The sequence below is a fragment of the Phyllobacterium phragmitis genome (assembly GCF_002980495.1).
Taxonomy (GTDB): Bacteria; Pseudomonadota; Alphaproteobacteria; order Rhizobiales; family Rhizobiaceae; genus Paramesorhizobium; species Paramesorhizobium phragmitis.
The window spans coordinates 1-57,671 of record NZ_PVBR01000026.1 but is presented as its reverse complement, the minus strand read 5'-3'; the positions used below and the strand labels follow the sequence as shown (position 1 = coordinate 57,671).

General features: G+C 59.9%; 45 protein-coding genes, 1 tRNA gene and 1 pseudogene (1 of these 47 running past the window's edge). 29 read left to right on the top strand and 18 right to left on the bottom strand.

The genetic code is table 11. The features are described 5' to 3' along the window. On the top strand, positions 1-175 hold the end of the coding sequence (locus C5748_RS23920; protein WP_105745037.1) for a GcrA family cell cycle regulator. Its footprint begins 353 nt before the window's first position; the window shows 175 of its 528 coding nt (coding positions 354-528); its start codon lies beyond the left edge, outside the window; its stop codon occupies positions 173-175. A gap of 107 nt (positions 176-282) precedes the next feature. Here the strand turns inward: C5748_RS23920 and C5748_RS23915 are convergent, their stop codons facing one another. Beyond that, on the bottom strand, positions 283-1,581 hold the full coding sequence (locus C5748_RS23915; protein ID WP_105745035.1) for an ATP-binding protein: 1,299 nt from the start codon (positions 1,579-1,581) through the stop codon (positions 283-285). A 135-nt stretch (positions 1,582-1,716) separates the two neighbouring features. On the opposite strand from C5748_RS23915, the gene ppk2 reads away from it, so the two are divergent. Beyond that, positions 1,717-2,652 carry a polyphosphate kinase 2 gene (gene ppk2, locus C5748_RS23910; protein WP_105745033.1) on the top strand — a complete coding sequence of 312 codons (936 nt, stop codon included), beginning with the start codon at positions 1,717-1,719 and terminating at the stop codon, positions 2,650-2,652. Here the strand turns inward: ppk2 and C5748_RS23905 are convergent. Next, the gene (locus C5748_RS23905; RefSeq protein WP_245581949.1) at positions 2,557-4,275 is read right to left on the bottom strand and encodes a glycosyltransferase family 2 protein; all 1,719 of its coding nucleotides are present in this window, start codon (positions 4,273-4,275) and stop codon (positions 2,557-2,559) included. The genes ppk2 and C5748_RS23905 overlap by 96 nt on opposite strands. A gap of 603 nt (positions 4,276-4,878) precedes the next feature. On the opposite strand from C5748_RS23905, the gene C5748_RS23900 reads away from it, so the two are divergent. Then, entirely contained in the window at positions 4,879-5,727 is an 849-nt protein-coding gene (locus C5748_RS23900) for a transporter substrate-binding domain-containing protein (protein WP_105745028.1), read from the top strand. 19 nt (positions 5,728-5,746) lie between these two features. On the opposite strand, the gene C5748_RS23895 is transcribed toward C5748_RS23900, so the two are convergent. After that, positions 5,747-6,160, bottom strand: a complete 414-nt coding sequence (locus C5748_RS23895; RefSeq protein ID WP_105745027.1) for a tellurite resistance TerB family protein — start codon at positions 6,158-6,160, stop codon at positions 5,747-5,749. Between the two features lie 187 nt (positions 6,161-6,347). On the opposite strand from C5748_RS23895, the gene C5748_RS23890 reads away from it, so the two are divergent. Then, entirely contained in the window at positions 6,348-8,000 is a 1,653-nt protein-coding gene (locus C5748_RS23890) for a lysine--tRNA ligase (RefSeq protein WP_105745064.1), read from the top strand. 5 nt (positions 8,001-8,005) lie between these two features. Here C5748_RS23890 and C5748_RS23885 read toward each other — a convergent pair whose 3' ends face one another. The 7 genes from C5748_RS23885 to C5748_RS23850 form a co-directional block, all read right to left on the bottom strand. Next, positions 8,006-8,866 carry a thermonuclease family protein gene (locus tag C5748_RS23885; protein WP_146119609.1) on the bottom strand — a complete coding sequence of 287 codons (861 nt, stop codon included), beginning with the start codon at positions 8,864-8,866 and terminating at the stop codon, positions 8,006-8,008. Further along, positions 8,833-9,489 carry a S24 family peptidase gene (locus tag C5748_RS23880; RefSeq protein WP_105745023.1) on the bottom strand — a complete coding sequence of 219 codons (657 nt, stop codon included), beginning with the start codon at positions 9,487-9,489 and terminating at the stop codon, positions 8,833-8,835. Before C5748_RS23880 ends, C5748_RS23885 begins: the two co-directional genes overlap by 34 nt. A 161-nt stretch (positions 9,490-9,650) precedes the next feature. Then, entirely contained in the window at positions 9,651-11,870 is a 2,220-nt protein-coding gene (locus C5748_RS23875; protein WP_105745021.1) for a 3-hydroxyacyl-CoA dehydrogenase NAD-binding domain-containing protein, read from the bottom strand. Between the two features lie 16 nt (positions 11,871-11,886). Further along, positions 11,887-12,537, bottom strand: a complete 651-nt coding sequence (locus C5748_RS23870; protein WP_105745020.1) for an FMN-binding negative transcriptional regulator — start codon at positions 12,535-12,537, stop codon at positions 11,887-11,889. A 19-nt stretch (positions 12,538-12,556) separates the two neighbouring features. Further along, positions 12,557-13,765, bottom strand: a complete 1,209-nt coding sequence (locus tag C5748_RS23865; RefSeq protein WP_105745019.1) for an acetyl-CoA C-acetyltransferase — start codon at positions 13,763-13,765, stop codon at positions 12,557-12,559. Between the two features lie 223 nt (positions 13,766-13,988). Next, positions 13,989-15,785, bottom strand: a complete 1,797-nt coding sequence (locus C5748_RS23855; RefSeq protein WP_105745016.1) for an acyl-CoA dehydrogenase C-terminal domain-containing protein — start codon at positions 15,783-15,785, stop codon at positions 13,989-13,991. Positions 15,786-16,166: 381 nt separating this feature from the next. Then, a complete protein-coding gene (locus C5748_RS23850; RefSeq protein ID WP_105745062.1) occupies positions 16,167-16,592 on the bottom strand; it encodes a MerR family transcriptional regulator in 426 nt (141 codons plus the stop codon). A 514-nt stretch (positions 16,593-17,106) separates the two neighbouring features. Between C5748_RS23850 and C5748_RS23845 the strand changes: the two genes are divergently transcribed. The 3 genes from C5748_RS23845 (at position 17,107) to C5748_RS23835 (ending at position 22,704) form a co-directional block, all read left to right on the top strand. Then, the gene (locus tag C5748_RS23845) at positions 17,107-20,721 is read left to right on the top strand and encodes a peptidoglycan-binding protein (RefSeq protein WP_105745014.1); all 3,615 of its coding nucleotides are present in this window, start codon (positions 17,107-17,109) and stop codon (positions 20,719-20,721) included. Between the two features lie 229 nt (positions 20,722-20,950). Beyond that, a complete protein-coding gene (locus C5748_RS23840; RefSeq protein WP_199194888.1) occupies positions 20,951-21,832 on the top strand; it encodes a sulfite exporter TauE/SafE family protein in 882 nt (293 codons plus the stop codon). Positions 21,833-21,837: 5 nt separating this feature from the next. Then, positions 21,838-22,704 carry a TIGR02186 family protein gene (locus C5748_RS23835; RefSeq protein WP_105745010.1) on the top strand — a complete coding sequence of 289 codons (867 nt, stop codon included), beginning with the start codon at positions 21,838-21,840 and terminating at the stop codon, positions 22,702-22,704. A 16-nt stretch (positions 22,705-22,720) separates the two neighbouring features. Here the strand turns inward: C5748_RS23835 and pdeM are convergent, their stop codons facing one another. Both pdeM and C5748_RS23825 read right to left on the bottom strand, forming a co-directional pair. Continuing rightward, the gene (gene pdeM / locus C5748_RS23830; RefSeq protein ID WP_105745008.1) at positions 22,721-23,452 is read right to left on the bottom strand and encodes a ligase-associated DNA damage response endonuclease PdeM; all 732 of its coding nucleotides are present in this window, start codon (positions 23,450-23,452) and stop codon (positions 22,721-22,723) included. Next, positions 23,449-25,974 carry a ligase-associated DNA damage response DEXH box helicase gene (locus C5748_RS23825; RefSeq protein ID WP_105745006.1) on the bottom strand — a complete coding sequence of 842 codons (2,526 nt, stop codon included), beginning with the start codon at positions 25,972-25,974 and terminating at the stop codon, positions 23,449-23,451. The genes pdeM and C5748_RS23825 overlap by 4 nt, the downstream gene beginning before the upstream one ends. Before the next feature lie 235 nt (positions 25,975-26,209). On the opposite strand from C5748_RS23825, the gene C5748_RS23820 reads away from it, so the two are divergent. Next, positions 26,210-27,220, top strand: a complete 1,011-nt coding sequence (locus C5748_RS23820) for a ligase-associated DNA damage response exonuclease (protein ID WP_105745060.1) — start codon at positions 26,210-26,212, stop codon at positions 27,218-27,220. Positions 27,221-27,222: 2 nt separating this feature from the next. Further along, positions 27,223-28,842 carry a cisplatin damage response ATP-dependent DNA ligase gene (locus C5748_RS23815; RefSeq protein WP_105745004.1) on the top strand — a complete coding sequence of 540 codons (1,620 nt, stop codon included), beginning with the start codon at positions 27,223-27,225 and terminating at the stop codon, positions 28,840-28,842. Between the two features lie 55 nt (positions 28,843-28,897). Here the strand turns inward: C5748_RS23815 and C5748_RS23810 are convergent, their stop codons facing one another. Continuing rightward, positions 28,898-29,962, bottom strand: coding sequence for a hypothetical protein (locus tag C5748_RS23810; RefSeq protein ID WP_105745001.1), 1,065 nt, complete (start codon positions 29,960-29,962; stop codon positions 28,898-28,900). A gap of 276 nt (positions 29,963-30,238) precedes the next feature. Here C5748_RS23810 and C5748_RS23805 point away from each other — a divergent pair, with 276 nt between their 5' ends. The 12 genes from C5748_RS23805 to fhuB all read left to right on the top strand — a co-directional run bounded on the left by C5748_RS23805 (position 30,239) and on the right by fhuB (position 42,737). After that, entirely contained in the window at positions 30,239-31,204 is a 966-nt protein-coding gene (locus tag C5748_RS23805; protein ID WP_105744999.1) for an NAD(P)H-dependent flavin oxidoreductase, read from the top strand. Between the two features lie 196 nt (positions 31,205-31,400). Continuing rightward, a tRNA-Thr gene (locus C5748_RS23800) sits at positions 31,401-31,476 on the top strand. A 185-nt stretch (positions 31,477-31,661) separates the two neighbouring features. Continuing rightward, positions 31,662-31,886: an alkylphosphonate utilization protein gene (locus C5748_RS23795; RefSeq protein ID WP_105744997.1), complete on the top strand. Its 225-nt coding sequence runs from the start codon at positions 31,662-31,664 to the stop codon at positions 31,884-31,886. Beyond that, positions 31,883-32,119: a hypothetical protein gene (locus tag C5748_RS23790; protein WP_105744995.1), complete on the top strand. Its 237-nt coding sequence runs from the start codon at positions 31,883-31,885 to the stop codon at positions 32,117-32,119. The genes C5748_RS23795 and C5748_RS23790 overlap by 4 nt, the downstream gene beginning before the upstream one ends. 355 nt (positions 32,120-32,474) lie before the next feature. Then, positions 32,475-32,900 carry a hypothetical protein gene (locus tag C5748_RS23780; RefSeq protein WP_146119608.1) on the top strand — a complete coding sequence of 142 codons (426 nt, stop codon included), beginning with the start codon at positions 32,475-32,477 and terminating at the stop codon, positions 32,898-32,900. A 166-nt stretch (positions 32,901-33,066) separates the two neighbouring features. Next, positions 33,067-33,366: a hypothetical protein gene (locus C5748_RS23775; protein WP_105744989.1), complete on the top strand. Its 300-nt coding sequence runs from the start codon at positions 33,067-33,069 to the stop codon at positions 33,364-33,366. A 329-nt stretch (positions 33,367-33,695) separates the two neighbouring features. Then, a complete protein-coding gene (locus C5748_RS23770) occupies positions 33,696-35,864 on the top strand; it encodes a TonB-dependent siderophore receptor (RefSeq protein WP_245581948.1) in 2,169 nt (722 codons plus the stop codon). A 213-nt stretch (positions 35,865-36,077) separates the two neighbouring features. Continuing rightward, positions 36,078-37,412: a lysine N(6)-hydroxylase/L-ornithine N(5)-oxygenase family protein gene (locus tag C5748_RS23765; protein WP_105745059.1), complete on the top strand. Its 1,335-nt coding sequence runs from the start codon at positions 36,078-36,080 to the stop codon at positions 37,410-37,412. A gap of 23 nt (positions 37,413-37,435) precedes the next feature. Then, positions 37,436-38,044, top strand: a complete 609-nt coding sequence (locus C5748_RS23760) for a GNAT family N-acetyltransferase (RefSeq protein WP_105744985.1) — start codon at positions 37,436-37,438, stop codon at positions 38,042-38,044. Then, on the top strand, positions 38,041-39,891 hold the full coding sequence (locus C5748_RS23755; RefSeq protein WP_105744983.1) for an IucA/IucC family protein: 1,851 nt from the start codon (positions 38,041-38,043) through the stop codon (positions 39,889-39,891). Before C5748_RS23760 ends, C5748_RS23755 begins: the two co-directional genes overlap by 4 nt. A gap of 7 nt (positions 39,892-39,898) precedes the next feature. Beyond that, positions 39,899-40,762, top strand: coding sequence for an iron-siderophore ABC transporter substrate-binding protein (locus tag C5748_RS23750; protein ID WP_105745057.1), 864 nt, complete (start codon positions 39,899-39,901; stop codon positions 40,760-40,762). Further along, positions 40,752-42,737: a Fe(3+)-hydroxamate ABC transporter permease FhuB gene (gene fhuB, locus C5748_RS23745; RefSeq protein WP_105744981.1), complete on the top strand. Its 1,986-nt coding sequence runs from the start codon at positions 40,752-40,754 to the stop codon at positions 42,735-42,737. Before C5748_RS23750 ends, fhuB begins: the two co-directional genes overlap by 11 nt. A gap of 10 nt (positions 42,738-42,747) precedes the next feature. On the opposite strand, the gene C5748_RS23740 is transcribed toward fhuB, so the two are convergent. The 3 genes from C5748_RS23740 to C5748_RS23730 form a co-directional block, all read right to left on the bottom strand. Then, the gene (locus tag C5748_RS23740) at positions 42,748-44,070 is read right to left on the bottom strand and encodes a TRAP transporter large permease (protein ID WP_105744979.1); all 1,323 of its coding nucleotides are present in this window, start codon (positions 44,068-44,070) and stop codon (positions 42,748-42,750) included. Beyond that, positions 44,063-44,560, bottom strand: a complete 498-nt coding sequence (locus C5748_RS23735) for a TRAP transporter small permease (protein WP_105744977.1) — start codon at positions 44,558-44,560, stop codon at positions 44,063-44,065. The genes C5748_RS23740 and C5748_RS23735 overlap by 8 nt, the downstream gene beginning before the upstream one ends. Positions 44,561-44,640: 80 nt before the next feature. After that, on the bottom strand, positions 44,641-45,645 hold the full coding sequence (locus C5748_RS23730) for a DctP family TRAP transporter solute-binding subunit (protein ID WP_105744975.1): 1,005 nt from the start codon (positions 45,643-45,645) through the stop codon (positions 44,641-44,643). A 233-nt stretch (positions 45,646-45,878) separates the two neighbouring features. Between C5748_RS23730 and C5748_RS23725 the strand changes: the two genes are divergently transcribed. From C5748_RS23725 to C5748_RS23715, 3 genes are read left to right on the top strand one after another with little or no spacing between them, the layout of a single operon-like run. Then, entirely contained in the window at positions 45,879-46,715 is an 837-nt protein-coding gene (locus C5748_RS23725; protein ID WP_199194886.1) for an IclR family transcriptional regulator, read from the top strand. Continuing rightward, entirely contained in the window at positions 46,712-47,881 is a 1,170-nt protein-coding gene (locus C5748_RS23720) for an acetyl-CoA acetyltransferase (protein ID WP_105744971.1), read from the top strand. Before C5748_RS23725 ends, C5748_RS23720 begins: the two co-directional genes overlap by 4 nt. Continuing rightward, positions 47,881-49,509, top strand: coding sequence for an acyl-CoA synthetase (locus C5748_RS23715; protein ID WP_105745055.1), 1,629 nt, complete (start codon positions 47,881-47,883; stop codon positions 49,507-49,509). Before C5748_RS23720 ends, C5748_RS23715 begins: the two co-directional genes overlap by 1 nt. Before the next feature lie 846 nt (positions 49,510-50,355). Here C5748_RS23715 and C5748_RS23705 read toward each other — a convergent pair. Continuing rightward, the gene (locus C5748_RS23705) at positions 50,356-50,802 is read right to left on the bottom strand and encodes a MarR family winged helix-turn-helix transcriptional regulator (RefSeq protein WP_105744968.1); all 447 of its coding nucleotides are present in this window, start codon (positions 50,800-50,802) and stop codon (positions 50,356-50,358) included. A 196-nt stretch (positions 50,803-50,998) separates the two neighbouring features. On the opposite strand from C5748_RS23705, the gene C5748_RS23700 reads away from it, so the two are divergent. Both C5748_RS23700 and C5748_RS23695 read left to right on the top strand, forming a co-directional pair. Continuing rightward, a complete protein-coding gene (locus tag C5748_RS23700) occupies positions 50,999-51,742 on the top strand; it encodes a DUF899 domain-containing protein (RefSeq protein ID WP_105744966.1) in 744 nt (247 codons plus the stop codon). A 32-nt stretch (positions 51,743-51,774) separates the two neighbouring features. Beyond that, positions 51,775-52,350, top strand: a complete 576-nt coding sequence (locus tag C5748_RS23695; protein WP_105744964.1) for a DUF1579 domain-containing protein — start codon at positions 51,775-51,777, stop codon at positions 52,348-52,350. 178 nt (positions 52,351-52,528) lie between these two features. Here the strand turns inward: C5748_RS23695 and C5748_RS23690 are convergent, their stop codons facing one another. After that, positions 52,529-53,278, bottom strand: coding sequence for a Crp/Fnr family transcriptional regulator (locus C5748_RS23690; protein WP_105744962.1), 750 nt, complete (start codon positions 53,276-53,278; stop codon positions 52,529-52,531). Between the two features lie 601 nt (positions 53,279-53,879). On the opposite strand from C5748_RS23690, the gene C5748_RS23685 reads away from it, so the two are divergent. From C5748_RS23685 to C5748_RS23675, 3 genes and pseudogenes are all read left to right on the top strand, one after another. Then, positions 53,880-54,665 (top strand): response regulator transcription factor, encoded by a 786-nt coding sequence (locus C5748_RS23685; RefSeq protein ID WP_105744960.1) that lies wholly within the window; start codon positions 53,880-53,882, stop codon positions 54,663-54,665. Between the two features lie 44 nt (positions 54,666-54,709). Then, positions 54,710-56,170 (top strand): annotated as a pseudogene (locus C5748_RS28670) (GumC family protein); the annotation flags it as partial. 119 nt (positions 56,171-56,289) lie between these two features. Next, entirely contained in the window at positions 56,290-57,537 is a 1,248-nt protein-coding gene (locus C5748_RS23675; protein WP_105744956.1) for a polysaccharide biosynthesis/export family protein, read from the top strand. The last annotated feature ends 134 nt before the right edge of the window (positions 57,538-57,671 follow it).

Below are 57,671 nucleotides of genomic sequence, written 5' to 3'. Positions count from 1 at the left end.
GCGCCGTCTTTCGCTGCTGCAATTGAGCGAACGGACATGCAAATGGCCGGTCGGCGATCCGCTCAATGAAGATTTCCACTTCTGCGGCAATGATTCCGGCGATACGAGCCCCTATTGCACCTATCACTCGAAACTGGCTTTCCAGCCGGCATCGGAGCGCCGCCGCGCCCGCTGAGTCGGAAGTGGATGAGGGCTTGAACTGCCCTATTTGCGCATCCGCCGTGTGGCGCGCCGTTTCAGGGGAGGCTCTTTCCATTGCCTCGGCGGTGGAAAGAGCTCACCTCAGCTTTTCGTTTCAGGCGCATTGAAGCGCACGATGAATGTCGAGCCCTCGCCCACCCGTGAGCGGATGACGAGCCGCCCCCTGTGACGGGTCAGGATGTGCTTGACGATCGCCAGGCCGAGGCCGGTTCCCTTCTGGGCACGGCTGGTTTCGACATCGACGCGGTAAAACCGCTCGGTGAGACGCGGCAGGTGCTCAGACGGGATGCCCGGCCCGAAATCCTGGATCGATGCCACGACCTCCCTGCCAGCCGAATGGTCTTCCTCCTTCAGACGCACGATGACGCGCTTGCCTGACTGGCCGTATTTACAGGCGTTTTCCAACAAGTTCTGGAATACCTGTATCAGCTCGTCACGATCGCCCGTCACCTTGACCGGATGGGCCGGGACCTGGCGCTCAATGGTTACTTCCAGTCCATTGGCAAGCGGCGTCAGCGTATCGGCGACATGATTGAGGACATTTGCGAGATCGACGCTTTCGGTGACGGCTATATGCGCCTTCATTTCAAGGCGCGACAGCGAAAGTAGATCATCGATCAGCCGCGACATGCGGTCCGCCTGCTTCTGCATGATTTGAAGAAACCGGTCGCGCGCAGCCTCGTCTTTGCGGGCGGGCCCCTGCAGGGTTTCGATGAAACCGCGCAGCGAGGCGAGCGGCGTACGCAGCTCATGGCTGGCATTGGCGATGAAATCCGACCGCATCCGGTCGATCCTGCGCATCTCGGTCTGGTCACGAAAAAGAAGAACGAAGGATGCCGGCTCACCGGCACCCGCATCGAGCGCCATGGCCATGGCCTTGTACCACCGGTCGAGAGGCAGGCGTTCGAAATAATCGATGGCGCGCGGCTCGCCATCGGCTATCACGCCCTGGATCAGCCCATGCATTTCCGGCGCCCGGAACCGCAGATAAAGCACGGAATCCTCGGCCAGCGGCCGGAATGCCTCCCGCGCCGCCTTGTTGGCGTAGAGCACCATGCCGCCGGCATCGAAAAGGATCATCGGATCGGGAAGTTGCTCGGCAAGGCGTACGCCAGAGATACGCGAGAGGCCACTTTCCGTTCCTTCGCCGTGGCCGAGCTGCGTTTCTTCGGATCCCTGCCCAGGCGCGAAGGCAGCGATTATCAGCAGCAGCACGATGCCGAGGAGGAGCAGAACCGCAAACGGTGCGCCGGAGCTAAGAACCAGGGCCAGCGCCAAAACCGCCATGGCAAGGGTATAACGCGCACGGATAATGCGCCCGGCGATCTGCTTTGCCAGGCTCCCCGCTTTTTCCGTGATACGATTATCGGTTTCGCTCATCCTGTCCTGCTCAACATATGGGATTATAGGCCGAAATTGCGGTAAGCATGTTTCCAGTGAAGCGCGGACGGCCTCTGGACGCCAGATCAATGCCCCCATACCATGATTTGCATTAATAAATGAAAGGACACTGCCTTGCGTGACAGTTCCAAGACAGAACACAAAAATAACGAGCCCAAGAACAGTGCGAAAGCCGATCAAAGAGAGATCGAACTGACCATCGACGGCAAGAAACGGGTCTTCGATATCGACGCGAAAAAGCTTCCGAAATGGGTCAGGGACAATGCGCTGACAGCAGGCGGCTATCCCTATGACAAACGGATGCCGAAGGACGAATATAAAGACACGCTCGAGAAGCTGCAGATCGAATTGGTGAAGCTGCAATATTGGATGCAGGACACCGGCGAACGCGTGCTCGCCATTTTCGAAGGACGCGACACCGCCGGCAAGGGAGGCTCGATCCAAAGGCTGCGGCAATATATGAACCCACGCTCCGCGCGTTCCGTGGCGCTGCCCAAGCCGACCGATAGCGAACGCGGGCAATGGTATTTCCAGCGCTATGTCTCGCATTTCCCCGGGGCGGGCGAATTCGTCACCTTCGATCGCTCGTGGTACAACCGCGGTGTCGTGGAGCCGGTGATGGGGTTCTGCACCCCTGCACAGGTTGAGACGTTTCTTGACGAAACGCCCAATTTCGAGAAGATGGTCGTCTCGGACGGCATCAACTTCTTCAAATTCTGGCTCAATATCGGCCAGGAAACGCAATTGGAGCGTTTCCACGATCGCCACCACAGCCCGCTCAAGAACTGGAAATTCTCGCCCATCGACCTGGCAGGCATTGCCCGCTGGAGCGATTACACCGAAGCGCGGGACAAGATGATGCAGCGCACCCACACGGCCCACGCGCCGTGGACAGTGGTGCGCGCCAACGACAAACGGCGGGCTCGGCTCGCCGTCATCAGGCGGGTGCTGCTGTCACTGCCCTACAAAGGCCGCAACCTTGAGGCGATCGGCAGCGAAGACGACCGCATTATCGGCTCCGGGCCGAAGTTTCTGACGCCCGGCACCTGAGTTGCCGCCGGCTTGCATTTCTCGTGGCCTGGAGTGACCAGGATGCCTAGAAGCGAATGCAGCGCTTGGGCGATGCGGCGTCTTCTCCCAGAGATGCGGCGCGCGAAACAATTGCCACAGGGCGCGCCACGCGGAAAAGGACATCAACAGCCAATACACCGGGATCCAGCAGAAATATGACCCGGCCTGGCGCTCGCCGGGGCCGAGCGTCTTCAGCCCCAGGACGTAATAGCTGAAATAGGCCAGGACGATATTCACGATATCGATGCAAAGCAGATGGAACGACCAGAAAGAGCTCTGCCCTCCGACGGACACCATGACCAGCAACGCAACCATCAGCAACATGAAGGGATAGATGAGCGCGGACAGGATCAGGCCCGTCATATAGAGCATGCCGATGATGAACCGTACCGTGCCGAGTTCGCGGCATGTGCGCCAGGGATTACGCATGTGGACGAGCCAGGTCTGCATCCATCCCTTCAACCAGCGTGTACGCTGTTTCTTCCAATCGACATATTCCTCGGGCGCATCTTCCCACGTGCCGCGGGTTATCACGCCGACCCGATAGCCGAAGCGTGCAAGCCTTACGCCGAGATCGGCGTCCTCTGTAACATTGTGACTGTCCCAGCCGCCGACGATTTCGAGGCATTTGCGGCGCAGATGATTGGAGGTCCCGCCAAGCGGGATGACGAGATTCCTGCTTGCCAGCCAAGGCAGCAGCCCACGAAACAATGCCGCATATTCGAAGGCGAACATCCGGGTCAACCAGTTGGAGCGGACGTTCGAAATCAAGAGAGGCGCCTGCAGACAAGCGAGATCTTCGCCACCGGCGGCAAATGTCCCCCAAGCTTCGAGAAGTTGGTCGGGATGTGGCCTGTCCTCGGCATCATAAACCACGAGGAATTCGCCGCGCGCGAACTGCAACGCATAACTCAATGCCTTCGGTTTGGTGCGTGGGCCTATCCCCGGAACCCTGATGATTTCAAAGCAGGGCGGCAATGCGTGTTTTGAAATCGCCGCAATCGTCCGGGCATCATCGGCTTCGCATACGAGCTTTATGTCGAGCTTGGATGCCGGCCATCGCAGATTTGAAAGCGCCTGGAGCAATTGCTCGATGATCTCCGCCTCCTTATAGAGCGGCACCAGGATCGTGTAGATGGGCATCTTTCTCGGTGGGGCGCCCGCTACCGGCAGCAAACGCGGCGGTCGCGCCACGGAGGCGGCGAGCAGCCTTATCGCCACACAGCCAAAAAAAAACAGTGTCAGGCCTATATGCAACGTGATCGCTGTTTCCATCGGGCGAAACAGGGAGAACGCAAGCAGGAAGAAAATCGTTTCCGCCAGCACGAATGCCTGCCAGCTGTTCATCACGAGTGCAGCCGAGAAATGCGGCGGCGTCATCTCCTGCGCTCTTTGCGCCAGTTCCCGCTCCTGGCGCATGCGCATCATGTCCGCCAGCGTCGATGGCGGGCAGACCCGCAGCCGTTCGGCCAATGCGGGAGATTGCGAGAGATATCGCTTGAGAACGACGAGATCGCCTATCGTCGGTGCAATATAGAGCAAGGTCCTTCCTTCACCATGCGCCACCAGAGCGTGGCGGATGGTACGAAGGTTTTGCGGCACATCGTCCTCCCGCAAGAGAATACGCGACGAAACGATGCGATCCTCGAACCCTACATTCAATTCATCAGCGATTGCCTTATAAAGTTGTTCTTGCCCTATGCGGGCCGAGAACATAACTTCGTCGGTGAACGGAGTATTGTTTCTCGTTGCCGCAGAAAATGCCTGCAGAATTGCACTTTTCTTTGCCCCATTGAGGCAAAGTCTTGCCGCGATTGCCGAACAAACCAATGTTTCGGAACTATATTTTTCCTGTATACGAACCGTTTCCACGGATTGACAGTCAATATTACCACCAATTCTTGACATGTCTTATTTCTGCACGAATTCGGAAAATAACTTTTCCGTGAACTTTAGAACAAACTTACTGTTACACGACATTTTCCGCCCCTTTTGAAAATGATACCTTCATTAAACTTTAAATTTTTAATAATGCAACCTATTTTTATTTAATAAGATTATTATTATTTTCTAATACTTTATAATAGACTTCATGCCCGCCATGCCGGACCGAGCCGGTATAATAGCCATACGCATGGTTCGCACATATGCGGCTTCATGATAGAAACCTCTGGATACAGACCGGCTCAAATGCGAAAAGGCTCCATGAAATTCCCAGGCTTTGCTTCTTCTCTGTTTTTGTTGGCCGGCCTGGCGGTTGGCACCTCGGCCATGGCAGCCGGACAGCCGAACGTCCCAGCATTCTGGGATCGTCATGAGCGCATCGCCAAGCCGGATCTTTCCGGGCTCCGAAGGCTGCGCTTTCTGACGAGCGTCGATTTTCCGCCATTCAATTTCATAGACACCAGCGGCAGGCTCGCCGGCTACAATATCGACCTGGCGCGCGCCATCTGCAGCGAACTCGCGATCAGCGATATCTGCCAGATCGAGGCCGTGCCATGGAACGAGCTGCAGGGAAAGCTGAAGGCCGGCGACGGCGAAGCCATCATCGCCGGCCTTGAACCGGCGGCGGAAAATCGTGATGAACTGGCTTTTTCACGGCCATATCTTCGCCTGCCAGCGCGCTTTGTCACTCAGCGCACGGCAGTGCTGGACGAACCTCTCAATCGGAGCCTTAGGGCCAAACGCGTGGGCGTCATCGCGGGGACGGCGCATGAGGCGATGCTGCACCGCTATTTTCCCGAGGCCAGTGCCGTCGGCTACACGCAAAGGGACCAGCTCTTCAACGATCTGAAGGCCGGAAAACTCGATGTGGTTTTTGGAGACGGCATGTCGCTGTCCTTCTGGCTCGACGGCAAGGCATCGCAGAACTGCTGCACCTTTTCCGGCGGCGCCTATCTTGCCTCGCAATTTTTCGGCGACGGCATGGCGATCGCCGTTCCGGCCGGCGACGCACAACTCGCCGTGGCATTCGACCATGCGTTAAAGGCCCTCGAGGAAAAGGGCGTCATGGCAGAGCTCTACCTCAGATATTTTCCCGTCAGCTTCTACTGAGCGGTTTTAACCGGTTCTTTTACGCAAGCTTGCGGAACCGCACCCGCGCGCTGCGCTCTATGGCGGCGACCGTCAGTTCATCGAGGTTCCAGCGGTCGCGCAGCATCTGCAGGAACAGCAATTCCTCCTGCTCCACATGCAGGTCGGCGGCCGCGACTTCGACCGCCAGCGCATAGGCGGTGTCGTATAGCCGCTCGGGCAGCGCCTCATGGGCGATGTCGAGAATACGATCGAGGCCGTCCTCATCCTCCAGCAGCGCATAGCAGCGGGCCGCGAGATCGGGGAGCCGGCCACTGTCGAAGCTGCGGAATACCGGAAGCCGGGTGACGGTATTGCCGATCGAGGCAAGCTCCGCATCGGTCATCCTGGTATCCGCCGCCGAGGTCGTGACCATGATGTAAACCAGCGCGTCCTGCGGCGAAATCTTCGACATCTCTGTTCCTCATACTTTGCAAATCACCCCGTGAACCTAGGAACACCAAGGCAGCGGCGCAAGGAAATTCCGGTGCGGAGATTGACGCACAACGGCCATCGCCATAGAGCAGGGATAATCACTTTAAAAGTGATTATCCCTATTCCAAATGCGCATGAGCGCAGGATTTCGACATCAGGACTTCAAAATGGCCAAGCATCGCCTTCCCGACATCGTGCTGACGCCTGAGCTGATCGCGGCGGCTGCCGAGGCGAAAGCGTGGCCATTCGAGGAAGCCAGGAAGATCCTCAAGCGCTATGAAAAGACCGGCCTGCCGGAGACCGTGCTTTTCGAGACCGGCTACGGACCATCGGGCCTGCCGCATATCGGCACGTTTGGCGAGGTGGCGCGAACCTCGATGGTACGCCATGCCTTCCGCGTGCTGACCGGCGACAAGGTGAAGACGCGCCTCATCTGCTTCTCCGACGATTTGGATGGCATGCGCAAGATCCCGGACAGTGTGCCGGACAGGGCAGCGCTGGAGCCTTACCTGCAAATGCCGCTTTCCGCCGTACCCAATCCGTTCGGCGGCGACTACAAGAGCTTTGCCGATCATAACAACGCAATGCTCTGCCGCTTCCTCGATACGTTCGGCTTCGACTACGAGTTTGCGAGCGCGACGGAATATTACAAGTCCGGCCGGTTCGACGCGGTGCTGTTGAAAGCGGTCGAACGTTATGACGACATCATGAAGGTGATGCTGCCGACGCTTGGCGAAGAGCGCCGGGCCACATACAGCCCCTTCCTGCCGATTTCACCGAAGTCGGGCCGCGTGCTCTACGTGCCGATGAAGCAGGTGGACGCCAAGGCCGGCACCATTACCTTCGACGACGACGGCACCGAAACCACCCTTTCCGTCACCGGCGGCAATGTGAAGCTGCAATGGAAGCCGGATTTCGGTATGCGCTGGGCGGCGCTCGGCATCGATTTCGAAATGTTCGGCAAGGACCACCAGACCAATGCGGCGATCTATGACCGCATCTGCGAAATCCTCGGCGGGCGGGCGCCGGAACATTTCGTCTTCGAGCTTTTCCTCGACCAACTCGGCCAGAAGATCTCCAAGTCGAAGGGCAACGGCATCGCCATCGACGACTGGCTGGCCTATGCGCCGACCGAAAGCCTGGCGCTTTACAATTTCCAGAAGCCGAAGACCGCGAAGAAGCTCTATTTCGACGTGATCCCGAAGGCGGTGGACGAATATTTCGCTCACCTTTCGGCCTATCACCGCCAGGACTGGAAAGACCGTCTGAACAATCCGGTCTGGCACATCCATTATGGCAACCCGCCGCAGGAGGGCCTTCCCGTGCCGTTCGCGCTGCTGCTCAATCTGGTCAGCGCGTCGAACGCGGAAAGTCCCGCTGTGCTGTGGGGCTTCATCTCGCGTCATGCACCGGGTGTCACGCCGGAAGACAATCCGACATTGGACGCGCTGGTCACTCACGCAATCCGCTACTTCAACGATTTCGTCAAGCCGACGAAACAGTTCCGTGCGCCTGATGAGGTGGAACGCGCAGCACTCGAAGCACTCGACGTCAAGCTTGGCGAACTGCCTGCGGACGCGGACGGCAATACCATCCAGAACGCCATTCTGGACGTGGCGCGCGGGATCGAGCGTTACCAGGACCATTCCAAGAAAAGCCCGGAGGGCGGCCCCGGCGTATCGGTCTCATTCTTCCAGATGCTCTACCAGGTTTTGATCGGTCAAGAGCGCGGCCCACGCTTCGGCTCGTTCGTCGCGCTCTATGGCATCGGTGAAACCAGATCGCTTATCCAGAAAGCTCTGGCCGGCGAACTGACCTGAATATTTTATTGGGGCAGCGGTTCCGGCTCAGCTGCGGGAGCGGGCGGTGCTGACGCGCTGATTGCCGGCAATACGCCATCGGGTCGTGGGCCAAAGATGCCGAAATGCGCGTCCTCCGCCTTGCGGGCGCGTTTGGCATAGGGGCCATCCGCCTTGGCTCTTGCCCAACCATTGTCCACCAGCCATGCAGCAACACCCTCGCCGCCCAGCGTGCAATCGGTGACGGTCACGCCGTCCGATGGTATCTCGGGCAAGCGGCACATAACCGCCCTGGCGCGAAGCCAGGCGCGAAAGGCGGTGCGGGCCTGCATTCCGCAGGGCCAGCTTGCGCCTGTGGGATCGGTGCATGTTTCATCGGGTGATGGGATATCGATCCCCTGCACCTCGACCACATGCCCGTCCGCCTCAAAGCGCCCCGCAGCGGTGGCCAGCGGACGATGCAAAAGCCGATAGCGGACCTCACCGCTATCGGAAGCCGTCGCCGCTTCCGTCGGCGGCGGAGGCGGAAGAGCCAGGCTCAACTCGCTCAAGGGCGCGCGCGGCTCGATCCGCTCCAGCGGTTCATCATTGTCCAGCGGCAGAACGAAGCCCAGCGCAGCCTGCCGGGCGGCGCGCTGCTGCTTTACGCCAATATTGCCCGGCCCGTTGCCAATCGGCTGCGCCTGCTCTTCATCTTCGGGAAGCTCGAAATTCTCAGGTACGATTTCTGGTGCTGCCGTGGCCCCACCGCTGCGGTCGAGCACGCCATAGCTCGGAACGATGAAAACGGAAACAAGGCCGCAGGCGACGAACGCGGCCAACACGAGTGGTGCTATATGCCGCACCGCCATCGCTACTGGCTCGCCCAGACGATGCGGGCGATCCACTCGACTTCCGAGGTATCGAAAGTGCGGTTGGGATGCTCGGGGTTCATCGACAGGAGTTCGATCGTACGGGGCGTCTGGCGATGCAGTATCTTGGCCATGACCTCGCCTTCCCGGGTCTTCAGGACCACGCGGTCACCGCGGCGCACGGAAGCGCCCGGAGCGACGATCAGCGTATCGCCATCGCGGTAGAGCGGCAGCATGGAATCGCCCGAGACCTCCAGCGCGTAAGTCGCCTCGGCGGGACCGGCGGGAAACTCCACCACATCCCAGCCCTGACCGACGGGGAAGCCACCATCGTCGAAGAAGCCGCCGGCGCCGGCCTGGGCCAGCCCCAGGAGCGGAACCGAGCGCGACGAGGCCGTGGAGGAAGCCACGCTCTGGAAAGGCCCGGCCTCGCCGCGCACCAGCGCCATGAATTCGTCGAGCGACGCGCCGGTCGCATCCATCACCTTGGCAAGCGATTCCGTCGAAGGCCAGCGGGCGCGCCCATCGGCGGCATAACGCTTGGACTTGTTGAAAGTGGTGGGATCGAGCCCCGCACGGCGGGCGAGACCGGAAGCCGTCAGCGAGTATCGCTCGGCCAGCGCATCGATAGCGGCCCATACGCGGTCGTGAGAGAACATAGCGGTCTTCCTGAAAGAGACAGGAAAAAATACCTCTTTTTTTCCCTTAGAGCAAGTCCAAGAAAACGGGAGCTGGCATTCCGCCCGATCTTGCGATCAGGCCATAGGAATAAAAGCGGACCTGAGCCCGCTTTTTGAATTCGTCCAATCACTTACGGCAATCAGGCTGCCTTCTGCTGCGCTCCCGCCCTGTAGGGATCGAAGCGCTGATAGAAAGTTTCGCCATTCTCCGCCATATCGAGAAGCAGCTTCGGCGCCTTGAACTGGGCTCCATATTTCTTCTGCAAATTCCTGGCGATGGCGACGAATTTCGCGGCGCCGATGCCGTCGATATAAGACAGCGTGCCGCCGGTATAAGGCGCGAAGCCAAATGCGAGGATGGAACCGACATCGGCCTCGCGCGGATCGGTGACGATGCCCTCTTCCATGACGCGCGCCGCTTCCAACGCGATGGTGAACAGGAAGCGTTCTTTCAGCACCTCGACATCGACCTTGTCGGGATTCTGCTGCGGATAGAGCGTCTTCAGCTCCGGCCACAGATGCTTCTTGGCGGGTTTCGCCGGATAATCGTAGAAGCCCTTGCCGTTCTTGCGGCCCTTGCGGTCATATTTATCGACCAGCATGTCGACGAGTTCGACATGGCGCGGATAGACCGCTTTCGGTCCCAGATCGGCAAGTGCGGCCTTGAGGATCTTCTGTGACAGATCAATCGCCGTTTCGTCATTGAGCGCCAGCGGCCCGACCGGCATTCCGGCCATGCGCGCGGCATTCTCGATCATCGCCGGCGGCACGCCTTCGATCAGCATGTTGTAGGCTTCCGACATGTAGCGCAGCACGCAGCGGTTGACATAGAAGCCGCGGGTGTCGTTGACGACGATGGGCGTCTTCTTGATGGCGCGCACATAGTCGAGCGCCACGGCCAGCGCCTTTTCCGACGTCTTCTTGCCGAGGATGACTTCCACGAGCAGCATCTTGTCGACGGGCGAGAAGAAATGAATGCCGATGAAGTTCTTCGGGCGCAGCGATACCTTGGCAAGCCCGGTGATCGGCAGCGTCGAAGTGTTGGAGGCGAAGATGGCTGAGGTTTTCAACACCGCTTCCGCCTTTTGCGTCGCCTCACGCTTGACCTCGCGATCCTCGAACACCGCTTCGATCACCAGATCGGCGCCATCGAGATCGGCATAATCGGCTGAAGGCGTGATGAGCGCGAGAAGCTTTTGCTTGTCTTCCTCAGTGGCCCTGCCCTTCGCCATTTCCTTGGCGACGAGATCGGCCGCATGCGCCTTGCCCTTTTCCGCCGCCTCGACATCGCGGTCGATCAGCACCACGGGGATACCGGCTTTTGCCGTGACATAGGCGATGCCCGCGCCCATGAAGCCGGCGCCGATGACGCCGATTTTGGTGAATTTCGTCGGCTTAATATCGGCTGGACGGCGCGCGCCCTTGTTCAGTTCCTGCAAGGAAACGAACAGCGAGCGGATCATCATGCCCGCTTCAGTGGTCTGTAGTACTTCAGTGAAATAGCGCTGCTCGATCTTCAGCCCCATATCGAAGGGCACGAGCAGTCCTTCATAGACGCATTTGAGGATCGCGGCGGCGGCGGGGTAGTTGCCATAGGTTTCGCGGCGCAGGATGGCGCTTGCGGCTGGCCAGAGATTGGCGCCCGCCGCCGAATAGATCGGCGCGCCGGGCAGCTTGAAGCCCTTCTCGTCCCATGGCTGGACCGGCTTGAGCCCGCCCTTGATCAGTTTCTTCGCCGTCTCGACCAATTTCTTAGCCGGCGCAATTTCAGTGATCAGACCCATCGCCTTGGCGCGTTGCGGCGTCAGGCTCTGGCCCGTGGTCATCATTTGCAGCGCGTCCTGCTGGTTGGTGAGACGCGGCACGCGCTGCGTACCGCCGGCGCCGGGGAAGATGCCGACCTTGACCTCAGGCAGCGCCATCTTGACGCCGGGCGCATCGGAGGCGACACGGCCATGGCAGGCGAGCGACATCTCGAACGCGCCGCCCATGCAGGTGCCATTGATCGCCGAGACCCACGGTTTACCGCAAGTTTCGAGCTTGCGGAACAGCCCGGTCATGCGACCGGTGTTCTCGAAAAGAAGCTCGACCGCGCGCTGCGGATCCTTCGCCTTCTCTTCATGGAAAAGCTGGAACATGCGCTTCAACATGGTCAGATCGGCACCGCCGGAGAACGTATCCTTGCCCGAGGTGATGACCGCGCCCTTGATCGCGGCGTCGCCCGCCACCTGATCGATGATGCCGTCGAGTTCGTCCATCACCTCCTCGGTGAAAACATTCATGGACTTATCCGGCATGTCCCAGGTGACGAGCGCGATGCCGTCCGCGTCGACGTCGAGTTTGAAGTTCTTATAGGTCATGCGGTTCCACCTTTCCTTATCGCTTCGCGGCTGGGACGCGAGCACTCTCGAGCTCACGCATCAGCGCCGATATCGATTTCGAATCTGAGTTTTCTTCGCTCGACAGCCCGGCCGTAACGCCCTGCCTATCGCCATCGGGTTTGTGTTGATTGAGCTTCCAGCTGCCTTCCAGCCGCTCGACCGTCATGCGCAGGCCGACGATCGCCCTTGTCAGCTTCTTGATGAATTCCTGCGGCGCATCGGAGACGTCCCAAGGCTGCTCACGTGCCGCTTCATTCTGGCTGGTCAGTTGTGCAAGATGCACAAGCAATTCGTCTTCCGCATCGAACGCCGTCAGCGGTCCGTGGGCATGAACGGCGACATAGGCCCAGGTCGGAACCACTTTTCCGTGTTCGGCCTTGCTCTCATACCAGCCCGGATGAATATAGGCCTGCGGCCCCTGAAAGATCATGAGGGATCTTGCGCCGGCAAGCTTCCAGTGCGGGTTAGGACGGGCCACATGCGTTTCCAGGATGAGATGATCGCCATCTTCCCGCACGACAACAGGCGCATGGGTCGCGCACAAGCCATCATCGCCTGGCGTGACGACGGCCGCCAGTTGCACATCGCGTATCGCCCCGATCAGGACGTCGCGACGCTCTTCTCGAAACTGGCGTGGTGCATACATCAGTTATACCGTCCTTTTCCTATACGCGTTCGATGATGGTGGCGGTGCCCATGCCGGCGCCAATGCACAGCGTCACCAGCGCGGTGTTGAGATCACGGCGTTCCAGCTCGTCCAGCACCGTGCCGAGGATCATCGCGCCGGTCGCGCCGAGCGGATGGCCCATGGCGATGGCGCCGCCATTGACGTTGATCTTGTCGTGCGAAATGTCGAAGGCCTGCATATAGCGCAGCACGACGGCGGCGAAGGCCTCGTTCAGCTCGAAAAGATCGATATCTTTCAGCTTCATCTTCGAGCGCTTCAGGAGCTTTTCCGTCACATCGACCGGTCCGGTCAGCATCAATGCCGGTTCCGAGCCGATATTGGAGAAAGTGCGGATGCGCGCGCGGGGCTTCAGCCCAAGCGTCTTGCCCGCCTTCTTCGAGCCGAGCAGCACGCCGGCAGCGCCATCGACAATGCCGGACGAGTTGCCGGCGTGATGAACATGGTTGACGGTCTCGACATCGGGATGAGCCTGGATGCCGACGGCATCGAAGCCACCCATCTCGCCAGGCATGACAAAGGACGGGTTGAGCGAAGCCAGCGCCTGCATGTCTGTTCCGGGACGAATCGTCTCGTCGCGGTCAAGAATGGTAAGGCCGTTCTGGTCCTTGACCGGGATGACCGAATTCTTGAAATAGCCCTTTTCCCAGGCCTTCGCGGCGCGCTTCTGGCTTTCCACCGCATAGGCATCGACATCATCGCGGCTGAAGCCGTATTTGGTGGCGATCAAATCGGCGGAAACGCCCTGCGGCATGAAATAGCCGGGCAGGCCCACCGACGGATCCATGTACCAGGCGCCGCCCGACATGCCCATGCCGACGCGCGACATGCTTTCGACACCGCCGGCGATGACGATATCGTCGGCTCCTTGCGCGATCTTGGCGGCGGCGAAATTGACGGCATCGAGGCCGGAGGCGCAGAAGCGCGAGATCTGCATTCCCGGCGCCCTAAAATCATAGCCCGCCTCGAAGGCCGAGGAGCGCGGGATCACCGCGCCCGCCTCGCCGACGGGATCGACGCAGCCGAAAATGATATCATCGACCTGGGCCGTATCGAGCCCGTTGCGGTCGCGCAGCGCTTCCAGCACCTTGGCGCCGAGGCGCACCGCCGGCACCTCATGCAAGCTGCCATCCTTCTTGCCGCGCCCGCGCGGGGTGCGAACGTGATCGTAAATATAGGCTTCGGCCATTGTCTTCTCCCTTTGTGCCTAGCACTCACCCCCCCTCTGCCCTGCCGGGCATCTCCCCCACAAGGGGGGAGATCGGACTACGACTTCCGCTTTCGCCAATCACCGGCGTTGCGTTGCAGACGACGCGCCGTCATCGATGGCAGCCAATCTCCCCCCTTGAGGGGGAGATGCCCGGCAGGGCAGAGGGGGGTGTACCTGGTATAAGCGTACCCGATACTCTAACTTAAAACGCTTCCGCCGGAAGCGCCATCAATGTGTCTGCGCCGGTCTGGATGCGGGCGAGATGCGCTGCTGTCTCCGGCATGATGCGCTCCATGAAGAAGCGCGCGGTGACGCGCTTGGCTTCATAGAACGACGCCTTGTCGCCTGCGCCCGCTTCAAGCCCGGCTTCAGCGGCCTTCGCCATCTGCGCCCACATATAGCCCAGCGCGACGAGGCCGAAGAGGTGCATATAGTCGTTAGAGGCAGCACCCGCATTGTCGGGCCGGGCAACCGCATTCTGCATCAGCCACATGGTCGCGGCCTGAAGGTCATTCAGCCCCTTCTTCAGATGCTTGGTGTAGAGCGACAGTGTGTCATTTGCGCGGTTATCCTCGCAGAAATCGCCGACTTCCTTGAAGAAGGCCATGACGGCGCGCCCGCCGTTCAGCCCCAGCTTGCGGCCCACCAGATCGAGCGCCTGAATACCGTTGGCGCCCTCATAGATCATGGCGATGCGCGCATCGCGCACATATTGGCTCATGCCATGCTCCTCGATATAGCCATGGCCGCCGAAAACCTGCTGCGCCATGACTGCATGGTCGAAGCCCTTGTCGGTCAGCACGCCCTTGAGAACCGGGGTCATCAGGCCGATGAGATCGTCCGCCGCCTGACGCTCCGCCTCATCGGGCGAGCGGTGGGCGATGTCGGATTTGAGCGCGGTCCACAGGATGAGCGCCCGGCCCGCCTCGTTGAAGGCGCGGATCGTCAGCAGCACACGGCGAATATCGGGATGGACGATGATTGGGTCGGCCTTCTTTTCCGGCGCTTGAGCACCGCTCAGCGCGCGGCCCTGCAAGCGCTCGCGCGCATAGGTCACGGCGTTCTGATAAGCGGTCTCGGCAATCGAAAGCCCCTGCAGCGCGACGCCCAGGCGGGCTTCGTTCATCATGGTGAACATGGCGCGCAGACCCTTGTTCTCGCCGCCGATGAGATAGCCCGTCGCCTCGTCGTAATTCATGACGCAGGTGGAGTTGGCGTGAATGCCCATCTTCTCTTCGATGGAACCGCAGGAGACGCCATTGCGCTTGCCCGGATTGCCGTTTTCATCCACCTCGAATTTCGGCACGATGAACAGCGATATGCCCTTGGTTCCCTCGGGCGCGCCCTCGATGCGGGCCAGCACCAGATGGATGATGTTCTCCGACATATCATGTTCGCCGGCGGAGATGAAAATCTTCTGGCCGGAAATCCTGTAGGAGCCGTCGCCGTTCGGCACGGCCTTGGTGCGCAGCAGGCCCAGATCGGTGCCGCAATGCGGTTCGGTCAGGTTCATCGTGCCGGTCCACACGCCCTCGACCATCTTGGGCAGATAGGCCTGTTTCTGCTCGTCCGTCCCGTGGGTGAGGATCGCCGCAATCGCGCCCTGCGTCAGGCCCGGATACATCATCAGCGCCATATTGGCCGACGACATATATTCGCCCGCCGCCACATGCAGCACATAGGGCAGTCCTTGCCCGCCATATTCAGCGGGAACGGCGAGACCGAGCCAGCCGCCTTCGCGGTAAAGGGAGTAACCTTGGTTGAAGCCCTTCGGCGTCGTTACCGAACCGTCATCGGCACGCTTGCAACCCTCTTGATCGCCAGACTGGTTGAGCGGGAACAGCGTGTTTTCGGCAAGTTTGGCGCCTTCCTGAAGAATGGCTTCGACGATATCAGGCGAAGCATCGGCAAAGCCGGGAAGGTTGTTGTAGCGCTCGTAACCCAGGACATCGTTGAGAACAAAAAGCGTGTTTTCAACAGGCGCGCGATAGCTCGGCATCAAATTCCTCCACATCAGATGAGGCCACATCGGGTACAGCCATAGGGATAGCCACGGTCATGCAAACCCAGAGAGGTCATTCTCACGTGGACATTAGCGAATTTTGACGTTTGCGTAAACGTCAAAATTGCGTGATATGGAAATTTGGTACGGGCGGTCGCGTGGTGGCTTTTTATCGGCGAATGGACAGGCGCAAACGGAAGTTTGGGCGGGAATGCCCTGACCACAAGTAGAGCTGCTTACTTTCAAATGGAAGCATTGGCGCGGTGATACCCCCTCTGTCCTGCCGGCCAGAGGGGATGCGTGACAAAGTACAACCTCGCCGCCTAGCTGGATTAATCCACCGCTTCGGCGATGAAATCGCTCTGGATCAGCGCAATATCAGGAGAAGGCTGCCTGCGGCGCAACGCCCATCCTGCCAAGGATATAATCGATCACTTCGCGCAACTCAGCAATCGAATCATCGAGGGTAGAGCGTTGTTGCTCAAGACGGGCAAGCTGCCGCGTGGATTTATCCAGAACGGCCCTGATCTGGCGCATGTTGGAGCCTTCCGGCTCATAGAGATCGATCAGATGCTTTAACTCGCGCAATGTGAAGCCGACCTTGCGCCCGAACAGGACGAGGCGGAGCCGCGTGCGGTCGCTGCGTGTGTAGAGCCTTACGGTTCCGGCGCGGCGCGGACTGAGCAAGCCCTTATCCTCATAAAAGCGCAAGGTCCGCAACGAAACGCCGAATTCGCTGGCCAGATCGCCGATGCGGAAGGCCTTGTCTTCCGGGATATCGTGCTGTTCGTCCATGAACAGCATAATAGCAGGAGCGCCCACGGCTTTGTGGTCGTTCATATTTTCGTTTCCAGTTCCGACCTCTGGAAGGGCCCAGCTTCCCATCTCACAAGCTCCTCAGAAAGAGCCTGGCAAACATAGGAGAGCACAGCACCCGCCAAAGCTGTCATTTTCCAACATCATCCCCACCACCGAAACGCAAATTCTTGTTTGCCGACAGGGGAGTAGGCCCGGCCAACATCAACTTTTGCGCTTATAAGGCGCATAGCGAAATCGCTTTTGGAATGCAAGCGCGCCTCCCAATTTATTTGGAGGCAGAAGAAAAAAATGTGCACTGCGGTAAGGAGGATTAACGGGTTGTTTACCACGTTTTGACAAAGGTTCGGAGGTCGGTGATCCGTGTTACAGATTCTTCCGTTCTTTATGGAAATTCGGCTCGGTCGCGGACGGTCGCACAGCACGGGGCAGGCCTATCCGGCGGGCGGGGTGCCGGCATGAGCCCGGCATAAGCGTTGAATGATTGCAAAGCGGGATTTTGATGAAGAACCAGCGTTCCATACTCGAAAACCTCAACGCGCAGCGTGCGCGTCAGATGCCGTCGCCACTGGACGAATTGAACAGAACGCTCGAAGAGCTGGAGAACCGGCTGCAGGGTCTTGATCGGGCGTCAAGCGAGCGCCAATCCGACGCTTATGATGCTGAAGTCTTTCCCGGGCAGGAAGCTGCGCTTGGGGCATATCCGGGCTTTGGCCGGGATGACACTGTGTCGCGCGGCTTGCCGGGTGACCGCCAGACGCCACATCACCATCAGCAAGAGAATATCACCGGCCTTTCGGCCGTCGCCGAGGAGCTGAAGCAGCTTCGCGGCGAACTGCGCCAGGAAATGTCGTCCACCATGCGCCGGGAGTTCGAATTGCTCAATCGCGATATGGAGCGGCTGCGCCAGTCGGCGCTCGCGGAGGGATATTCGGCGCATATGGGAGAAGAGCTCTCGCGCATATCCGAAAACGTGCAAACCCTTTCGGAACGCACCGACACGGAGACCGCGCAGGGATTGCGTCGTGAACTCGAAGAGCTGAAGCGCACGGTGCAAACGCTGGCGCGCGAGGAATCGCTGCGCCGCCTCAACCATCGCTGGGACACATTCGACGAACGCTTCGATGCCTTCGAGCAGCGCCAGAGCGCGCGAGACAGCGCCGCCGACCCGGCGGTACCGCCGCATTTCATGCAGCAGATGGACGAGCGGCTGGACGAGATCAGCCGGGCAATTCTCTCTTCCAGCGTTTCCCGCAGGCCGGACCAGGACGAAGTGAAACGCCTGGAGCGCATCGAGGCGCAGCTTGCAAGCTTGGCCGGCCAGATCGAGGCCGCTCCGCAGGATCACGTCTCCGATACGCTTTTGCGGCGCATGTCGGAACTGTCGCAAAGGGTGGACGCGCTTGTCGAGCGCAACACGCTCCCCGACCGCACCATCGAACGCCTGGTCGAGCAGATGGACGCGCTTGCCGGCCATGTCGAAAAGGCGGCGCGGAACAGCACTGGCGCCGACTATGGCGATCTGGAAGACCGCCTGAGCTTCATCGCGCGCAAGCTCGAGGACGCGGAGCACCGGGCCGCAATGCCCGACCCGACCTTCATCAAGGAGATCGACCGTCGTTTCGAAGAACTGGCACAACGCCTCGACGACCATCATATGGCGGGCAATGTCTACGACGTGCGGCTGATTGAAAATCTCGAAGGCAGGCTGGAGGATCTCTCTCAGCAGCTTTCGGTCAATGCGGCGCAAGCCAGTACCCATTCCGGATTTCCCGGACACGAGATCTTCCGCAATCTCGAAGCACAGGTAGCGGAGATCGCCCGTCATCTGTCTCAGCCAAACCCGCGGCATCCGGAGTTGGAAGACATCAGGCCCCGGCTCGATTCCATCGAACGATCGCTGACATCCAACCGCGAGACCGTGCTCGACGCTGCGCGGCAGGCGGCGGAAGATGCCATCAGGCATGTCATGAAGAACGGCTCTGCCGGCGATGCGGCGATTGCCCATCAGCTTGCCAATGATTTGAAGTCGCTCGAAGCGCTGGCCCGCGGATCGGATGAACGCAGCACCCGAACTTTCGAGACCATTCACGATACGCTTCTGAAGATCGTCGACCGGCTCGGAAAGCTCGAACAAGAGGTGTCGAAGCCCGGCAAGGCCGCCGGCAAACACGATGCCGTGGTGGAACCCGGCAAGAGCGTGATCGGCAAGCCACCCTCCCTGCAATTCGAGGCCGAACCGGATTTCGCGCACTCCTCCACACCGCGTTCGCCGGCGGCGGCCGCTGCTGAAGCGGCGCTGGCGGCGATAAAGAGCGAGGGGCAGATCGCGGCGAAAACACCGGATGATCGTGAAAAGAAAAAGTCCTCCATGTTCGGCGGATTGGCGAAAGCCGTCAAGGGTCGCGGCAAGAGCGATGTTGCGGCGGAAGCGGTTAGGCGCACAGTGCTGAAGGCGGAGCCGAGCTTTGCGTCCGCGCCCCAGGCGACGGATACCGCCGAGCCGCCCAAGCCGGTTGAGGCGATGGATTCCAAGCTCGCCAATCTGCCGCTCGAACCGGGCTCCGGCACACCCGATCTCAACACCATCATGAAGCGGGTGCGTGACGAGCGCCGGGAGCGCGGCGACGAGCCCATCGGCGAAGCCGGCAAGGCCGATTTCATTATCGCAGCACGCAGGGCGGCGCAGGCCGCCGCCGCCGAATCCGAGCGCCTGAAAAAAGATCCGGAGAAGGCCAGGCAAAAGAAGCATTCGGCTGTCGGAGGCATGCTCCACCGCCAACGCAAACCTATCCTGATGGCGATCGGAGCCATCATGATCGCCATGGCCGGCCTCCAGGTCGGCACCGCCTTCCTTTCCCCAGGCGATCCGCAGAACGATTTCAGCGACACCGCCGAGATGACCGATATGCCCGCCGGCGTGCCGGGGATCGATACCAACCGCACATCCGCCGTACCGCAGGCGGGTACAGAGCAGCCGAACGCGGCGCAAGCACCGGAATCGGACGTCAAAGCGCTACAGCAGCCGGCTCCGATCGAGGAGCCGATGGCAATGCCTGCCTCTCCGGATGCGGCGACGGTGCCAGATACCATGCCCGGGACTTCATCTCCCGCCGATGCAGCCACGCCGACGCAGCCGTCCAACTCCCAAGCCACGGAACGAGAGACCACAGCGCCACAGGGGGACGCGGCCGCTCCAACAAAGACCGCCGAGAAAGACCCGCTGCCGGCCATTCCTGCCATCCCCGACGAAGCCGGCCCGGCAGCGCTGCGCGAAGCGGCGGCCAAGGGTGACCCGAAGGCGCTTTTCGAGATCGGCAACCGCTATACCGACGGGCGCGGCGTGCAAAGCGATTACGCCAAGGCGGGGCAATGGTACGAACTGTCCGCCGCCATGGGCTTTGCTCCGGCGGAATACCGTCTCGGCAATTTCAACGAGAAGGGCCTCGGCGTGCCGCGTGATCCGGCCAAGGCCAAAACCTGGTATCAGCTTGCCGCCCAACAGGGCAACGCAAGCGCCATGCACAATCTCGCCGTGCTTTTCGCCATGGGGCCGGACGGCACACCAGACAATGATTCCGCCGCCCGCTGGTTCAGCAAGGCGGCCGAACTTGGCGTGAAGGACAGCCAGTTCAATCTCGGCATCCTTTCCGCCAAAGGCCTCGGCATGCCGCAAAATTTCGAGGAGAGCTATAAATGGTTCGCCCTCGCCGCCCGGGCCGGCGATAAGGACGCGGAACAAAAGCGCGACGAGGTGGCCAAAATCCTCAAGCCGGAACAGCTCGAACGTGCCAAATCGGCCGTGGAACTGTGGAAGGTGAAACCGCTCGACGAAGCTGCCAATTCCATTGACGTGCCTGACGCCTGGCAGGAAGACAAGCCGATGGCCACCGGCTCGGTCGACATGAAGAAGGCGGTGCGCAATATTCAGCTCATCCTCAAGAAGAGCGGCTATGATGCGGGCGCGGCCGACGGCATGATGGGCGCAAAGACCCGAGAGGCAATCGCCGCCTTCCAGAAAGCCCACGCGATGAAGCCTACCGGCGAGGTCGATCAGCCACTGGTGGAAGCGCTTCTCAAGCAGAACCAACAGACTTCTGTGGCCGCAAAACCATAGTGCCCAGCCAAAATAGCGGTCCGCGCCGAATCGCCATTTTTCAGACGTGATTATACGGGTAACGGTTTCCTTAATCTTGACCTCAATCCGGGTTTGACTTCGCGCCCGCAAGGGCGCAAGAACCTCATGGTTTTCAGTGCCGTCGGGGGCTCCGACGGATCGCGTTTCGCTTGCTTCACCGGGATCGGAATTGGGTATCTATCTCCCCATAGCGGAATTGTCGGTCAACATGCTGGTCATACTGGGCATGGGGGCTGCGGTCGGCTTTCTATCGGGCATGTTCGGCGTCAGCGGCGGCTTTCTCATCACGCCTCTTTTGATCTTCTACAACATTCCGCCGGCGGTCGCCGTTGCCACAGGCGTCAATCAGGTCATCGCTTCGTCGGTTTCCGGCGCTCTTGCCCATTTCAAGCGCCGAACGCTCGATTTCAAACTCGGCCTGTTGCTGGTGGCGGGCGGCCTCGTCGGCTCGCTGCTCGGCATCTACCTGTTTTCGCTGATGCGCGTTCTCGGCCAGCTCGACCTGATCGTCTCGCTGCTCTACGTGGTGCTGCTCGGCACCGTCGGCGGGCTGATGCTTGTCGAAAGCTGGCGGGCGCTGCAGCGCGTGCGCCAAGGCCAGCCGGTCAATCTGAAGCGCCCGGGCCAGCACAACTGGATTCACCGCCTGCCGCTGAAGATGCGTTTTCGCGCATCCAAAATCTATGTCAGCGTCATCCCGGTACTCGCCATCGGCTTTTTCATCGGCGTTCTCGCCGCGATCATGGGCGTCGGCGGCGGCTTCATCATGGTGCCGGCGTTGATCTATCTCCTGCGCGTGCCGACCAATGTCGTCATCGGCACATCGCTGTTCCAGGTCACGTTCGTCACCGCTTTCGCAACCGTCATGCAGGCGATGACCAACCGGTCAGTGGATATCGTGCTTGCCATGCTGCTGATGGTCGGTGGCGTGATCGGCGCGCAATATGGCGCGCGCGTCGGCCAGAAGCTGCGCGGTGAGCAGCTTCGGCTGCTCCTGGCACTGCTCGTGCTCGCCGTCGCCCTGCGTCTTGCCTTCGGCCTGTTCGTCAGGCCGGACAATCTTTTTTCGATAGCCATAGCGGATGGGTGAGAGCCATGATCCCAAACCGCACCTCGGACCGCACCTCTGGCCGCATCCCCATTCTCCTTTTTCGTGTTCTCCTCGCCGGAGGCATCGTTTCAGGCGCCGCCTCGGCCGCCTTGTCTCAGGCGCCGCAGCCCGGCGAGACGCCTACATCGCCGCCGAATAGCCCGTCGGAATCGATCGAGATCGGCCTTTCCACCGAAACTATCGCGATCACCTCGAATTTCCGGGGAACGAACCTCACCATTTTCGGCGCCCTCGACAATGCCGATCCGCTGATACGGCGGCAGGGGCGCTATGACATCATCGTCGTGCTTCAGGGGCCGGAGCGCGATCTCGTGGTGCGCAAGAAGGAGCGCTATCTCGGCGTCTGGGTCAATGCGGAATCCCAGGCCTTTATCGGCGTGCCGCTTTCCTATTCGCTCGCCTCGACCCGCAATCTCCAGGACATCACGGAGCCGCAGGTCTACCGTCAGCTTTCGATCGGCGTCGACAATTTCTATATGGCGCCGGAACCCAGCGAAACGCCTAGTCCAGATATTCAGCAATTCAGCCAGGAATTGCGTGAGATCAAGACACGCCAGGGGCTCTACAGCCAGCGCATCGGCGACGTGGAATTCATCTCACAGACATTGTTCCGCGCGACGCTCTCATTGCCGACAAATGTTCCTGTAGGACGGCACATAGCCCGGGCGCTCCTGTTCCGCAACGGAACCTTTCTGCGCGAGGCAAATGCCAGGCTGCAGATCGTCAAGGCAGGCCTCGAATATCGGGTCTATGAGGCGGCGCAGAACCACAGCTTCCTTTACGGCGTGTTCGCCGTCTTCCTCGCGGTCATCACCGGCTGGTTCGGCAGGCTTCTGTTCCGCAAGGATTAAAAATCCACAAATTAGATTAGCCGGGAAAGAGAACCGAACGAGCGACCGGATAAACGCGGTTCGCGCCCAGCATGAAAGCGAGGAGCCGTTCTTCGGCGAATATCCCGTGGAATGCCCGGTCAAGCACGTTGAGCGCACCGGTATAGGCTCCGAAGGCGGGCATGATCAGCCGTTCGCCATCGCTGGCAAAACAGGAGCGCCGCACCGAGCGCCCGCGCCGGACGATGCGTGCCGCCGGATGCAGGTGCCCGGCGATCTCGCCCGGCGCACTCACCAAACGCGGCTCATGGCGGAAGACGAGCGGACCGACCGCCAACTCGCTCGCGACATCGCCCGGCAGGTGAACCGGCCTGTGCGGATCGTGGTTTCCGGTGATCCATATCCATTCACGCCCGGCCATCAGGCCGCGCAGGCGTATCGCATAGAGTGCGGGCAAGCGCGCCGAGGCCTCCGGATCGTGGAAACTGTCGCCGAGGCTGATCACCGTCGCCGGATCATAGCGCGCGATGACGGCAGCCAGCGTATCGAGCGTCGCACCGGTATCGTAGGGCGGCAGCAGCATGCCGCGCCGGGCGAAAGACGACCCTTTCTCCATATGCAGGTCGGAGACGACAAGCAGCCGCATCTGCGGGAGGTAGAGAGCACCCGTCGGGTCGCAGACGGCCTCGACGCCGGCGATAACGGTTTTTGCCGCTCCGCCATAGGTCTCTTCCAGCAGGCCTCTTCCCGCATGTATCGCTATGGTCATCGCCCTTCCATCACTTCGCGAATCAATTCGTCGGCGGCTTCCGCCAAAAGCACATCATTGGCCTCGCCGGCGACCGATTCCTTGCCGATCTCCAGCATCACCGGCAGAGCCAGCGGCGAAATCTGCTCCAGATTCTTGTGCACGATTCGTCCCTTGATGCGCGAGAGCATATCGGCGAGGCGACGAATGTCGAGAAGGCCGGTCGCGGCATCGGCCCGCGTCGCCTGCAGGAGAATGTGGTCCGGCTCGTGGGTGCGCAGCACGTCATAGATCAGGTCGGTCGAAACCGTCACCTGCCGGCCGGTCTTCTCCTGGCCCGGATGGCGCCGTTCGATCAACCCTGAAATGACAGCGCAATTGCGGAAGGTGCGCTTCAGAAGATAGCTTTCGTCGAGCCAAGCCTCCAGATCATCGCCCAGCATATCCTCGTCGAAGAGTGTCCCGAGCGGCAGTTCGCCGTTTCGGAACATTCCGCCCAAATCACGAAGCGCCCAGACACCGATGGAGTAATCCGTGGCGATGAAGCCGAGCGGCCTGGCCTTCGCCCGTTCCAGCCGCCGCGTCAGCAGCATACCCAGCGTCTGGTGGGCAAGCCTCCCCTCGAAGGGATAGGCCACCATGTAATAACGGCTGCCGCGCGGGAATGTCTCGACCAGGAGCTCGCCCGCCTTGGGCAGCACGGATTTCAGCCGCTGGACATCGAGCCATTCGTGAACCTGATCCGGAAGCGCGTCCCATCGTTGAGGGTCAGCCAGCATGGCGCGGACCTCGCCTGCGAGATAGGTCGAAAGCGGAAACTTGCCGCCGGCATAGATCGGGATTTTCGCGTCCTGTCCGGCGGCATCGGAGGCGATGCATTCATTGTCGCGGATACCCTCGAAGCGCAGGACCTTGCCGGCGAAGAGGAATGTGTCGCCCGGCGCCATGGTTTCGAGGAAATATTCCTCGATCTTGCCAAGGACGCGCCCGCTATAGACCTTGCCGCGCCCGCTTCTCGTAAGGCGGACATTCAGTTCCGGCGCCTCGACAATGGTGCCGATATTGAGCCTGTATTGCTGTGCGATACGCGGATGGCTGACACGCCATGTGCCATCGGTGGTCTTGCGGATCTTGGCGAAGCGCTCATAGCTTTTCAGCGCATAGCCGCCCGTCGCCACGAAATCGAGAATGTGGTCGAAGGCCTCGCGCGGCAGATCGGCGTATGGAGCGGCGGAGCAGATTTCGCGGTAGAGCAGATCGGCATTGAACGGCGCTGCACAGGCCATACCCAGCACATGCTGGGCCAGCACGTCGAGCGCGCCTTCGATGAGCGGCGGCGTGTCCTGTGCGCCCAGATAATTGGCGTCGAGTGCTGCCTGGCACTCCATCACCTCGAAGCGGTTGGCCGGGACAAGGATGGCGCGGCTCGGCTCGTCCATGCGGTGATTGGCGCGGCCGATGCGCTGGGCAAGCCGGCTTGCCCCCTTCGGCGCGCCGACATGGATCACCAGATCGACATCGCCCCAATCGATGCCGAGATCGAGCGTCGAGGTGGCGACCACGGCGCGTAAGGCATTTCCCGCCATCGCCTGCTCGACCCTGCGGCGCTGGCTGGCATCGAGCGAGCCATGGTGAAGCGCGATCGGCAGCGTATCTTCGTTGATGCGCCACAGCTCCTGGAACAGCATTTCCGCCTGGCTGCGCGTGTTGACGAAGAGAAGCGTGGTGCGGTGGCGGCGGATCGCCTCGTAGATATCGGGCAGCGCATAGCGCGCGGAATGGCCGGCCCAGGGGATGCGCTCGGCGGATTTGAGAATGGAAATTTCCGGCTTTGCCCCGCCTTCGACCGTGATCAGTCCCGCCATCGGCTGCGTTTCATCCTGGCTGACCAGCCAGCGCCGCAGTTCGTCCGGCTGAGCGACCGTCGCCGACAGGCCGATGGTCTGCATGTCCGGCTTCAACTGCCTGAGACGCGCCAGCCCCAGCGACAGGAGATGGCCGCGCTTGGAAATGACCAGCGAGTGAAGCTCGTCGAGCACGACATAGCGCAAATCGGCAAAGAAGCGCTCGGCATCTTTCGAAGCGATGAGGAGCGCGAGCTGTTCGGGCGTGGTCAGCAGGATATCGGGCGGCGCCAGCTTCTGGCGCTGGCGCTTGTGCGCCGGCGTATCGCCGGTGCGCGTCTCAATGGTGATGGGCAGTTGCATCTCTTCGACAGGGATGCCGAGATTGCGATGAATATCGACGGCAAGCGCCTTCAAGGGCGAGATATAGAGCGTGTGGATGCCGTGGCGCGCGGCACCCGGCCTGTTGGGCCGGTCCACGCGCCGCGCCAGATCGACCAGCGAAGGCAGGAAGCCGGCAAGCGTCTTGCCCGCGCCTGTCGGAGCGATCAGCAGCATCGAGCGGCCCTGTTCGGCCTCGGCCAGAAGTTCGAGTTGATGCGGGCGCGGCTGCCATCCCTTCGCGCGGAACCACTCCAGGAACGGATCCGGCAGGATGAATGTCGCTTTAGCGGTTTCGGGCAGCGCGTTAGGGGTCACGCGATGAAACTAATGCGGGGGCGCGCCGCCGCCAAGCCGTTTGTTCACTTTTGTTCTGGTCAGGGGTTTTGATCGAGCAATCAACTTGCACCCTCAGACAAGCCGCGTCTCCAGTGCGACCGGCCGCCGCGGCATGATCCTCCGCCCTGGTTCTTGCAAGGCTTTTCGGCAGGTTCTGGCAGCAGGGTCGGATCCAGACCTTTCCGCGGCCGCTTCTTCTCTCTATCTTCCTGCAATGCGCCCGGAAGAACTCCTCCGCCCCACGCCGCAAGGTCTTTGCTGCCCGCTTGGGCGTTTCCACATCGATCCGGTACGGCCGGTGGCGCGCGCCCTCATCACCCACGGCCATGCCGACCATGCGCGGGCCGGGCACGGACATGTGCTCGCAAGCCAAGAAACGCTCGACATCATGCGGCTGCGCTATGGCGAGGGTTTTGCCGGGACGACGCAGGCCATTACTTTCGGCGAGACCATTTCCATCAATGGCGTCACGGTTCGCTTCCACCCCGCCGGGCATGTGCTCGGCTCGGCCCAGATCGCCGTGGAGCAAAACGGGATGCGCATCGTCGCGTCAGGCGATTACAAGCGGCAGGCCGACCCGACATGCCGGGGCTTCGAGCCGGTCGCCTGCGATGTCTTCATCACCGAAGCGACCTTCGCCCTGCCGATCTTCCGTCATCCCGATGCCGGCCATGAGATTGCATTGCTTCTCAAATCCGTGGCGCAGTTTCCGGAGCGCTGCCATCTCGTCGGCGCCTATGCGCTCGGCAAGGCACAGCGCGTCATCAGCCTCATCCGGCAAGCCGGATACGGCAGGCCGATCTACATCCACGGTGCGATGCAACAGCTCTGTGATTACTATCAGTCCCGAGGCATCGATCTCGGCGATCTGCAACCGGCGACGCTCGACGATGATGAAACCCGCGATTTCGCCGGAGCGATCGTCATTGGCCCGCCCTCGGCCTTCGTGGACCGCTGGGCGCGGCGCTTTCCCGATCCGCTCGCCTGCTTCGCCTCGGGCTGGATGCGCATCCGCCAAAGGGCAAAGCAGCGCGGCGTGGAGCTGCCGCTCATCATCTCCGATCATTGCGATTGGGATGAGCTGACGGACACGATCAGCGAGATCGCGCCGGGGGAAGTTTGGGTGACGCATGGGCGTGAGGAGGCGCTGGTGCGCTGGTGCACGCTCGCCGGCATTCCGGCGCGTCCGCTTCACCTCGTTGGCTATGAGGATGAAGGAGACTGAGGGTGGAGGCCTTCGCCGAACTTCTCGACCGGCTGGTGCTGACGCCGCAGCGCAACGGCAAGATCAGGCTCATCGCCGATTATTTCCGCACAACGGCCGATCCCGAGCGCGGGTTTGCGCTGGCCGCCATCACGCGCGACCTCGACCTTGCGAGCGTCAAGCCCGCCATGCTGCGCGCGCTGGTCAATGAGCGGGTCGATCCCGAGCTCTTCGCCTATTCCTATGATTATGTCGGCGATCTCGCCGAAACCATATCGCTGATCTGGCCAACCGCGGGACGGCGACGGGCGAACCGTCCGCCGATGCTTTCCGACATCGTCGATGCGCTGTCGCAGGCTTCGCGGCGGGAGGGGCCGTTGCTGGTCGCGCATTGGCTGGACGACCTCGACGCATCGGGACGCTACGCGCTTTTGAAGCTGGTCACAGGCGGCCTGCGTATCGGGGTCTCCGCCCGGCTTGCCAAGCAGGCGCTGGCCGATTTCGGGCAGGTGGATGTCATCGAGATCGAGGAACTCTGGCATGGGCTGACCCCGCCTTACGAAGATCTTTTCGCATGGCTCGAAGGCCGTGAACCGCGGCCGGCAAATTTGGTGGCAGCGCCGTTTCGCCCCGTCATGCTGGCGACGGCGCTGGACGAAGCGGATTTCGCCAAGCTCGATGCCACCGATTATGCGGCGGAGTGGAAATGGGACGGTATCCGCGTGCAGGCCATCGCGGAGGACGGCGTGCGACGCATCTATTCGCGCACCGGCGACGATATTTCCCACGCTTTTCCCGATATTCTGGATGCCATGGACTTCGAGGGCGCTATCGATGGCGAACTTCTCGTCGGACACCTCGGCGTCGAAGGAATTGTCGCCAGCAGCTTCAGCGACCTTCAACAGCGGCTGAATCGTAAAACCGTGACAGCCAAGCAACTCGAGGACTATCCGGCCTTCATACGTGCCTACGACCTTTTGCAGGCGGGCAGCCAGGCCGAGGGAGAGGATCTGCGTCCCCTGCCCTTCAGGGAAAGGCGCAGGCGTCTCGAGGCATTCGTCGCCGGGCTCGATCCGCAGCGCTTCGATCTGTCGCCGCTGATCGCGTTCCACAGCTTCGAGGAACTGGCAGCGTTTCGCGGCGCGCCGCCGCATCCGATCATCGAAGGCGTGATGCTGAAGCGCCATGACAGCCCCTATCTGCCGGGTCGCCCCAGGGGGCCGTGGTTCAAATGGAAACGCGATCCCTTCACCATCGATGCCGTGGTGATCTATGCCCAGCGCGGACATGGCAAACGGTCGAGCTATTATTCGGATTTCACCTTCGCGGTCTGGACCGGGCCGGAGGCCGATCCCACGCTCGTGCCCGTCGGCAAGGCCTATTTCGGCTTTACCGATGAGGAGTTGCTACTGCTCGACCGCTTCGTCCGCGAGAACACGACGGAACGCTTCGGCCCGGTGCGCGCCGTGCGAGCGGAGCCGGACCACGGTCTGGTGGTCGAGGTGGCATTCGAGGGGCTCAACCGCTCGACCCGGCATAAATCCGGCGTGGCGATGCGGTTTCCCAGATTTTCAAGGCTGCGCTGGGACAAGCCGCCGCGCGAGGCGGACCGGCTTGAAACGCTGCAAAAGCTTCTGGAGTGAGTAGTGCGTATAAATAGAGCGAGGATTCCATTTCCTACTCCCTATCCACTCCGTTTTACGGCGCGATGCTGACCCTGATTGCGTGGATATCGACGATCTTCCCCGCGCCTGAGATATCGCTGTTGATGGTGATCGTGCCAGCCGCATCGGGCTGCTTGCCTTCCGGAAACTCCACATCGAACAGGAAATCACTGTTGGCATTGATGACATCATAGCGCTTGCGTCCGCAGTCGCCCAACGTGCCGAAATCGCAGCTGACCGACATCTGGGTCGGCTTTCCGTCATCGCTGCGGGCGATGATATCGAATGTCGCTTTCCTGCCGGCGATCTCTTCGAGAACGCCCTGCCCCACATCGAAAACCACTTCGTCATCAGGACCGCTGGACTTCACGCGCACGAAGCTGACCGAACCTTCGCTTGCGATTTCCGCAGTCGCACGGCCCCGGACCGACATGCGCGTCGGATCGGACGGCGTGAAAATGGTGATCCAATTGGCGTCTCGAGCCTCCTCGCCTTCCTTGGCGGGTGCGCCGTTCGACAGCGCGCCCGGCGAGCGCCTGACATCGGTGAAGCTGTTGAAAAGCGACCAGCCGACGAATGCGACACCCAGGAGGACGAGCGCCGGCAGCACATAGGAGAGAAAAGGCGAACGCGGCCTTGCCTCGCTGCCGTCGCGGCGCGCGGCCCCCCCCTCATATCCGAGATCGGCGCGGCGCGGCTTCTTGCCGACGGGGCGCACATCGTCCCGGTCGAGAGCCGGTCCCTCTACGGTGGGAGCACCCGCCGCGGGCGCAACTGCTTTTCGTCCGCCCGAACGCGGTCCCGCCGAGACATCGTCAAGATCGGGGTCAAGACCGGGGCCAAGGTCGGGTTCGACGCGCGCTCGTTGCGCCGCTCCAGCAGATGGCTGCGCCGGACGAAACTCCGTTTCGATGCGCGAGATCGTCGCCTTCAGGCGGTCGCGGCGTTGTGTTTTCTGCTGCTCGCTCAAGGCGGCATTGGCCGAAAGCGCGTGCTCATGCGCGCTCCAGGCAGATTCGTAGATCCGCTGGCGCGTGGCGGGATTGCCGGCATCGCCCTTGGCGAATGCATTGCGGATCGCGCGTTCTATGCCTTCCAAATCTTGATCTTCCCTCTTAAGACGCCGACTGAATTTGCCCGCTGACATGGAGAAAACGGCGTCGCATACGGCCGCATTTCCCGTTCATCTATAGCAGCCTTAGCCGATTTAATCTATTATTCAAGCATTTACCCGCTATCCTGGCTGCGCCCCGGGACGCCAGACCTTCAATCAAGGTTTTCCCTTGCCCAATGGGATACCTCTGATAAAACTTCCGTTTACGGAAACGTCAAAATATTGCATACCACCAGCCAATATGCGCAATGGGAGGAATATATGGCATTACCCGACATTTTGAAAAGCAATCTGCGCATTCCCGTTGTCGGCGCGCCGCTGTTCATCATCTCCCATCCCGCGCTCGTGCTGGCACAATGCAAGGCCGGCATCGTCGGCTCGTTTCCAGCGCTCAATGCAAGGCCGGAAGCCCAGCTCGACGAATGGCTGGCGGAAATCACCGAGACGCTGCGCGATCATGACGCGAAACATCCTGAAAGCCCTGCGGCTCCCTTCGCCGTCAACCAGATCGTCCACCGCTCGAACAAGCGGCTGGAGCACGATCTCGGGCTCTGCGTGAAATACAAGGTGCCGATCGTCATTTCCTCGCTCGGCGCGGTTCCCGAGGTCAATGCCGCGATCCATTCCTATGGCGGCATCGTGCTGCACGATATCATCAATAACCGCCATGCCAATTCCGCCATCCGCAAGGGCGCCGACGGGCTGATCGCCGTCGCCGCAGGCGCGGGCGGGCACGCCGGCACGCTTTCGCCTTTCGCGCTCGTCCAGGAAATCCGGGAATGGTTCGACGGGCCGCTGCTTTTGTCGGGGGCGATCGCCAATGGACGCTCGATCCTCGCCGCCCAGGCGATGGGCGCCGATCTCGCCTATATCGGCTCACCCTTCATCGCCACGCGAGAAGCCCGCGCCATCGACGAATACAAGCAGATGATCGTCGAATCAGCTGCTTCCGATATCGTCTATTCCAATTATTTCACCGGAATTCACGGCAATTATCTGAAACCCTCCATTGCCGCCACGGGCATGGACCCGGATCATCTTCCCGAAGCCGATCCCTCCAAGATGGATTTCGCCAGTGCCGTGGGCGATGGCGCCAAGGCCTGGAAAGACATATGGGGCTGCGGGCAGGGCATCGCCGCGGTCAAGGAAATATTGCCGGCGGGCGATCTCGTCGCCCGGTTCGACAAGGAATACCGGCAGGCAAAGGCAGATCTGTGCGGCAAGTGAGAGTCCGCTGGCGCCGCAGGGGCGGAACGGCTGCATTCAGCCCAGGCAGACCGGCTCTATTCTTTGCCCATATGGCAAATCTCTTGATTTGCACACTTGCTTTTCAGGAGCGATTTCGCTATCACGCGCCCAATCGGTCGGGAAGCTTTTCCGGCCGACACTTTGTCTATGGACGAAAGCGGGGAACTCTTCCCTTGCCGCTTTAGCTCAGTTGGTAGAGCACATCATTCGTAATGATGGGGTCGGGTGTTCGAGTCACCCAAGCGGCACCATTTTCCCAATGGCTCAGCTCTTCCCGCCATTGTCTCCGTACAGAAATCCTGAATATTCCCGCGCGTCAGGGGCGACTGCAATATAGTCCCCTCCCTTGCCTTATTGCTGGAAACGGGCGAATTTGGCACATTAGCGACGGTCCCGTCCCGTGTGGGTCGCAGTCGCACACCACTAAGGAATTGAATTGACCGACGACATCATCGTGAAAGACAGCAATGGCGCCCAGCTCAACGATGGGGACCCTGTCACCCTCATCAAGGATTTGAAGGTAAAGGGCACGTCGCAGACCCTCAAGCGCGGTACCCTCGTCAAGAACATCCGCCTGACCGGCAATCCCGGCGAAATCGAATGCAATACCAAGGAGGTCAAGGGGCTGGTGCTGAAAACCGAGTTCCTGAAGAAGGCATGAACAAGAAGATCACCAAGGACAATTTGTTCAAACCGACACGCTCCGAGAGCAAGAGCGCGGCGACCGACAATGCCGCTCGCGACATCCTGGATACCGAAACGTCGCGGCGTGAAGCCAAAACCGCAAGGCTCAAGGAAGCAAGGTTGGCAAAAGAAGAGGCCGATCGCGAACAAGCGCTCGCCAAACCAGCCGGAAAGCCTCCGAAGGGCAAAAAGCGGGCGAAACCGGAATAGCGATTGCTATAGCCTTTCACATTTAAGCGAGAGCGGTGGCGCCATGTTTTCACCGTAGCGGCCGTAGCCTCGTCATCTCCATTGCCTCAACATGGCAACACCGCCGCCAAGCGAACTGGCAATTTCGTTGAAATATCACGCAAGAAATTGCCCAGTCATCTTGCGAAAAATTTCTCCTCTTTATTGGGATCGATCAACCGGCCCGACTCATACAGTATGAGGATGCGGCTGGACCTGAGTGCCCAGCTGGAGGCCCGGCGCAAATGCCCCCCATTACCCAGCGCCGGGCCTCTTCCAACCTGCCGGAAAACCATTTTGGCGGGATGAGCATGAAAGATGCCCACCGACAATTTGCGTGAAGACTGCGGCATTGCGAGACGTTTGTTTTCCAATGCCGATCGCCGGAGCGCAGTGCGTTCAAGTGAACGCGCTACTGATGCTCCAGCACTTTGAATCCAGAGTATCTTATCAGCTTTCAGTGTTTCCACGTGAAAGCAGGATGCTCAGGAGCGTCTCCTATTTTGATGGAATCGGAGAAGCGCTCCTACCCTTTATTTTAGCAAGTCTGGAGGAAAACAGCTCCCATTTTTTCCTGGGCTTGCTCTCCGCGCAGCGGCCGAATGCCGTAATTGGTTTTGAAGAAAATAATCTACATATTCAATTTGTTATAGCGTCTTTTGCGCAGCTTGAAGGACGCATGGCGCTGTCGGGACGCCGCTTGGCCTTACCCGCTGTGGTAGCAACTTATTGGAGTAGCGCGCAGGCTGTGACTCATCCATGATTGCTCCATTGTCGGATCTGATTTCCGGCTCGAGGCTCGGCTGGTCCAAAATGTCACCTGCCGGCTCTTCGATAGGTTTCTTTTACGTCTCTGGCCATATCAGCGGGTTCGACACCGTTCCGCGAAATCAGCCAGACGCCGCCGTTCCAGATTATTGGAGGTTTGAATGCCTGAGAAAGAAAACCGTTGGGGTAACGCCACCAACACCGTTGTTACCCCGCGGATAGATGGAGGGCCCGCGGATTTGCCTGATGAAGAACGCAAACACGTGACGGGCTTCCGCTTCGTCTACGGGCTCGCTCCCCAGGAGCCTGTCGTGCAAGTACGCTTGGGAGACCAGAATTCCGGCTTCCAGACATTTCACATACCGCTGCCCGATGCGATGTATCTTCTTGGCGCACTTCAGCATGTCCAGCAGGAGACGGAGGCTGAGATCCCCTCCGATCCGCCGGCTCTGGCAAAATAGTTCCGTCCAGACGGCTATACAGCCGCAATAGCACCAGAGCGGCACCGCCGCTCTGGTGCTATTGCCGTCTTTTTCAAGCCCGCCGCACTATCGTGCAGCAGGGCTGTTTTTCTGTATTCCACAATTCACTGCGCTGCGTGTCCAATTGAACACGCAAATGCGATTCAACATCTTGAAATTGCACATGGTTTCGACCTTGAACCGCTTCCGATCCAAGGATTTACGCGGTGGCCGCCATTTAATCTTGACTCTAAATATCATGTTTTGTAGGTAGCAGCACAGCTACCAAAACATGATCACTGTCATCATGATTTAAATGCGAGGACATCGTGAACCGGACGTCTCTGCCCTTCGTCTTTTCGACCGTGTTGATGAGTTTTCCGGCACTCGCACAGAATGCCGAAAGCCAAGACAGGAGTGTCGGCAGCGGAGAAGTCATCCAACTCGACACGATCACGATCAATACGCTCGATACGATTCCCGGGACATTCTCCGCGGATGGCTATGTGGTCAAGAGCGGAACCACGGCCACGAAAACCAACACGCCTCTCAACGAAATACCGCAATCGATCTCCTATGTGACGCAGCAGGAACTGCAGGACCGCAATCCGCAAAGCCTGATGGACAGCATCGCCTATGTGCCCGGCGTGCGCGTCGATTCCTTCGGCTTCGATCCGCGCATGGATTCCTATTATGTGCGCGGTTTCGATGCCTATGCCAACGGCACCTTTCGCGACGGCCTGCGCCAGATGGCCGTCAGCACGAGCTTCTACAAGACCGAGCCTTACGGACTGGAGGGCGTCAGCGTCCTCAAGGGTCCATCATCGGCGCTTTATGGCGGAACCAGCGCCGGCGGCCTGATCAATCTCATCACCAAGCGCCCGACGGATACGCCGCTGAACGAGATCGAGCTTCAATACGGATCGCGCAACCGTTACCAGACCAATTTCGACTTCTCCGGTCCGGCGACGGCCGATGGCGGCGTTCTCTATCGCATGACGGGGGTTCTGCGCGACAGCGATACGGAACTCATGGGAACGCCTGACGACCGCGTCTATCTCGCCCCCGCCATCACCTGGAAGCCGGACGAGGACACGAAGCTGACGATCCTGGCGGAATATATGCGGTTCCTGACCGGCGGCGCCGTCGTCAATTACAATGATCCGAACGGGCGGACGGACTTCTTCTACAGCGATCCGAACTACAATGATTTCGACCAGGAGCAGGGGCGGATCGGCTATGAATTCGAGCATCGGTTCAACGATACCCTGCAATTGCGCCAGAGTTTTCGCTATTCCCGCACCAATCTCGATCTGAAGTATGCGTATATCGATAGCGGTCAGTATGCGAGCGGCCCTGACATACCCGACCAACTGACGCGCGGCACCGGCCATTATCTTGAAACGCTGGATAATGTCGTCGTCGATAACCAGCTCCAGGCGGATTTTTCGACAGGGCCGGTCAATCATACGCTGCTTGCCGGCATCGATGCGAGCTACGCCAAGTTTGATGAGGAATCCGGCTTCGGCGTGGCTCCTCCCCTGGATACGGCCAATCCGAACTATGGCTCCCAGCCCATAGAAAACCCAGCGACGACCCCGTCCAGAACGCAGAAGCTATCCTCCATCGGCGTCTATCTTCAGGACCAGATCAAATATGATGCCTGGGTTCTGACGCTTGGCGGGCGATATGACTGGTACACTGCGGAAAGTGTATCGCTGGGGTGGGTAGCGGAAGGCCAGGAGCCTGTCGAAAAGCGTTCCGACGGGGATTTTTCAGGGCGCGTCGGGCTGACCTATCTGACCGATTTCGGGCTTGCGCCTTATGTCAGCTATTCGACGGCCTTCGTGCCCAACCTCGGCTGGGACGCGAACACGGGTTCGCTGTTCGAGGCCACGACAGCCGAGCAACAGGAGATCGGCGTCAAATATGATGTGCCGGGGCTGAATGCCTCGGTCACCGCCTCGCTCTTCAACATCGAGCAGACCAACGGCGTCTATTACGAGGTCGTGGACGGCCGGAACCAGCAGATCCAGAGCGACAGGCGTTCGCGCGGCTTCGAGATCGAGGGGTCGGCCACGCTGGATAACGGCCTGAACCTGCGCGCGTCCTATACCTATCTCGACATGCGCATCCTCGACGATACCGCCGGCATCCAGGGCAATACGGCTTCGAGCACGCCACGCAATGTCGTGAAGCTCTGGGGCGATTACAGCTTCGTTTCCGGACCTCTGACCGGACTTGGCGCAGGCCTCGGCGCGCGCTTCGTCGGCTCGAGCTTCGGCGACAACCAGAACAGCTTCAAGAACGATGCGCGCGTCTTCCTCGACGCGTCCATGCACTACGACCTCGAAGCACTGAACCCGAAATTGAAAGGCGCTCGGCTTCAGATCAACGCCACCAATCTCCTCGACGAAGACGACGATATCTGCACCAACGGCTATTGCTATGTCGATCAGGGGCGGACTGTCATCGCCAGTCTTCGATATCGCTGGTAGGCGCAAAACGGCTTTCCGGGAAGCCAATATTCCTTCGGCCTGGGATGCCGGAGGACCAATAAGGGAACGAATATCATAGCGGGCGGGTGGGAGCAGTTCCGACTGCATAGGGCTTGAGCCCCATGAAGTCAGGATTGCAGACCGGCAGTACGGCGCCTTCGCCTGATGTGAAGGCGTTTTCTCAATGAATGCAACATTCGAGAGATGCTTGATATGCACGCTTCGATCTACGACTTCATCGCCATCGGCGTCGGCCCCTTCAATCTCAGCCTGGCCTGCCTGACCGAGCCCATCGAAGGGCTGAACGGCCTCTTCCTCGACAGGAATTCCCGCTTCAACTGGCATCCGGGAATGATGCTGGAATCCTCCACGCTGCAGACGCCCTTTCTGGGCGATCTGGTCACGCTGGCCGATCCGACGAGCCCTTACAGCTTCCTCAGCTATATCAAATCGCAGGGCCGTATCTATTCCTTCTATATCAAGGAGGACTTCTTCCTCCTGCGCAACGAGTACAACCGATATTGCGACTGGGTGGCGCGGCAATTGCCGAACATCCTGTTCGACCGCAATGTGACGCGCGTCACGTTCGACGAGAACAGCCGGCTCTATACGGTCCAGGGTCTTTGCACCAAGACAGGTGCCCTGTTCAGCCACCAAACGCGGCGCATCGTGCTGGGCACCGGAACGTCGCCCATGGTGCCGGAATGCTGCCGGGACGTGGCCGGTCAGGTTACGCATACGGCATCCTACATCCAGGACAAACCGTCGCTTCAAACGAAGACGTCGATCACCATCGTCGGCAGCGGACAAAGTGCGGCCGAGATCTATCATGACCTCCTGCAGGACATCGACCGTTTCGGCTATCGGCTCAACTGGGTGACGCGTTCTCCGCGCTTCTTCCCGCTGGAGCTGACCAAGCTGACGCTGGAGATGACATCGCCTGATTATACCGACTATTTCCATGGCCTGCCGCAGCACCGGCGCGACCGCCTGATCGACGAGCAGAAGAACCTCTACAAGGGGATCAACGCCACGCTCATCAACGATATCTACGATCTGCTCTACAAGAAAAAGCTGATCGCCGACATCGACACGTGGCTGATGACCAATATCGAGCTTCGGAATTGCCATTACGATGAGAAGAAGCGGCTTTTCGTGCTCGATCTCCACCAGAAGGAGCAGCAGGCGAACTGCATTGTCGAGACCGAAGGGCTGGTGCTTGCGACCGGCTATGCCTACAGGCTGCCTGATTTCCTCGCCCCTATTTCCGACCGGATCCGGTGGGACACGAAGGGGCGGTTCGCCGTCAACCGCAATTACAGCGTGGACATGTCGGGCTCGGAAATATTCGTCCAGAACGCCGAGCTCCACACCCATGGCTTCGTTGCGCCCGATCTCGGCATGGCCTGCTATCGCAACAGCTGCATCATCCGTGAATTGCTGGGGCGGGATTATTACCCGATCGAGCGGGATACGGTCTTTCAGCACTTCGCCGTTCACGCACGGCCAAGCACAAGCACCGCACGCGCCCGACCAGACGCTGCGTAAAAGGCATTTTGGAGATATCGATCATGCAAAGCATTGAACGGCTGCCGGGACGGCCTGACGCAAACGCACTTTTCAAAAAGAATTTCACCGGGATCGGCGAACTGGCCCTGCGCCCGCTCGCCATTCCCTCCGATATTGCTCGGCTGCATGACTGGTTCACCCGGGATTATGCGCGCTTCTGGAGCATGCAGGACAAGACGCGCGACGAAGTGGAGGATTTCTACCGCGGGCTCATCGGGTCCGGCCATGGCACGGCCTATATGGGACTGCACGACGGCAATCCGGCCTTTCTGGTCGAATCCTACGACCCTGGACATGATCAGGTGGGCGAGCACTACCAGGTCCAGCCCGGCGACCGGGGCATGCATTTTCTCGTCGCCCCGGCCGAGCGGCCCCTTCCCGGCTTCACTTTCGCGGTGATGCGCACGATCCTGGAATTTCATTTCAGCGATCCCTTGGTCCAACGCGTCGTGGTCGAGCCGGATGTGCGAAACGACAAGATCCATGTGCTCAATCGCCGTGCCGGTTTCGAATATGACCGCATCATCGCGCTGCGCGAAAAAGACGCCCATCTCGCCTTCTGCACCCGCGAACAATATGCCAGGGCAATCGCCGGGGAGACCCGTTCATGAACCGGATCGTCAACGCCTACAGCCGCCCCGAACATGCGACCGCGCACATGCAGCCGGAACTATGGGCGAAGGTGAACCGCCTCCTGGTCCGCAAGGCCATTGCCGAATTCGCGCATGAGCTTTTGATCGAGCCGAAGCTCATTTCCACCGCGAAAGACTGGTCCACCGCTAAAAACTGGAACTGTTACACGCTGGGCAATGGCTCGCCGGAGCTGCAATATGTCTTCCAGGCGCGGCGCCTGAGCCTCGATCATTGGCTGATCGATCCGGCCTCGATCGAAAAGCAGCTGCATGGCCGCCCTGCCCCTCTCGACGCGCTGGAATTCATCATCGAATTCGCACCGCTTCTCGGCATCCGGGAAGGCATGATGCCGGTCTATCTCGACGAGATCAGCAGCACGCTTTACGGCAGCGCCTTCAAGCACGCGACGAAGGCGCTATCGGCTGCCGAACTGGCTGAGGCCGACTACCAGACGATCGAAACCAACATGATGGAAGGACATCCGACCTTCATCGCCAATAATGGCCGCATCGGCTTCGACGTCCAGGACTATTCCCGCTACGCGCCCGAGGCGGCAAGTCCGGTCACCATCGTCTGGCTGGCGGTGCATCGGGACAAAGCGGCTTTCTCCTGCGTGTCTGATCTCAGCTACGAGCGGCTTCTCAATGAGGAGTTGGGGCCGAATCTGGTGCGCGATTTCGATACCCGCCTGCGCGAACTGGGGCTCGATCCGTCGGCCTATCTCTATATGCCGGCCCATCCCTGGCAATGGTTCAACAAGATCTCGATGGGTTTTGCCGCCGATGTCGCCAACCGGCATATCGTGTGTCTCGGCTACGGGCCGGACGAATATCTCGCCCAGCAGTCGATCCGCACCTTCTTCAACATCAGCCATCCGGGCAAGCGTTATGTGAAGACCGCCCTATCGGTGCTCAACATGGGCTTCATGCGCGGACTTTCGCCCTATTACATGCAGGCGACGCCGGCGATCAACGAATGGCTCGGCAATCTGATCGAGCAGGATGCGTGGCTGAAGGAAAACGGCTTCAGCATCATTCGCGAGGTCGCCGCCATCGGTTATCGCAACCGCTATTACGAGACGGCGCTGAAGAGCGACACGCCCTACAAGAAGATGCTGTCGGCGCTCTGGCGGGAAAGCCCGATGTCGCAATTGCAGCCGGGCCAGAAGCTGATGACCATGGCCTCGCTGCTGCACATCGATACTTCAGGCGATGCGCTCGTGGTCGCGTTGATCGACACGTCCGGTCTCGATGCGGCGGCGTGGACAAGGCACTATCTCAAAGCCTATCTGGCGCCGCTCGTCCACTGCTTCTATGCCTATGATCTCGTCTTCATGCCGCATGGCGAAAACCTGATCCTGGTGATGGAGGATGGCATTCCCGTGCGGGTGATCATGAAGGATATCGGCGAGGAGATCGGTATCGTCAACGGCAGCATGGAGCTGCCGGAGAATATCAGCCGCATTTCCTACGCCATCAGCGACGATACCAAGCTCGCCTGCATCTTCACCGATATCTTCGACTGCTTCTTCCGCTACCTGGCTGCGATTCTGGTGGAAAAAGGCGTACTCGAAGAAGAGATTTTCTGGAAACTCGTGGCGGAATGCATCCATAATTATCAAGCGGAGCATCCCGAATTCGCCGAGAAATACCAGCGCTATGATCTCTTCGCGCCCGAGTTCATCCGTAATTGCCTCAACCGGCTGCAACTGAACAACAATCAGCAGATGCTCGATCTCCTCGATCCGGAAAAGAGCCTGCAATTCGTCGGCACCCTGGAAAATCCGATCGCAATCCATGCCCAAAAAGCCAGACCCGAAGCCTGAGACCGGAATGACCCGCCGCGCCTTGCTGGGCGGCGGGCTCGCCACGGCCCTTGTTCCGGGAGGAGCACGGGCGGCGGGCAAGCGCATCGTTTCGCTCGATTATGGCCTGGCGCAGACCATGATCGCGCTCGGGACGCCGCCGATCGCCATTCCCGCAGTGCCGGACTGGAACATATGGGTGCTGGAACCACCGCTACCCGCTGGTGTGGCCAATCTCGGCGGCGCGCTGGAAATCAACATGGAAGTCCTGCAGCAACTCGAACCGGACCTCATCCTCACGACGCCCTATCTCGAGGCATCGCGGCATCTGTTCGAACGCGTGGCGCCGGTCGAAGTCCTGCCCGTTCATGCGACGGGCACGCCGCCCTGGCCGCATATTCTTGCCGCGACACGCCGTATCGGTACGATTCTCGGGCGGGAAAGCGAGGCGGAACGATTGATTGCACAGTCGGAGGAAACGATCGCGCAGGCGGGCTCCCGAAGCGGCGCGCTGCGTGACACGCCCTGCTTCTTCGTCAATTTCTACGATCTCTACCATGTCCGGGTTTATGGCAGGAACAGCCTCTATCAGGATGTGCTGGATCGCATGGGCATCGCCAACGCATGGCAGGGCGAGACCAATGCCTGGGGGTTTTCGGTGATCGGCGTGGAAGATCTGGATGTCGGCCAAAACGCCCGCATGTTCTATTTCGACCCCATCCCGCCGGATGTCCTGGCCGCGCTGGGGCGAAGTCCGCTATGGCGGAACATGTCCTTCGTGCGTTCGGGGCGGGTCGCTCATTTTCCGACGGTGCTGATGTTCGGCACATTGCCATCGGCAACCCGCATCGCGACGCTGCTTGCCGATTTCGGGAGCAATAATGGCTTCTAACCATTCGGCGAGAGGCGCGGTCCTTTTCTCGCTGTCGATGTTTCTGCCCGCCCTTCTTGGAATGCTGCTGCTCGTCTTGTGGCAGGTGCCTGCGGAAAGGCTTTATGCGGCGCTCTTCGCGCCCGATGTCGCTGATATCGGCGAGCTTCGCGTGCATTACAGCCTGCTGCCACGTCTCGCGGTATGCCTTGCCTCGGGCGCGGCACTCGGACTTGCCGGAGCGGTTCTGCAACAGGTGCTGCAAAACCCGCTTGCATCACCTTCGACGCTCGGCATTTCCGCCGGAGCGCAGCTTGCGCTTTCCGCCGCCATCATCTTCTTCCCCGGCCTGATCGGCTGGAGCCGGGATGCGGTGGCGCTGGGCGGCGGAATGGTCGCGGTGCTGCTGGTCTTCGCCTTTTCATGGCGGCAGCAATTCGCGCCGTTCACGGTGATCCTATCAGGTTTGATCATCGGCCTCATGTTCGCGGCGATCTCCGCCGCGCTGGTGCTGCACAATGAGCGTTATCTCGCCGGACTGTTCCTTTGGGGAAGCGGCGTGCTCAAGCAGTATGACTGGGAAACGGCAAGCGCGCTCCTGCCGCGCCTCGGCGTCCTGACCCTTCTGGTGGTGCTGATGATGCGGCCTTTGATCGTTCTGGGACTGGAGGACGGCGCGGCGGCGCTCGGCGTCAATGTGCTTGCCGTGCGCGCCGCCGGTCTTATCCTGGCGACCGCACTCGCCGGCGCCGTGACCGCGCAGGTCGGAATCATCGGCTTCATCGGGCTGGCCGCCCCGGCGCTCGCCCGATCGTTGGGTGCGGATCATTTCAAGCGGCAGCTTTTCTGGTCGCCGGTATTCGGCGCGGCACTTCTCCTGATAACGGATGTCACGGTGCAGCTCCTCGACGCGACGGTGAACATCGCACTGCCGACCGGCGCGGTGACAGCCCTGTTGGGTGCGCCGGTTCTGCTCTGGCTGCTGCCCCGGCTGCGGATGATCAACAAGCCTGCCCTGTCATCCCCGACAGCCAGGCCTCAAAGGGTCGGCAACCCCGCGCTTCTGCTCTCGGTCCTGTTCGTGCTTGCGCTGGCGGCGATCTGGATATCGCTGTGCTTCGGGCGGGCGCCCGATGGCAGTTGGCAATTCGTGCGGGGCGAAATGTTCCAGACACTCCTGCCTTGGCGACTCCCCCGTGTGACGGCGGCATTTGCCGCCGGCGCGATGCTGGCGGTGGCCGGCGTCATCCTGCAGCGCTTCACCGGCAATGCGATGGCCAGCCCGGAAATCCTCGGCGTCAGCTCAGGCGCGGGCCTCGGCATCGTCGCAGCGCTTTTTCTCTTCTCCGCCCCGTCCTATGCGGTTCTGACCGGTGCTGCCGCTCTCGGGTCGCTTTTCGTCCTCACCCTGCTTCTCGGCATCGTCGCCTCCGGCCGGACCTCGCCCAACCAGATCCTTCTCGCCGGCGTGGCGCTTGGCGCGCTGCTTTCTTCGCTATTCGCCATTTTGATGGCGACGGGCGATCCGCGCATGATGCAGCTCTTCACCTGGATGATGGGATCGACCTATGGCGTCACGCCCGCCACCGCAGCGGGCGCCGGCGTCTGCGCGGTTATCGTCATGGGGCTGATGCCGCTGTTTTCGCGATGGCTCAATGTTCTGCCGCTTGGCCAGGACACGGCGCGGGAACTGGGCATCGACCTGAAGCTGAGCACACTGACGCTGCTCGGCTTCGCAGCCCTTGCGACGGCTGCGGCGACGCTGGTCGCAGGTCCTTTGACGTTCGTCGGGCTGATGGCGCCGCATCTTGCCCGCCAGTGTGGTCTGGCGCGCGCCCTGCCGCAAATGGCAGGGGCGGCACTTTCCGGCGGGATGATGATGCTTTTTGCCGACTGGCTCGGACGCGTGGTGGATTTCCCCTGGCAGCTTCCGTCCGGGCTCGTCGCCACCTTGATCACGAGCCCGCTTCTCCTCTGGCTGCTGTCGCGGCGCTGATGCCGCTCAGCTATTTCAAGGCATCGACGAGAAAGCGCGACATCTGCGGAAACATGGCGACCAGGCCGAGCCCGATCAGGCTGGTGAGGAGGAAAGGGACCGCGCCGCGGGCGATCCGCTCCAGGGGCAGGCGTGTGATATTGGCCGCCACATAGAGATTGATGCCGACAGGCGGCGTGAAGAGGCCGATCGCCAGATTGATCATCACCAGCACGCCGAACCAGACGGGATCCCAGCCCAGTTCGCGCGCCACCGGCAGGAAGATCGGCAGCGTGATGAACATGATGGTGATGGCGTCCATGAACATGCCGGCGATCAGCAACACCAGCATGATCACCAGCAGGATGATCCATTGGCTTTCGCTGAGGCCGAGCAGGAATGCGGAATATTGGCCGATCAGATCATCGACCGTCACCACCCATCCGAACAGGCTGGCATAGGCGACGACGAGCATGACGACCGCCGACGATGCGCTTGCCGCCACGAGTGAATCATAAAAGCCCCGGATGGTGAGGGTGCGGTAGACGATGCCGCCTATGACAAGTGCATAGACGGTTGCGACGATGGCAGCCTCGGTTGGCGTGAACATGCCGGAATAGATGCCGCCCAGGATGACAACAGGCGTCATCAGACCCCAAAACGATTCCTGGAAGCTGCTCCAGAGCCGCCTGAGATAGGGCAGATCGGCATGGGGCTGCGGCATGAGCCGGTCGAGGCTCGGCGCTCCGCCGAGGCCGGCATTCTTCCTTGCGAAGGGAAGCGTGAACAGCATCAGGACGCCCATGAACAGACCCGGGATGATCGCTGCGATGAAGAGATCGGAAATCGAGGTTTCGGCGATGACGCCATAGATGACGAGGCCGATCGAAGGCGGAATGACGATCGAGAGTGCCGCGCCGGTGCAGACGAGACCGGCTGCGAAGCTGCGCGAATAGCCATCCTCGGCCATGCCCTTGATGATCAGCGGCCCGATGGCGGCGACCGAAGCGGGGCCGGATCCGCTGACCGCGCCCCAGAACAGGCAGACCACCGTGCCGACCACGCCCATGCCGCCGGGCAGGCTGCCGATCAGCACGCGAAAGAAGCGGATCATCCGCTCGGCAATGCCGAGCGAGCCCATGAGCGTGCCGGCAAGGATAAAGAACGGGATGGCGAGGAGCGAGAATTTGGCAATGCCGGTGGCGATCAGATCGCCGGCTAAATCAAGGCCGAAGCCCAGGACCCACATCGCATAGACCGCCGAAAGACCCAGCGCGAAGGCGACCGGGACACGCAGGAAGAGCAGGATGAAGAACAGGATCACCATCTGGCTGCCGGCGCCGAGATCAGACATGGGCCTGATCCCCATTTTCCGTCTTGTTCTCCATATCGCGCCAGCTATCCATCGCATGCTGGGCGTAACGCAGGATGATCAGCGCGAAGCCGAATGGCAGGCCGGCGCTGTAATACCAGGCCGGGATCTGCAGGGCGTAGGAGCGAATGCCGCTTGCCATCTGATTGGCCGTCAACTGCCAGCAGAACCAGGCGGAAAGCGCCAGCAGCAGAACCGCGAGAACGCTCGAGACGATCAGGATAAGCTTCCGCAAAGGGGTGGGAACCAGATCGTAGACGAGGGTGACGGCGAGATGGTCGCCCGTGCGTGCCGCCACCGCCGCGCCGAAAATGGTGAGCAGCAGAAATCCGTTGGTCAAAAGCTCCTCGGAGGAGGCCAGCGAATAATTGGTCGCATAGCGAACGACGACATTGACGAAGCCGAGCGCCGTCATCGCAAGGAAGATGACCGCACAGATGATCTTTTCGGCGTCGCGCAGCACAAAGCGCATGGCTTGGTTCCTCCCGCAGCCCGATTGGCAAAAAAGCCGGCGAACCGGCTTTCTCTTCTTCGCGGCTCAAGCCTTCGGCGTCAATTGGATCCTGAAATCGCATCCTGAAAGGTTTTCACCAGATCCGGACCGACCTTTGCCGCCCAACTATCGAAGGCAGGCTTCGTCGCTTCACGGAAGGCGCCGATTTCCTCGGTCGTCGGCTCATAGACGTCCATGCCCTTCTCGCGCAGGAAGGCGATGCCTTTTTCGGTATCCTCGCGCGTGATCTTCTTTTGATAGGCCATGGCTTCAACAGCCGCTTTCTGGACCTTCGCCTTCGTTTCATCGTCCCATGAATCCCAGCGTTTCTTGCTGACACCGAGGAAGATGGGATCGTAGGAATAATGCCAGGCGGTCAGATATTTCTGCACTTCGTAGACGCGCTGCGGAATGATGACGGCGCCGATCGGATTTTCCTGCCCGTCGACCACGCCCTGCTGGAGCGCGGTGAACGTCTCGGTCCATTGCATCTGCTGCGGGTTGGCGCCGAGCGCATTCATCACGTCGATATACATCGGACCGGCAACACGCATCTTCAGCCCCTTCATATCGGCTGGCGACTTGATGGGCCGGACATTGTTGGTGACTTCGCGAAAGCCGTTTTCGCCCCAGGCCAGCACGATGATATCGCGACTGGCCATGATTTCCTTCATCTTCTCGCCCGCCGGGCCATCAGTGCTGGCGTCGACCTGCGCATAGTCGCTATAGAGATAGGGCAGCGAGAATACCGCCATTTCCGGCACCAGCGGCGTCACGTTGATGGCCGAGGTGATGACGAAATCGAGCGCTCCACGGCTGACCATCTCGGCCTGTTTCATCTGGTCGCCGCCGGAAAGCGTTGCATTGGGAAAGGTGCGAACCTGCATCTTTCCATCGGTCGCCGCGCTCAGCAACTCATTGAACTTCTCCGCGCCCTTTTGCCAGGTCGTGGTATTGCCCGTATTTTGCGACAGCCTGAAGGTCTCGGCCGAGACCGCGCCCAACAGGGCGAAGCTCGCCACGACAGATGTGAGGGCAGCGATGCCCAGCTTGGCAAATTTCATGATGGCTCCTCCTTTGGCTCACCCAACGGCCCGGGACTGACCTCCACAATCATTCCGAACCGGATACAGGTCCATATAATGGAACATTTTACCTCTGTATGGAACCCGTAATTTATGGCTGCATTCGCTACGCATGGAGGAAGTGTAGATGATAGTGAACTTCTTTACTTCCTCTGGCACCTTCGATAAATTGTAGGTCCATATTATGGATCATCATGAGGCCACCAGGCACAATGGTCGGAATCTTCGGATCGCAAAGCGTGGACCGCGCTCTCGGCCTCCTGGCCATGGTGGGGAGGCATGCCGACCGTGGCGTTTCGCTCTCCGGACTGGTCGAGGAAAGCAGCCTCAACAAGCCGACGACACGGCGCTTGCTGCTGGCGCTGATGCGCGCGGGCCTGGTGGAACAGGACGACGAAACCCGACGCTATCATCTCGGAGAAGAAGCCTATGTGCTGGGGAGCCTCGCCTCGCGGCGGTTCGGCCTGCTGCAGCTTTCCATGGAAAGCCTGATCCGCTTGTCGAAGAAGACGCAGGATTCGAGCTTCCTATCCGTGCGGCGCGACGCCTTTTCGGTATGCCTGCACCGAGAGGAAGGCACCTATCCGGTACGCACGCATGTGCTCCAGGCGGGTTTCGAGCATCCGCTTGGATGCGGCGCGGGATCGCTGGCGATACTTTCCGCTTTACCCGACGAGGAGATAGAGACGATACTTTCGGGCAATGCAGGGCTGCTGGAGGAGAGCTACCCGATGCTGACGCCTGAACGTATCCGCGACGACGTGGCGCTGACGCGCGCCAGGGGCTATTCGCTCAATCCCGGTCTCATCATCGCCAATTCATGGGGGATCGGGGTATCGGTATTGACGCCCGACGGCCGGCCGGCCGGAGCGCTCAGCATCGCCGCCATCGACAGCCGCATGCAGGAACCGAGACAGGCCGAGCTTGCCGGCTGTCTGAGGGAAGAGGCAAGGTTGGTGGAGGAGAAGCTCGCCCAGATGTTCGCCTCCCGCAATCGGCCACGCGAGCAGCCCGCACCAAGATTTCAAACGAGGAGACCACCCAAATGACGAAAGCGCAGATCGTGGGATGGGCCCATTCGCCCTTCGGAAAATCCGAACTGGAGAATACCGAGCAGCTGATGGCGTCCGTTGCCGCGCCGGCGCTCGAACATGCCGGCATTGCGCCGGAAGATGTCGACGGCATCTTCGTCGGCGTTATGAACAACGGCTTCTTCAAGCAGGATTTTCAGGGTGCGCTCGTGGCGATGAACAATGAGGCGCTTGCCCATGTGCCCGCCGTCCGGCTCGAAAATGCCTGCGCCACGGGGTCGGCTGCACTTTATAGCGCGATGGATTTCATCGAGGCGGGGCGCGGCCGCATCGCGCTCGTCGTCGGTGCGGAGAAGATGACGGCGACGCCGACGGCGGAGGTGGGCGACATCCTGCTCGGCGCCAGCTACCGCGGGGAAGAGGCGGACGTGGAAGGCGGGTTCGCCGGCCTGTTCGGTCGCATCGCGCAAGCCTATTTCCAGCGCTATGGAGACCGCTCGGAAGAGCTCGCCATGATCGCGGCAAAGAACCACGCCAACGGCATGGCCAACCCTTACGCGCATATGCGCAAGGATTTCGGCTTCGAATTCTGCAACACCGTTTCGGAAAAGAATCCTTATGTCGCCGCGCCGCTGCGCCGCACGGACTGTTCGCTGGTTTCCGACGGTGCGGCAGCACTTGTCATCGCCGATGAGGAAACAGCGGCGGCTCTGACGCGCGCCATCGGCTTTCGTGCCCGCAGGCAAGCAAACGATTTCCTGGCGCTCAGCCGGCGAGACATGCTGGCCTTCGAAGGGGCGCGCCGTGCCTGGGCCGGGGCGCTCTCCGATGCGAATACGAGCCTCGACGATCTCTCCTTCGTGGAGACGCATGACTGCTTCACCATCGCGGAACTGATCGAATATGAGGCGATGGGCCTTGCCAAGCCGGGCGAAGGCCATCGCATCGTGCGCGAAGGCGTGACGAACAAGGATGGCAGGCTGCCGGTCAACCCGTCGGGCGGCTTGAAATCCAAGGGGCATCCGATCGGCGCGACCGGGGTGTCGATGCACATCATGGCGGCGATGCAGTTGATGGGCGAGGCAGGCGACATGCAGGTCAAAGATGCCGATCTTGCAGGAATATTCAACATGGGCGGAGCGGCGGTCGCCAATTATGTTTCGATCCTGGAGCGCGTGAGATGATGACGAAGGGTCCGCGCGGCGGCGTCGGCCCGATTTCGACGCGCGTCATGAACCTTGCGCATTTTCTGACCCAGGCGGCACGGCGCAACCCGCAGGACATCGGCTTCGTCTGGGGCGAGCGGCAATGGACGTGGGCCGAGATGGAGAACCGCGTCAACGCCATGGCGGCAGCGCTTATCGCCGAATTCGGTGTGACAAAGGGTGACCGCATTCTGGTTCAGGCGGCGAATTGCAACCAGATGTTCGAATCGATGTTCGCCTGTTTTCGCATCGGCGCCGTCTGGGTTCCGACCAATTACCGCCAGTCGCCCGAGGAGGTGGCCTATCTGGCGAAGGCCAGCGGCGCGTGCGGCATGATCTGCGGCGCAGCATTTCCAGGTCACGCGAAAGCCTGCCGGGAGGCCGCGCCCGATCTTGGATTTATCTTTGCGATCGGCGAGGCGGATTTCGGCGAGGATTATGACAGGATCGTCGAACGTTTTCTCGGCCACGCCTGCAAGAGCGTCGCAGTTGACCGGGACGATCCCTGCTGGTTCTTCTTCACGTCAGGCACGACGGGCCGGCCGAAGGCGGCGGTGCTCACTCATGGACAGATGGCCTTCGTCATCACCAATCATCTTTGCGACCTGATGCCGGGAACCGGACGGGACGACGCGTCGATCGTCGTCGCTCCCCTCTCCCATGGTGCCGGCATCCATCAGCTCGCCCAGGTCGCGCATGGGGTCAAGACCATCCTGCCGCCGGCCGAAAAGCTCGATGTCACGGTCATCTGGGCACTGATCGAGAAATGGCGCGTCAGCAATGCCTTCACGGTCCCGACGATCCTGAAGATGCTGGTGGAGGACGCTTCCGTCGATCTGTTCGACCATTCGTCGCTGCGCTATGTGATCTATGCTGGCGCACCGATGTACCGAGCGGACCAGAAACGCGCGATTGAGAAGCTCGGGCCGGTTCTCGTCCAATATTTCGGCCTTGGCGAGGTGACCGGCAATATCACCGTGCTTCCCCCCGCCCAGCACATAGCGGAAGACGGGCCGGAGGCGCGGATCGGCACATGCGGCTTTGAGCGCACGGGGATGGAAGTACAGATCCAGAACGATCGGGGCGAGGAGGCCGCTCCCGGCATGACCGGCGAAATCTGCGTCATCGGTCCGGCGGTCTTCGCCGGCTATTACGATAATCCGGAAGCCAATGCGAAGGCTTTCAGGAACGGCTGGTTCCGGACGGGCGATCTCGGTCATATGGACGAAAACGGTTTCCTCTATATCACCGGCCGCTCTTCCGACATGTATATCTCAGGCGGATCAAACATCTATCCGCGCGAGATCGAGGAAAAGATCCTGCTGCACTCCGATATCAGTGAGGCGGCGGTTCTCGGTATTGCCGATCCGATGTGGGGCGAAGTCGGCATCGCGGTCTGCGTGGCGCGCGCCGGTTCAGCCGTCGGGCCTGACGATCTCAATCGATGGCTCCACGGCAGGATCGCCCGCTACAAGATGCCGAAATGGTTCGTGTTCTGGGAGAGCCTGCCAAAATCGGCCTATGGCAAGGTCACCAAGAAACTGATCCGCGAGGAACTGGAGAAACGCGGTGAACTGCTCCCTGACGGCCGGAAGGTTTCGGCCTGATATCCCGAAGCCGATATGGCCGGACATTTGGTCGATCGGCTTGACGGCGGGCAAGGGCTAAAATTTAACGCGCCTAAGGGATTTTCAAAACATACAGTTTTGCAAAAAGGCGATTCGCGTATACCGCAATCATTGGCACGCTCCGTATCTTCAACCCGTGCGGAGATATTATGCTTACGAAACAATTTTCGCGGGCATTCATTTGCCTCTCCATGCTATTTTCCTCCTCCGCCCTGGCTGAGTATCTATTAGAGCAGTTCACTTTCAGACGGAAACGATGCGTTCAGGCGTTCCTCACTCTTGACGGTGGCAAACACCCTTTTCCAACCGTCGTAACAGCGGCATCGGTGAGGCATAGATTCCTGTGACAAGCACAGGAATGACGGGGTGGGGATGTTTTCGCCCCCTATAGCAACCGTTCTACGGACGGAAACGTCTGCATTCGAAATTTTCATCGTGAAACGATAGACATTGATTGTCTTTCCGAGGGAACGCGCTAGAATTCGTTTCATTCAGACAATGTGAAGCTCTCACCCCGCCTTTCGGCGGGGTGGCATCACCGTTTGAGGGAGGACAACAATGAATGAGGTAGTGACTGGTCCAACCAGAAAACCACGCCCGGTTCCGTCGCATGTTCTGCAGAAGATCCATGAGGAAATGCCCAAGCCATCGAATGATCGGACACGCATTTCCAATATATTGAGGCTGGCAAAGGGTGGTTATTCCCGCTGCCGCCACAAACAACATCAGCCTAAAGCTCCACAGAACTAAAAAGCCGGCGCGGGCCATATCCAAATGGATTATGGGTCCGCGCTCAACACAAGGCCTGCTCAAGATAGGGCCTGCTCAAGATAGGGCAGAAAGATCGGCGCGCAGGCGGCTGGGGTCGGAATCGCCCAAAAGCCGCTCGATCTGCGCATGAGTGGCCTTCCATATCGGTACGGCTGCTCCCAGCAGCGCTTTTCCTGAAGGCGTAAGCGTCATCAGCCGGCTGCGTCGGTCGTTCTCGTCCGGCCTGACCTCGATCAGACCACGGCGCTCGAGCGGCTTGAGATTGGCGGTCAGCGTCGTCCGGTCCATGGCAAGCAGCATCGAAACCGAACCGATCGTCGGCGGCTTGGGGCGGTTGAGCGACATCAGCAGCGAGAATTGACCGCTCGTCAGCCCAATAGGCCGCAATGCATCGTCAAAGCGCCGCGCAAGGGCTCGTGCCGCACGCTGCACATGGAGGCAGAGGCAGTTGTCGCGAACGAGAAGCGTTGTTTCGAAGGGAATTTCCAAGGGATTTGACATGGGATAATAATGTTGATATCAACGTATTCTGTCAAGGAAAAACGTCCGGTCAGGATCGAGGGCCACGCCCGCACCAGCCCGAAATCGGAACCGGTTTCCTGAGAGAAAGAGGTGCGGATTCAATAGCTTACAGCGTCCTTGTGTGGCATCCAACAGGCGGCACGGCGCTGGAATGGAGAAGCAAGAGGAGGATCACATGCACAACCCGAAAACGTCCCATCCTGTCGTATCCCGCGAGGAATGGCTTGATGCGCGAAAAGCACTTCTCGCCGGCGAAAAGGAAATGACGAAGCTACGCGACAAGCTCAATGCCGAGCGGCTTGCCCTGCCATGGGTCAAGGTCGAGAAGGACTATGTCTTCGACACAACGCAAGGCAAGAAGACGCTTGCCGAGATGTTCGACGGTCGCAGTCAGCTGATCGTCAACCACTTCATGCTCGGCCCCGGCTGGGAAGCAGGCTGCGTCGGCTGCTCCTTCCAAGCCGATCACATCGACGGGGCGCTTGCCCATCTGGAAAATCACGACGTCACATTCGCCGCGATTTCCCGCGCGCCTCTCCCGGAAATCCTTGCCTACAAGAAGCGCATGGGTTGGCGCTTCAACTGGGTCTCGTCCTACAATAACGACTTCAACTATGACTACCACGTCTCGTTCTCGCCGGAAGATCTGGCAAAAGGCAAGGTCTTCTACAATTTCACCGAGACCGATGCGGCGGATGCTTTCGAGGAACTGCCCGGGATGAGCGCCTTCTACAAGGACGGGGCGGGCAACGTCTTCCACACCTATTCCACCTATGCCCGCGGCGCCGAAGAGCTGATCGGCACGTTCATGATCCTCGATCTTGCGCCCAAGGGCCGCAATGAGACGACCATCATGGATTGGGTGCGCCGTCACGACGAATATGAGAATGCACCTGATCTGCGCGCCTGTTGCGCGTGACTTGAGATCACCAAAACCCTGAGGAGGAAACCATGAAAGCAGAACCGCAGAAAGAACATCATTGGCTGCAGCAGCTCGTCGGCGAGTGGACTTGCGAGATGGACGCCCATACACAATGTCCCGAGGGATCGGATGCCGAGGCATCAGGTGCGGAGAGCTCAGGCGAGGAAGGTTCCACCAGCGCCACCTGGACCGAAAGTGTACGCTCGCTTCACGGGCTCTGGGTCGTGGGTGAAGGAAAGGGCGAGATGCCCCAGGTAGGGCCCGTCACCACGATCCTGACGATCGGGTATGATCCACACAAGAAGCGCTATGTCGGCACATGGATCGGCTCGATGATGACCTATCTCTGGATCTATGACGGCTGGCTCGACGAGACGGGGAAGGTCCTGACGCTCGAGGCCGAAGGCCCTGACTTCACCACCGAAGGGAAGATGGCGAAATACCGCGACATCATCACCATCAAGGATAATGATTATCGTCTCTTCACCGCCGAAGTGCTTGGCGACGACGGTGAATGGCGGGAAATGATGCGAGTCCACTATCGCAGAAAAGACCAGAGCGCCGCGCATTCAGCCGAACACGCAAAGGAGGCTGCTTCGCTCTGATGCCCTTCGCCTGTCCAGGCAAACCCGCCTGGGCGGGCGATATCCGGCGCTCCAGACGGAAGCTACTGCATGTTTCCTCAAATCGGTGCTGATTTGAGATAAAAATATGCGGCCATTCAAATGCTACGGCGTCCTTTGTGCGTCCGGTAAGACGCATGGCGCTGTGGAGCGGATACGCTCACTTGAAATCCGTGAACATTCCCATCGCCAGATAGTTCTCATCGAAATTCGCGAGGCGCACCAATCCAGGGCGATTGATGAACTCGACCTCGCCATAGCGGAAAGCGACGAGATTCTGCTCCCTGAGCTCGCGCAGCATACGATTGACGTGAATTGCGGTCAGTCCAAGCGCATCGGCCAGCTCGTACTGGGTCAGCGGACAGGAATAGCCCTTTTCCGTTCCCATGCCGCTGTGCTTGGCCCTGACGCCCATTTCCAGAAGCAGATGCGCCGTCCTGACCAAGGCGTTGCGGCGCCCCAGATTGGTCAGATGCTCAATGAGAAAAGCGCGCTGCCTGGCCATCAGCGCCATGATCCCGTTGCTGAGATAGGGGGACCGGAGCACGATGGCATTGAGTGCGTGTTGCGAAATCTCGAACACCGACATCTCGGTTATCGAAGCGTAGGTGTTGTAGTTGAACACCGCCGGCATCCGCAATCCGACAGTATCGCCCCGGAGGGGAAAATCCATGATCTGCCGATCACCGCTCGGAAGATCGCGATACACGCAGCCCCAGCCCGAATTGGTGATGTAGACGCTGCGAACCGCGTCTCCCTGATTGTAGACGACAGTGTGGGGCGGATAACGTTTCAAGCTGATTTGAAGCGAATGAATAGCCTTTATATCCGCGTCATTGAATCTCGCCTTGATGGGCGCTGCTTCCAAGAGTCCCAGCAATGATTTCGATTCATTCGACATGAAACCCATTCGGTATGAAATTCATCCCCAAGCGCAAACCATTACCTGGAGTTTCACATAAAACCGGAAAAAATGTAATCGTTCTAAATCACTACTTTAGACTGCGCCGCCTGTATCACTACTTTAAGCTGCACCGCCTGTTTCGAAAGAACAGCACAATCCAGCCAAAGATCAGTCTCGCAACCCCATAGACGCAGCATTTGTAAATCTTGCCGGCGGCGCATGGTCAACAGGCGCTGGAGAAAAATAACGAAGGAATAATAGGGGGTTCCCCGCTCCTGCCGGCGGATAATTCAGCCGAACGAAGGAGCCGCTGTTCAGCACGCGACGTTTCCATACCTCGAATTGTGTATGCAAAGCGCGCTTTCATGCTCCTGAAATTTCGAAACAGCTAATTTATGTTAATGACACCCGGCTGGATTGACTACAATAATTTATTGCGAGCAAAAAGTGAGGCGTGGGTAATATCAACAGATAAGAAAACTGTGTATTCGCACATCACAAAATCAACGGTCAGTGTGAACTACAGTTCAAACTATCTCAGAGCAGGCAGGGTTAACTCTTGTCTCCTCAATATGACTCATGCCTTCATTGGTGGGAGGCTATCATTATGGAAACGATACTCAGAAACACTGAAACCAATATTCCGGTTTTCCGGCACAAATCTATACTATCGGGAACTCCTAAACATAATGAAATCAGAGATGAAGCGGATGCCGATATAGCTGAAGCAGCGCTCTTCGTGATCGACAGCCGCACACTGGACCGGGAATGCATCGCGCAGAGCCTCCGGTCCCATAATATCGGCATGCCTGTGGTCGCAATCGGTTCTTTTGAACAATGGTTGGCTCAAAGGCAGGATCAACCGGCCACGGCCATATTGATCAATATCGGAGGCCAGAAGGTATCCGATCCCAACATGACCAGTCATTTACGTCGGGTCGTGTCGGAATGCGGGTCCGTGCCCGTCGTCATCCTGGCCGACAAGGAAGACATGTCGCAAATATTGAAAGCGCTCGAATGCGGGGTCCATGGTTATATCCCCACATCGGTCGGGATCGATGTTTGCGTCGAGGCGATAAGGCTGGCAATGGCAGGGGGCACTTTCGTACCTGCAAGCAGCGTTCTGGCCATGCGCCACGCCGCTGAAACCGGCACCCAGGAAACCCGTCCAATGGGGGGCATGTTCACGCAGCGTCAGGCGGAAGTCGTCAAAGCGCTGCGCCGGGGAAAGGCGAACAAGATCATCGCCTATGAGCTCAACCTGCGGGAAAGCACGGTAAAGGTTCACATCCGAAACATCATGAAAAAGCTCAAGGCGACCAACCGGACCGAGGTCGCCTACATGATCAACGATCTATTTCCCTCAGAATCCAGTTTCGCAGACGCAGACTGAATTCAACCGTCCCGTTGCCTTTGGACCTTTCTGGGAGAACGACCGTGATCATATCCGAGGTGCCGTCCGCCGGTTCGCGGGCATCGCTGCCGCAGTTTCTGACGCTTGTCAAACGTCGGAAATACATGCTGACAATTCCGACACTGGCGGGCCTGGGCATCGGGCTCGCCGGTTATTCGACGGCCCCTTTGAGCTATGTCTCCGAAGCGGTTCTCGTCCTGGACGTCCGCCGTGTGCAGGCGTTTCCGACAGAATCCGTCGTATCGCCGCTGCCGCAGGATAGTCCGGTGCTGCGAACGGAACTCGACATCATCAATTCGCGGATGATGGCACACAAGGTTATCCGACGCCTTGAATCGCAAGGCGTTGCGGTTATCACCGACGAACCGGCGAAAACGCTTCTCTCGAATTGGGCGGAGCGTTTTCGCGATCTTTTCGACGGCGTGGCCTATGCCCAACCCGTCGCCTCGCCTGCAACCGACGAGCCGCAGCTTTCCGCTACCGAGCGCAGAAAGACCGATATTCTCATCTCCAACCTGCGGGTGACGAATGACGGGCGCTCCTACACCATCTTCATCACCTATCGCGCCCCGGATCCGACCTATGCCGCGAAGGTGGCAAACGCTTTCGGCGAAGCCTATCTCGCGCATCAGATCGACGTCCAGCAATCGGCGACCCGGCGCGTCAGCGACTGGCTTGGCGACAAGCTCGTAACGTTACGTTCCGATCTCGAAGCCTCCGAGAAAGCCGCGGAGAATTTCCGTCAGAAGGCCGGTCTCGCGGAAGCCAACGGCGTGACATTCCAGGCGCAGCGCGTTGCGGCACTGAATGCCGAAATCGTCGCCTCGACCGGCGCTCTGTCGATGGCGCAGGCGCGGCTTCAGACCGCGATAGCGCTAAGGCAGGGAAACGATGCGCCGGCCCTTGCGGAAATACTCGCTTCGCCGGCGATCCAGGCGTTGCGACTGGAGGAAGCGCGCGTGGAGCGGCGGCTTTCCGAACTGCAATCCACCGGTGCGGTGAAGAGCGCCGAAATCCCTGCCCTGATCTCCGAAAAAGAGGCGCTGAAAAAGCAGATAACGGCTGAGGTCGATGAAATCATCAAGAGCCTCTCCAACGAGATCGCCATCGCGGAACGCAGGCGCAGCACCATGGAAGCCAATTTGCGCGAGGCGCAGAACGAGCTTTCCAAAGCGGATCAGGCACAAGTGGAAGCGGCTCAACTCGAACGCGAAGCCAATGCCAACCGGGCAATCTACGAGAGCTATCTGACCCGGTATAAACAGACGATCGAGCAGGACGGCATAGCCGCGCCCGAAGCGCAGATGATCTCAATGGCGGAACCTGCGGGCGCCCGAGCCAGCCCGCGCATCTTGACATGGTTGCTTCTCGGCTTCGGCATAGGCGGCGTCGCCGCTGCCGCCGGCACCGCTTTCCGCGAGGCCACCGATGGCACATTGCGCGATTTGAAAGCCCTTGAAGCCGCTGCCGGCGTACCGATTGCCGCGACAGGTCAGACCCAAAAGAAAACATGACAGGCGGGGCAGGCCTATGGCCGGTTTGCGCCGGCTGTTCGGCTGATCCGGAGATATATCCAGCGCCCGAAAAATGAGGAAGCACCGCTATGCGTGACGTTCATGCAGCATTTTCCTTCCGTTCCATCGTCCTGAAAGGCACTTCGGCACTGACCGGCCTTTTGTGGCTCGGATCACTGGCGTCGCTTGCGGCCGAAACGGGCAGCTACCGGATCAATCCGAACGACGTGCTCCAGATCACGGTTTTCGGCCAGGCCGATCTCACGGGCCAATATCCTGTAGGCCCCGACGGCAGCATCGGTTATCCGATGGTGGGGAGCGTCACGGTTTCTGGTCTCACCCCGTCGCAGGTCGGCGAAAGGCTGGGGAAGGCTCTAGCCCAGCACATGCCTGGCCTCGCCGTCACGGCCACGATCAGCCAATATGCGCCGGTCTTCGTGCTCGGCGATATCCGCACCCCCGGCAAGTACGAATACCGGCCGGGGATGATCGCGCTCGAACTGCTCGCTCTTGGCGGCGGCGCGGGCAAGGGTGAAAGTCCCTCCGTTACCGCCGGCATGCAGATGATCTCGGCCCGACAGGAATATGCCGATCTGCAGTTGCAAATGTTTGCGCTTCAGGTGAAGCGCGCGCGAACCGAAGCGGAACTCGAGGGACGCACCTTCGAATATACGCTTCCCCCTGTTGTAAACGACGAGGATAAAACCCTGAAACAGCGCGTCATCGATGGCGAAATGACGCTTTTCAACATCAGGCGCAATACGCTGGCTGCCGAGGAACGGGCGCTCGGTTCGCAAGTCGACAGCTTCTCCGATGAAATCAAGACGCTGCAGGCGAGCATTCGCCTGCACAATGACGAGATCGCGCTTCTCCAGGAAAACGTCAATTCGTCGAAGACGCTCGTCGAGCGCGGACTGGCGGCAAAATCGAGCCTCAGGGAAATGGAACGCGAACTTTCATCGACCCGGCGCGATGCGCTGGAACTCGGTTCATTTCTCGCAAGGGCGCGGCAGAGCCAGCTTGCGGTGCAGCAGCGCATCGCATCGCTCGGCGATGTCCGCAGGAACGAATCCGCGACAAACCTCCAGGAGATCGATCTCAGCCTTGCCCGGATGAAACGGAAGAGCCAGTCGCTTCTCGACAGCATGGCCGAGATCGCCAAGGCATCAGGAAACGTGTCGTCGAGCGATATTGCCCGCAAGATGACATTCACCGTGCTCAGAAACGATGACAACAGCTATCAGGAAATCGCCGCCAACGAACGCACGGAAATCGAACCCGGCGATATTCTGCGTGTCGAGTTCGATCTGTCGAAGCTGACGGAACCACGTTCGTAAGCCCTATCATTACAGTTGCACTTTTGACGTGAAGTGTGCTTGCTGGGCTGCGGCCTGATGTGCTCGTCGCCAAAGTGACCATGCGATCATATGAGCGGGATGAACGTGTTGTCGTGCGAGACGGGTGGCGATGC

Bases quoted from the DNA above. Each gene is read 5' to 3' on its own strand.
- C5748_RS23915 (WP_105745035.1), bottom strand. From the start codon at position 1,581: ATGAGCGAAACCGATAATCGTATCACGGAAAAAGCGGGGAGCCTGGCA.
- C5748_RS23900 (WP_105745028.1), top strand. From the start codon at position 4,879: ATGAAATTCCCAGGCTTTGCTTCTTCTCTGTTTTTGTTGGCCGGCCTG.
- C5748_RS23895 (WP_105745027.1), bottom strand. From the start codon at position 6,160: ATGTCGAAGATTTCGCCGCAGGACGCGCTGGTTTACATCATGGTCACG.
- C5748_RS23890 (WP_105745064.1), top strand. From the start codon at position 6,348: ATGGCCAAGCATCGCCTTCCCGACATCGTGCTGACGCCTGAGCTGATC.
- C5748_RS23880 (WP_105745023.1), bottom strand. From the start codon at position 9,489: ATGTTCTCTCACGACCGCGTATGGGCCGCTATCGATGCGCTGGCCGAG.
- C5748_RS23875 (WP_105745021.1), bottom strand. From the start codon at position 11,870: ATGACCTATAAGAACTTCAAACTCGACGTCGACGCGGACGGCATCGCG.
- C5748_RS23870 (WP_105745020.1), bottom strand. From the start codon at position 12,537: ATGTATGCACCACGCCAGTTTCGAGAAGAGCGTCGCGACGTCCTGATC.
- C5748_RS23865 (WP_105745019.1), bottom strand. From the start codon at position 13,765: ATGGCCGAAGCCTATATTTACGATCACGTTCGCACCCCGCGCGGGCGC.
- C5748_RS23855 (WP_105745016.1), bottom strand. From the start codon at position 15,785: ATGCCGAGCTATCGCGCGCCTGTTGAAAACACGCTTTTTGTTCTCAAC.
- C5748_RS23850 (WP_105745062.1), bottom strand. From the start codon at position 16,592: ATGCTGTTCATGGACGAACAGCACGATATCCCGGAAGACAAGGCCTTC.
- C5748_RS23845 (WP_105745014.1), top strand. From the start codon at position 17,107: ATGAAGAACCAGCGTTCCATACTCGAAAACCTCAACGCGCAGCGTGCG.
- C5748_RS23840 (WP_199194888.1), top strand. From the start codon at position 20,951: ATGCTGGTCATACTGGGCATGGGGGCTGCGGTCGGCTTTCTATCGGGC.
- C5748_RS23835 (WP_105745010.1), top strand. From the start codon at position 21,838: ATGATCCCAAACCGCACCTCGGACCGCACCTCTGGCCGCATCCCCATT.
- pdeM (WP_105745008.1), bottom strand. From the start codon at position 23,452: ATGACCATAGCGATACATGCGGGAAGAGGCCTGCTGGAAGAGACCTAT.
- C5748_RS23820 (WP_105745060.1), top strand. From the start codon at position 26,210: ATGCGCCCGGAAGAACTCCTCCGCCCCACGCCGCAAGGTCTTTGCTGC.
- C5748_RS23805 (WP_105744999.1), top strand. From the start codon at position 30,239: ATGGCATTACCCGACATTTTGAAAAGCAATCTGCGCATTCCCGTTGTC.
- C5748_RS23790 (WP_105744995.1), top strand. From the start codon at position 31,883: ATGAACAAGAAGATCACCAAGGACAATTTGTTCAAACCGACACGCTCC.
- C5748_RS23775 (WP_105744989.1), top strand. From the start codon at position 33,067: ATGCCTGAGAAAGAAAACCGTTGGGGTAACGCCACCAACACCGTTGTT.
- C5748_RS23765 (WP_105745059.1), top strand. From the start codon at position 36,078: ATGCACGCTTCGATCTACGACTTCATCGCCATCGGCGTCGGCCCCTTC.
- C5748_RS23760 (WP_105744985.1), top strand. From the start codon at position 37,436: ATGCAAAGCATTGAACGGCTGCCGGGACGGCCTGACGCAAACGCACTT.
- C5748_RS23755 (WP_105744983.1), top strand. From the start codon at position 38,041: ATGAACCGGATCGTCAACGCCTACAGCCGCCCCGAACATGCGACCGCG.
- C5748_RS23750 (WP_105745057.1), top strand. From the start codon at position 39,899: ATGACCCGCCGCGCCTTGCTGGGCGGCGGGCTCGCCACGGCCCTTGTT.
- fhuB (WP_105744981.1), top strand. From the start codon at position 40,752: ATGGCTTCTAACCATTCGGCGAGAGGCGCGGTCCTTTTCTCGCTGTCG.
- C5748_RS23740 (WP_105744979.1), bottom strand. From the start codon at position 44,070: ATGTCTGATCTCGGCGCCGGCAGCCAGATGGTGATCCTGTTCTTCATC.
- C5748_RS23735 (WP_105744977.1), bottom strand. From the start codon at position 44,560: ATGCGCTTTGTGCTGCGCGACGCCGAAAAGATCATCTGTGCGGTCATC.
- C5748_RS23730 (WP_105744975.1), bottom strand. From the start codon at position 45,645: ATGAAATTTGCCAAGCTGGGCATCGCTGCCCTCACATCTGTCGTGGCG.
- C5748_RS23725 (WP_199194886.1), top strand. From the start codon at position 45,879: ATGGTCGGAATCTTCGGATCGCAAAGCGTGGACCGCGCTCTCGGCCTC.
- C5748_RS23720 (WP_105744971.1), top strand. From the start codon at position 46,712: ATGACGAAAGCGCAGATCGTGGGATGGGCCCATTCGCCCTTCGGAAAA.
- C5748_RS23715 (WP_105745055.1), top strand. From the start codon at position 47,881: ATGACGAAGGGTCCGCGCGGCGGCGTCGGCCCGATTTCGACGCGCGTC.
- C5748_RS23705 (WP_105744968.1), bottom strand. From the start codon at position 50,802: ATGTCAAATCCCTTGGAAATTCCCTTCGAAACAACGCTTCTCGTTCGC.
- C5748_RS23700 (WP_105744966.1), top strand. From the start codon at position 50,999: ATGCACAACCCGAAAACGTCCCATCCTGTCGTATCCCGCGAGGAATGG.
- C5748_RS23695 (WP_105744964.1), top strand. From the start codon at position 51,775: ATGAAAGCAGAACCGCAGAAAGAACATCATTGGCTGCAGCAGCTCGTC.
- C5748_RS23690 (WP_105744962.1), bottom strand. From the start codon at position 53,278: ATGGGTTTCATGTCGAATGAATCGAAATCATTGCTGGGACTCTTGGAA.
- C5748_RS23685 (WP_105744960.1), top strand. From the start codon at position 53,880: ATGGAAACGATACTCAGAAACACTGAAACCAATATTCCGGTTTTCCGG.
- C5748_RS23675 (WP_105744956.1), top strand. From the start codon at position 56,290: ATGCGTGACGTTCATGCAGCATTTTCCTTCCGTTCCATCGTCCTGAAA.